General features: G+C 38.3%; 40 protein-coding genes and 2 pseudogenes. 16 read left to right on the forward strand and 26 right to left on the reverse strand.

The genetic code is table 11. From position 1 onward, the window contains the following. The 18 genes and pseudogenes from ACFINA_RS02360 to ACFINA_RS02445 form a co-directional block, all read right to left on the reverse strand. Positions 1-146: pseudogene (locus tag ACFINA_RS02360) on the reverse strand (trwi protein); the annotation flags it as partial. Positions 147-334: 188 nt separating this feature from the next. Then, positions 335-1,102 carry a type IV secretion system protein gene (locus ACFINA_RS02365; protein WP_375606611.1) on the reverse strand — a complete coding sequence of 256 codons (768 nt, stop codon included), beginning with the start codon at positions 1,100-1,102 and terminating at the stop codon, positions 335-337. Beyond that, entirely contained in the window at positions 1,099-3,570 is a 2,472-nt protein-coding gene (locus tag ACFINA_RS02370) for a VirB4 family type IV secretion/conjugal transfer ATPase (protein ID WP_375610335.1), read from the reverse strand. Before ACFINA_RS02370 ends, ACFINA_RS02365 begins: the two co-directional genes overlap by 4 nt. Positions 3,571-3,572: 2 nt before the next feature. Beyond that, positions 3,573-3,881 carry a type IV secretion system protein VirB3 gene (locus tag ACFINA_RS02375; protein ID WP_375610334.1) on the reverse strand — a complete coding sequence of 103 codons (309 nt, stop codon included), beginning with the start codon at positions 3,879-3,881 and terminating at the stop codon, positions 3,573-3,575. A gap of 12 nt (positions 3,882-3,893) precedes the next feature. Then, complete coding sequence (locus ACFINA_RS02380; RefSeq protein WP_375610333.1) at positions 3,894-4,202, reverse strand: conjugal transfer protein; 309 nt, start codon at positions 4,200-4,202, stop codon at positions 3,894-3,896. Between the two features lie 125 nt (positions 4,203-4,327). Then, positions 4,328-4,648: a VirB2 family type IV secretion system major pilin TrwL gene (trwL, locus tag ACFINA_RS02385; protein WP_375615002.1), complete on the reverse strand. Its 321-nt coding sequence runs from the start codon at positions 4,646-4,648 to the stop codon at positions 4,328-4,330. Positions 4,649-4,765: 117 nt separating this feature from the next. Further along, on the reverse strand, positions 4,766-5,080 hold the full coding sequence (trwL, locus tag ACFINA_RS02390) for a VirB2 family type IV secretion system major pilin TrwL (RefSeq protein WP_375615003.1): 315 nt from the start codon (positions 5,078-5,080) through the stop codon (positions 4,766-4,768). A gap of 114 nt (positions 5,081-5,194) precedes the next feature. Continuing rightward, complete coding sequence (gene trwL / locus ACFINA_RS02395; RefSeq protein ID WP_375615004.1) at positions 5,195-5,506, reverse strand: VirB2 family type IV secretion system major pilin TrwL; 312 nt, start codon at positions 5,504-5,506, stop codon at positions 5,195-5,197. 127 nt (positions 5,507-5,633) lie between these two features. After that, positions 5,634-5,957, reverse strand: coding sequence for a VirB2 family type IV secretion system major pilin TrwL (trwL, locus tag ACFINA_RS02400; RefSeq protein ID WP_375612569.1), 324 nt, complete (start codon positions 5,955-5,957; stop codon positions 5,634-5,636). A 56-nt stretch (positions 5,958-6,013) separates the two neighbouring features. Continuing rightward, positions 6,014-6,340, reverse strand: coding sequence for a VirB2 family type IV secretion system major pilin TrwL (gene trwL / locus ACFINA_RS02405; RefSeq protein ID WP_375612570.1), 327 nt, complete (start codon positions 6,338-6,340; stop codon positions 6,014-6,016). A 57-nt stretch (positions 6,341-6,397) separates the two neighbouring features. Then, the gene (gene trwL, locus ACFINA_RS02410) at positions 6,398-6,715 is read right to left on the reverse strand and encodes a VirB2 family type IV secretion system major pilin TrwL (protein WP_375615005.1); all 318 of its coding nucleotides are present in this window, start codon (positions 6,713-6,715) and stop codon (positions 6,398-6,400) included. Positions 6,716-6,770: 55 nt separating this feature from the next. Further along, positions 6,771-7,088 carry a VirB2 family type IV secretion system major pilin TrwL gene (gene trwL, locus ACFINA_RS02415; protein WP_375615006.1) on the reverse strand — a complete coding sequence of 106 codons (318 nt, stop codon included), beginning with the start codon at positions 7,086-7,088 and terminating at the stop codon, positions 6,771-6,773. A gap of 128 nt (positions 7,089-7,216) precedes the next feature. Then, positions 7,217-7,528 carry a VirB2 family type IV secretion system major pilin TrwL gene (gene trwL, locus ACFINA_RS02420; RefSeq protein ID WP_375615007.1) on the reverse strand — a complete coding sequence of 104 codons (312 nt, stop codon included), beginning with the start codon at positions 7,526-7,528 and terminating at the stop codon, positions 7,217-7,219. Positions 7,529-7,604: 76 nt separating this feature from the next. Continuing rightward, positions 7,605-7,922: a VirB2 family type IV secretion system major pilin TrwL gene (trwL, locus tag ACFINA_RS02425; RefSeq protein ID WP_375615008.1), complete on the reverse strand. Its 318-nt coding sequence runs from the start codon at positions 7,920-7,922 to the stop codon at positions 7,605-7,607. Positions 7,923-8,058: 136 nt separating this feature from the next. Continuing rightward, complete coding sequence (gene trwL / locus ACFINA_RS02430) at positions 8,059-8,379, reverse strand: VirB2 family type IV secretion system major pilin TrwL (RefSeq protein WP_375615009.1); 321 nt, start codon at positions 8,377-8,379, stop codon at positions 8,059-8,061. A 144-nt stretch (positions 8,380-8,523) separates the two neighbouring features. Then, positions 8,524-8,841, reverse strand: coding sequence for a VirB2 family type IV secretion system major pilin TrwL (gene trwL / locus ACFINA_RS02435; RefSeq protein WP_375615010.1), 318 nt, complete (start codon positions 8,839-8,841; stop codon positions 8,524-8,526). After that, a complete protein-coding gene (gene korA, locus ACFINA_RS02440) occupies positions 8,804-9,103 on the reverse strand; it encodes a KorA family transcriptional regulator (protein ID WP_015857010.1) in 300 nt (99 codons plus the stop codon). The genes trwL (ACFINA_RS02435) and korA overlap by 38 nt, the downstream gene beginning before the upstream one ends. 117 nt (positions 9,104-9,220) lie before the next feature. Further along, entirely contained in the window at positions 9,221-9,850 is a 630-nt protein-coding gene (locus ACFINA_RS02445; RefSeq protein ID WP_375615011.1) for a TrwN protein, read from the reverse strand. A gap of 743 nt (positions 9,851-10,593) precedes the next feature. Here ACFINA_RS02445 and ACFINA_RS02450 point away from each other — a divergent pair. Beyond that, positions 10,594-10,881, forward strand: coding sequence for an H-NS family nucleoid-associated regulatory protein (locus ACFINA_RS02450; protein ID WP_015857007.1), 288 nt, complete (start codon positions 10,594-10,596; stop codon positions 10,879-10,881). 1,539 nt (positions 10,882-12,420) lie between these two features. Here ACFINA_RS02450 and ACFINA_RS02455 read toward each other — a convergent pair. Continuing rightward, on the reverse strand, positions 12,421-13,698 hold the full coding sequence (locus tag ACFINA_RS02455; RefSeq protein ID WP_375614525.1) for a ubiquinone biosynthesis hydroxylase: 1,278 nt from the start codon (positions 13,696-13,698) through the stop codon (positions 12,421-12,423). Positions 13,699-14,441: 743 nt separating this feature from the next. On the opposite strand from ACFINA_RS02455, the gene ACFINA_RS02460 reads away from it, so the two are divergent. The 9 genes and pseudogenes from ACFINA_RS02460 to ACFINA_RS02500 all read left to right on the forward strand — a co-directional run bounded on the left by ACFINA_RS02460 (position 14,442) and on the right by ACFINA_RS02500 (position 32,206). Continuing rightward, positions 14,442-16,883: a DNA translocase FtsK 4TM domain-containing protein gene (locus ACFINA_RS02460; RefSeq protein ID WP_375606602.1), complete on the forward strand. Its 2,442-nt coding sequence runs from the start codon at positions 14,442-14,444 to the stop codon at positions 16,881-16,883. A 706-nt stretch (positions 16,884-17,589) separates the two neighbouring features. Further along, positions 17,590-17,856: pseudogene (locus ACFINA_RS02465) on the forward strand (DNA translocase FtsK); the annotation flags it as partial. A 121-nt stretch (positions 17,857-17,977) separates the two neighbouring features. Then, complete coding sequence (locus ACFINA_RS02470; protein ID WP_375606601.1) at positions 17,978-18,586, forward strand: outer membrane lipoprotein carrier protein LolA; 609 nt, start codon at positions 17,978-17,980, stop codon at positions 18,584-18,586. 33 nt (positions 18,587-18,619) lie between these two features. After that, positions 18,620-19,435: an exodeoxyribonuclease III gene (locus tag ACFINA_RS02475; protein WP_375606600.1), complete on the forward strand. Its 816-nt coding sequence runs from the start codon at positions 18,620-18,622 to the stop codon at positions 19,433-19,435. 61 nt (positions 19,436-19,496) lie between these two features. Next, positions 19,497-20,978 carry an efflux transporter outer membrane subunit gene (locus ACFINA_RS02480; protein WP_375615012.1) on the forward strand — a complete coding sequence of 494 codons (1,482 nt, stop codon included), beginning with the start codon at positions 19,497-19,499 and terminating at the stop codon, positions 20,976-20,978. Beyond that, positions 20,975-22,201: an efflux RND transporter periplasmic adaptor subunit gene (locus ACFINA_RS02485; protein ID WP_375606598.1), complete on the forward strand. Its 1,227-nt coding sequence runs from the start codon at positions 20,975-20,977 to the stop codon at positions 22,199-22,201. Before ACFINA_RS02480 ends, ACFINA_RS02485 begins: the two co-directional genes overlap by 4 nt. Before the next feature lie 3 nt (positions 22,202-22,204). Further along, positions 22,205-24,193, forward strand: a complete 1,989-nt coding sequence (locus ACFINA_RS02490) for a MacB family efflux pump subunit (protein ID WP_375606597.1) — start codon at positions 22,205-22,207, stop codon at positions 24,191-24,193. Between the two features lie 1,707 nt (positions 24,194-25,900). Beyond that, a complete protein-coding gene (locus ACFINA_RS02495) occupies positions 25,901-30,847 on the forward strand; it encodes a DEAD/DEAH box helicase (RefSeq protein WP_375615013.1) in 4,947 nt (1,648 codons plus the stop codon). 1,221 nt (positions 30,848-32,068) lie between these two features. Continuing rightward, entirely contained in the window at positions 32,069-32,206 is a 138-nt protein-coding gene (locus tag ACFINA_RS02500) for a hypothetical protein (protein ID WP_375614523.1), read from the forward strand. Positions 32,207-32,209: 3 nt separating this feature from the next. Here ACFINA_RS02500 and ACFINA_RS02505 read toward each other — a convergent pair whose 3' ends face one another. The 6 genes from ACFINA_RS02505 to ACFINA_RS02530 form a co-directional block, all read right to left on the reverse strand. Next, positions 32,210-32,878, reverse strand: coding sequence for a YdcF family protein (locus ACFINA_RS02505; RefSeq protein WP_375606594.1), 669 nt, complete (start codon positions 32,876-32,878; stop codon positions 32,210-32,212). A gap of 3 nt (positions 32,879-32,881) precedes the next feature. Continuing rightward, on the reverse strand, positions 32,882-33,835 hold the full coding sequence (locus tag ACFINA_RS02510; protein WP_375606593.1) for a cell division protein FtsX: 954 nt from the start codon (positions 33,833-33,835) through the stop codon (positions 32,882-32,884). After that, complete coding sequence (ftsE, locus tag ACFINA_RS02515; protein WP_273723097.1) at positions 33,828-34,487, reverse strand: cell division ATP-binding protein FtsE; 660 nt, start codon at positions 34,485-34,487, stop codon at positions 33,828-33,830. The genes ACFINA_RS02510 and ftsE overlap by 8 nt, the downstream gene beginning before the upstream one ends. A gap of 532 nt (positions 34,488-35,019) precedes the next feature. Continuing rightward, the gene (gene acs / locus ACFINA_RS02520) at positions 35,020-36,963 is read right to left on the reverse strand and encodes an acetate--CoA ligase (protein ID WP_375615014.1); all 1,944 of its coding nucleotides are present in this window, start codon (positions 36,961-36,963) and stop codon (positions 35,020-35,022) included. A 912-nt stretch (positions 36,964-37,875) separates the two neighbouring features. Continuing rightward, positions 37,876-38,172, reverse strand: coding sequence for a hypothetical protein (locus ACFINA_RS02525; protein WP_375615015.1), 297 nt, complete (start codon positions 38,170-38,172; stop codon positions 37,876-37,878). 1,100 nt (positions 38,173-39,272) lie between these two features. Next, positions 39,273-39,962 (reverse strand): YggS family pyridoxal phosphate-dependent enzyme, encoded by a 690-nt coding sequence (locus ACFINA_RS02530; RefSeq protein WP_375615016.1) that lies wholly within the window; start codon positions 39,960-39,962, stop codon positions 39,273-39,275. A gap of 165 nt (positions 39,963-40,127) precedes the next feature. Between ACFINA_RS02530 and leuS the strand changes: the two genes are divergently transcribed. Together leuS and ACFINA_RS02540 are read left to right on the forward strand one after the other, a co-directional pair. Further along, positions 40,128-42,770: a leucine--tRNA ligase gene (gene leuS / locus ACFINA_RS02535; protein ID WP_375615061.1), complete on the forward strand. Its 2,643-nt coding sequence runs from the start codon at positions 40,128-40,130 to the stop codon at positions 42,768-42,770. Then, complete coding sequence (locus ACFINA_RS02540) at positions 42,757-43,353, forward strand: hypothetical protein (RefSeq protein ID WP_375615017.1); 597 nt, start codon at positions 42,757-42,759, stop codon at positions 43,351-43,353. Before leuS ends, ACFINA_RS02540 begins: the two co-directional genes overlap by 14 nt. On the opposite strand, the gene fsa is transcribed toward ACFINA_RS02540, so the two are convergent. After that, positions 43,350-44,003, reverse strand: coding sequence for a fructose-6-phosphate aldolase (gene fsa, locus ACFINA_RS02545; protein ID WP_375608607.1), 654 nt, complete (start codon positions 44,001-44,003; stop codon positions 43,350-43,352). The two genes, ACFINA_RS02540 and fsa, sit on opposite strands and share 4 nt — an antisense overlap. 466 nt (positions 44,004-44,469) lie before the next feature. On the opposite strand from fsa, the gene ACFINA_RS02550 reads away from it, so the two are divergent. The 4 genes from ACFINA_RS02550 to ACFINA_RS02565 all read left to right on the forward strand — a co-directional run bounded on the left by ACFINA_RS02550 (position 44,470) and on the right by ACFINA_RS02565 (position 48,434). Further along, the gene (locus ACFINA_RS02550; protein ID WP_375606586.1) at positions 44,470-44,805 is read left to right on the forward strand and encodes a hypothetical protein; all 336 of its coding nucleotides are present in this window, start codon (positions 44,470-44,472) and stop codon (positions 44,803-44,805) included. A gap of 928 nt (positions 44,806-45,733) precedes the next feature. Then, positions 45,734-45,856 carry a hypothetical protein gene (locus tag ACFINA_RS02555; RefSeq protein ID WP_375608608.1) on the forward strand — a complete coding sequence of 41 codons (123 nt, stop codon included), beginning with the start codon at positions 45,734-45,736 and terminating at the stop codon, positions 45,854-45,856. Between the two features lie 148 nt (positions 45,857-46,004). Further along, on the forward strand, positions 46,005-48,212 hold the full coding sequence (locus ACFINA_RS02560; protein WP_375615062.1) for a primosomal protein N': 2,208 nt from the start codon (positions 46,005-46,007) through the stop codon (positions 48,210-48,212). Positions 48,213-48,311: 99 nt separating this feature from the next. Then, positions 48,312-48,434 carry a hypothetical protein gene (locus tag ACFINA_RS02565; RefSeq protein ID WP_375614522.1) on the forward strand — a complete coding sequence of 41 codons (123 nt, stop codon included), beginning with the start codon at positions 48,312-48,314 and terminating at the stop codon, positions 48,432-48,434. The last annotated feature ends 1,108 nt before the right edge of the window (positions 48,435-49,542 follow it).

Genomic DNA, 49,542 nt, shown 5'->3' on the forward strand with positions numbered 1-49,542 from the left:
CATCCATAGATGATGAAAGCGATCGTGATTCCAATTGAAACGAAAGGTGTAATTGTAACAATTGCTTTTGAGGAAATACCCGTGACATATGTTTGTGTCATCTGGTTAATTTTATCGAAAAGTTGCGTGAACATAGTGAAGTTCATGGAATTCCTCTTTAATGAATTTTCAACTTTTTATATGATTTTTAAGCATTTTTCGTTGAACTTTTTAAGGATAAAATTAAACTTCGTAGACCTTTTTGATCTATGAGAGAGAATTGAGTATTACGCATTAACTTTTTCTTTTTACGAGCATACAGGGAAATAATATACAAAATGTTATTATAAAAGCTTTACCTAATAAATCTTATGGTAGGCATTTTCGTGTTTTTACTATTCAAAATTTTTATGTTATGCTTATCTTTCTGTTGTTTGATAAGTGTATGTTCAGCATTGCGTAAATGTGTAACCATTTGTAGTTTTGCTGTTTCATTTTGTAGCATAGCAAGCATTCCAATTATATGTGCTTGTAACTCGGCAATACTTTTTAGATCTTTTGTTGTCGTGATTTCTTTTAATAGTTCTTCAATTTGCTGAAAACGATTGTTTGCTTCTTGAAAAGTTTTTAAACTTACGGCTTTATCAGTGATGGCTGCATATTGGATGCGCTTGTTGATAAAACTGCTAGATTCATGGATAGTTACAGGAATTTCTTCTTCTTTTAAAATATTTTCAAGTGATGTAGATAAAGCAGAAGTTTTATTTCTATTGTAGAGATTCTCTGGATTTTTGAGAAAAAAGCTACTGTGATCTGTTTGTACATTTTTAAGCTTTTTAGTGTCGAATTTTTGGCTTCCCGTTATAGATTCGTGTATCTTTTTTGTTTCCTCAAGTTGTTTTTTTAGCATATCGAGAAGTTGGGCATCAGGTGGCGCTTTCTTTTCCTGTGGAGTTTTTTTAGGCTTTGATCTATTTGAAGATGACTTTCCAAAAAAATTGGGCCACGTCGTTGGGACTGATGCTCCCAAATCCGCCGCCCCAGCGCCCCAAACCCAAGCCATCGCTGGGTTTGAAATCCCTAAAGTTATTACAACTACTATTGAAATGACCTTTTTTTTCATGTTTCCCTCCTGTCATTTTTTGCGTGCTGTAAAAAAATTGGCAACCATATTGCTGGATCATCACCAACTTCTGCGATAATGCTTTCGGCTAACTCTGCGTTATCAGGCGTTCCTGATAACACCAAGAGCTCGTCACTAAAATCGTGTTCGATGGTTTTTCCATCGCGTGTCAGATGGAATTTACCAAGATTCAGTTCTGCAAGCGCAGATTGATCACCCTGCTTAATGAGGAATTGGCGACTAAACTCACCAAGTCCTTTAACGAGTTCAAATTCGGCATCTGTTAGTTTAAAGCCTTTAGTATAATCTTCATAATTTGCTTTGGGATTGGCTAGAAAAATGTAAGTTGCACACTGTTGAATGAGTGTTTTGGCAATATTACTTTCCAAGGCATCGCTAGGCTCTTGTGTTGCATAAACAAAAATACCATTTTGTTTACGGATAGTCTTTTGTTTATTTTTCGCTAAATCTTCAAAGTACGGATCTTGCAAAGGCTTCCAAAACTCGTCAAAGATATACATAAATCGCTGTCCGCTAATCATGCCTTCTGTGCGGTAAAGCAAATACATCATCACTGGAGTGCGAGTTTCAAAATTATCTAAGAATTCCGTGATATCAAAGCCGTAAATTTGATGTGTTGAGAGATCAAGAGCATCATGGGGATTATCAAACAACCACCCATAATCACCACCTTCACACCATTTTAGTAAGCGAGCATGAACAGATGGGTGAGCATTATAATCACTTAAACGTGGATTTGGTAAAAATTGTACTAGAAAGGACAAACGACGGAGTGATCGGTCAATGTTAGCACTCATAACAGACATAACTGCTTTGTTAATTTCTTCTTCGTCGTGATGCGTGACTTCACCACCAGCTTCTGCCAATTTTTTAACAAATTGTTTCAGAAAAATAAGATTTTCTTGTGTGGGTGGGAGTTGGAAAGGATTGAAACCACTTTTTCTGCCTGGCTTGAATGTTAAATATTTTCCACCCATCGCCCGAATGGCAATTTCCATACCACGATCTTTATCAAAAACAACAGTTGTCGGCTTAAATTTTTGTGCTTGTGCTAACAAAAAGCCGAGTAACACGGTTTTACCCGAACCAGATTGTCCGATAAGCGCGGTATTACCAAGTAAACGCTTATCTGTCGAGTCCTCTTCAAGTTTGGAGGCATGAAAATTGAAATAAAGCGGCGTTTTACTGGTTGTTTTAAGAATTGTGACGGCTGGTCCCCATGGGTTGCCAGTGGGTTTTCCTGACATAAAATTATGAAAAGATGAAAATGATAAAAAGTTCAATGATGTAATCGGAGCAGGACGCGGTCTCCATTTCCAATTGCCAGGAAGTTGTGCCCAATAGCCAGCCTCTATTGCTAAGTCTACAGGTTTGGGCAGTACCGCAACGTCTAGTAATGCTGCACTTGCTTTGGCCATATGGTCGCGAACTTGTTGAATTGTATCACCATAGATCGTCAATGTGCAGTGATGTTCTCCCATGACAAAATGCCCACTGATAAGCTGGTTTAGTGCTTCGTCAATTTGTTCAATTTGGCTCGTTGCCACATCTCGTGCATCAATCAGATTACGCTGATGCCGTTGTAAATAATCTTTAGCAGCATGTCGGGAGAGAACTGAAAAGCTCTGCGTCAATACGAACTCGAAGTCACTTTCCAACAAAACATTCAATTGTCCTGGTTTGGTTGTTGCATCATATTCTTTAATTTCCAGCATTCCAAATCGACGCATTCCACTGGTTGTTCGCAGTTCACCAAGAGCGCCCCATTTTGAGAAAAAAGGTCGATTGACAGACATATAGTCAGCAAAACGGTCATGGCAAATTGGCATAGGGCGATATTCACCATTGACAAGCATTCCAAGGAATTCAAGTGCAGAAGAATAAGCATGCCCATTTTTTTCATAAGCACCAAGAAGTTCTGCACCGTAACGGTTTAAAGATTGACCTAAAGTACGATTGATGTCATTGAGTTCTTTTATACATGTGTCTTGTCGCATCTTTTTTTGATCAAGCGTTTCACGTTCATGCTTAGAAAAGAACGACATAATTTTATCCGCTATCGGTTGAAAAATGACAGTCAGATATAAATCATTGACCATCAAATTATAACCAGTAAAGCTTTGTCGATATTTTTCATCAAGCTGATAACAAAACATTTGATCAAATGTTGAATCAGGATATTCATAAACACGGCGGCGCACAATATGTGCCCAAAATGATAAATTGGCCGATGCAAGCCCCCGTAGAGTATTGTTAAGCTCTTTTATCCATTGAAAAATATCTTCTTCTGAAGCGCTTTGATGCGAACGCCCGTCAATTTTCCAAATTGACAAATATTCCGCATTTTTAGTAGAAATAATCGTATCTGTAATATGATGTGAATAAGGCAGAAACAGGCTTACAGGTGCCTCTGATGCAAGGCGTTTGCTGCTTTCAACAGCTGTCATGTTTATCTCCTTTTACTATAATCAGAGGGACTATAACTTGATGCGCCCCAAAAACTTTTGTTGCGATTGCGAAATTTAGTATCGATCCATAACCACCAGATACGAAACGCCTTATCATCGTTTTTAGTAATTTGCACCATAATAAACCATAATGGAGGTGCTATAATCCACAAAAAGATACTTACTGTCATAGCAATAACAGCAACCCCCATAACCATAATGATAAATGGCATCATGGGGACACCCCATATCGTTGGAACACGTGTTGCTCCCTTGAATAGGGGGAATTCTTTTTTTTCTTGCGATTTCATGAAATGTTCTCGTCACTGGAGGTGAAATAATATGTGGCTGATATAAAAAGCTGCACCAGCAATAATGACACTGAATGCCCATCGCATAAATGTAGCTTTTGCGATAATGCGAAATATATAAATAAGCAAAAGTAATAAAAGAATGATAGCAGCAACGATAGGAATAATTATACTTAATCCATATTGCATCCCTATGAAAACATCTAGACTCTTTGTTTCCGTCTGAGCATATGCAGATTGAGTTATTAATAACATAATAAAAGTTATAAAAATATCACTAATCTTACATATTTTTGATTGAAGTGTATTTAATTGTTTCATATCTTTTATCCCCTTTTAATTAAAGTTGCTATAAATAATATTCCTTTTTTCGTAGTGTGAGCGATATTATTACTGGTAAAAATCTATAATCAACGAACATTAAAAACATTACGTATTATACTAATTTATGCTTGACCTGTAAATAGCAATTTAGCAAGTTGGGTTGCCGAGCCAGCAATGACAACGCCGATTGCCCACCGTACAAACGTATCTTTTCCTATGTAGCGGCCTGCGTAACCAATTGCTAAGCACAAAAGTATCACGGCAGCAGCAACAGGAATAATGTGATCAATAAGATCTGTTTTTAGAGCACTTAAAGCTTTTTCAGCAGGAGCTAATTTTGCATTTGCATATGCAGACTGTGTTATAAAAAATGCAATTATAGCTGTAGAAATTACTATGATTCTGTTGTTATTTTGTGTTTGGACATTAATTAAGTTTCGCATATCTTACTTTCATGAATATTTTATATTTTTTAAAATAAACAAATTACTATCTTTATATATTACAATTAGCAAATATAAACTCTTAATTTAAAAAACATTATGGATTATATCAGTTCATTAGTTACCTGTAAATAACAGTGTAGAAAGCTGTGTTGCTGAGCCAGCGATGACAACGCCGATCGCCCATCGTACAAACGTATCTTTTCCAATGTAGCGCCCTGCATAAGCAATTGCTAAACACAAAAGTATAACAGCAGCGGCGAGAGGGATAATCGTTTTTAAGTCATTTTGGAGTGCATCTAACGCCTTTTTTGCAGGATCTAATTTTACATTTGCATATGCAGGATTCATTATAAAAAAGGCACTTAGAGCTGCAGAAATTACGATAATTTTGTTATTATTTTTTAATTTGAGATTAATTAATTTTTTCATATTTTACTCTTATCAATACTTTGTATATTCTGAATATAAACGAAATATCACATAATATGTTTAAATTTATCAAACATAAACTCTCACATTATAAACATTATGTATTATAAAGACTCACACCTGCCCCTTGAATAACAGGCTCGCAAGTTGGGTTGCTGAGCCAGCGACGACAACGCCAATCGCCCACCGTACAAATGTATCTTTTCCGATGTAGCGTCCAGCATAACCAATTGCTAAGCATAAAAGAATAACGGCAGCAGCAACAGGAATAATATTAGTAGTAAGATCTGTTTGCAGAGTTTTTAAAGCATCTTCAGCTTTTAGTTTTGCATACGCAGGATGTACTATAAAAAATACACTTATAGCCAAAGAAATTGCTGTGATTCTGTTGTTATTTTTTAATCGGAAATCAATTAATTTTTTCATATTTTACTCTTAATTAATGCTCTTATTAATATTTTGTATTTATTATTATAAAATATATGAGATTCTCATATGTGTATAATAATTAGATATAAAACCTTATGATAAAAATATTATGCGTTATATAGACTTACGCTTGCCCCTTGAATAACAGGCTCGCAAGTTGAGTTGCTGAGCCAGCGATGACAACGCCGATTGCCCAGCGTACAAATGTATCCTTTTCTATGTAGCGGCCTGCGTAACCAATTGCTAAGCATAAAAGTATAACAGCAGCAGCGACAGGAATAATATTAGCATTAAGATCTTTTTGGAGTTCTTCTAAAGCTGTTTTTGCAGGAGCTAAACCTTGTACTTGGGCCCATACGGGATGTGTTATAAAAAATACAGTTATAGCCGTAGAAAGTGTAATAATTTTGTTATTGTTCTTTGATTGGAAACTAATTAATTTTCGCATATTTCTCTCATTAAGACTTTAAATAACATTTTGTATTATAGTTGTCATCTTTAATTTTAACTAACTGCACCTTTGAATAATAGCTGAGCAAGCTGGGTTGCTGAGCCAGCGATGACAACGCCGATCGCCCACCGTACAAATGTATCTTTTCCGATGTAGCGTCCCGCATAACCAATTGCTAAGCATAAAAGTATAACAGCAGCAGCGACAGGAATAATATTAGTATTAAGATCTTTTTGGAGTTCTTCTAAAGCTGTTTTTGCAGGAGCTAAACCTTTTGCTTGGGCCCATACGGGATGTGTTATAAAAAATACAGTTATAGCCGCAGAAAGTGTGATGATTTTTTTATTGTTCTTTGATTGGAAACTAATTAATTTCTGCATATTTCTCTCACTAAGATTATAGACAACATTTTGTATTATAGTTTTCATCTTTAAACTTTAATTAACTGAACCTTTAAATAACAAGTTCGCAAGTTGGGTTGCTGAGCCAGCGATAACAACGCCGATTGCCCATCGTATAAATGTATCCTTTTCGATGTAACGCCCTGCATAGAGAATGGCTAGGCATAAAAGTATAACAGCAGCAGCGACAGGAATAATATTAGTAGTAAGATCTGTTTGTAGAGCTTTTAAAGCTTTGTTCGCAGGTTCTATTGCTGCACATGCAGGATTTCTCATAAAAAATATAGTTACAGCAGCAGAAATTGCTGCAACTTTGTTGTTACTTTTTGGCTGGAGGTTAATTAATTTTCGCATATTTCTCTCATTAAGATTTTAAAAACATTTTGTATTATATCTGTCATCTTTAATTTTAATTAACTACACCTGTGAATAACAGGCTTGCAAGTTGGGTTGCTGATCCCGCGATGACAACGCCGATTGCCCATCGTATAAATGTATCCTTTTCGATGTAACGCCCTGCATAGAGAATGGCTAGGCATAAAAGTATAACAGCAGCAGCAATAGGAATAATATTTTTAACAAGATCATCTTGCAAAGTGTCTAGAGCTTTTTTTGCATTTTTTAATTGCACTGCATATGCAGGATTGCTAATAAAAAGTACAGTTAAAGCTGCAGAAATTGTTATAATTTCATTATTATTTTTCTGGAAATTAGTTAAGTTTCTCATATTTAGCTTCATTGATTTATCATAAATATTTTTTCTACGAAATAAGAAACAATTTCATTGATGTATAATGAAAGCATTGAAATCCAAAGTTTCTTTTACAAAAAATATTTCTTATTCCAAAAGATTTATCAGTTAGGTTTAAATAATAAACCAGCAAGTTCAGCTGCTGAACCCGCGATAACGACACCAATTGCCCACCGTACAAATGTGTCTTTTCCGATGTAGCGTCCTGCATAACCAATTGCTAAGCATAATAGTATAACAGCAGCAGCGAGAGGGATAAGCAACTTTAAGTCATCACGGAGTTTTTCTAAAGCACCTTTTGCAGTTGTTAATTGTTGAGCGTACACAGGATTGGACATGAAAAATACAGTTAAAGCTGCAGAGGTTTTAGTCGCTTTATTTCGAATTATTGTTTGAAGAACTTTTGATTGTTTCATATTGTTTATCTCAATTTAGATTTCGTTTTAGGATAAAAAGATATTTTACACAGCATGACTTTAATAGTCATTTTTATTACGCGCTTTTGAATAACATATTTGCAAGTTCAGCTGCTGAACCCGCGATAACGACTCCGATCCCCCATCTTACAAATGTATCTTTTCCGATGTAACGCCCTGCATAACCAATTGCTAAACATAAAAGTATAACGGCAGCAGCAATAGGGATAAGCGTTTTTAAGTCTGTTTGGAGTGCAGTTAAAGCGTTATTTGCAGGCTGTAGAACTACTGCTTGGGCTAAAACAGGATTGGACATGAAAAATACAGTTAAAGCTGCAAAGGTTTTAGTAGCTTTATTCCAAATTATTGTTTGAAGAGTTTTTAATTGTTTCATATTGTTTATTCCAATTTAGATTACAGTTGGTATAAATAAGTTCTTTTTTTGATATAGTTTGTTATTTCACTAAATAAAAATACAGAAATCTAAGTTTCTTTTTATAATAGACACACTTAGTGTTTAATAAGATTTATCAGGCGTTTTTAAATAACAAATTAGCAAGTTCAGTTGCTGAACCAGCGATAACGACACCAATTGCCCATCGTACAAATGTATCTCTTCCGATATAGCGCCCTGCATAAGCAATTGCTAAGCACAACAGTATCACGGCTGCAGCGATAGGAATAATTTCTTTCAAGTCTTTTTGGAGCGCGTTTAAAGCTGTATCTGCGTTTTTCAAACCTTGTGCTGCTTGAGCCCATACGGGATTGTTCATAAAAAATACAGTTAAAACTGCAGAGGTTGCGGTAATTTTGTTATTATCGTTCAATTGAAAATTGATTAATTTTTTCATATCGTTCAACCTTATAAAATTGTATTTGGCGCAAGTAGTTTTTCCATGAAATAGGGATAATTTCATTGAATTGATGTGGAATAAAAGTATTAAAGTCTAAAATTCTTTTTTCATGAAAGAAATACTTCGTGTTTAATGGATTTATCAGGTAGGCTTAAATAATAAATTTGCAAGTTCAGCTGCTGAACCCGCGATAACGACACCGATTGCCCACCGTACAAATGTGTCTTTTCCGATGTAGCGTCCTGCATAACCAATTGCTAAGCACAAAAGTATAACTGCAGCAGCGATAGGGATAATCGTTTTTAAATCTGTTTGGAGTCCCTCTAAAGCCTTTTTTGCAGGATCTAAACCCGCTGCTTGGGCATATGTGGAATTGGTCATAAAAAATACAGTTAAAGCTGCAGACAATGCAACAATTTTATTACGAGCTGTTGTGTGAAGAATATTTAATTGTTTCATGTTCTTTATCCTGATTAAGATTAAAACTCCCACAAATGACCCCTCGTTCATGAAGAAACTTAAAAAGATATTTTGGATCAGCCCAAGTTCTTAGTTTTCCTCTTTGTGTAAGTAACGTATATTTATTTGGCTTTCCGGTGATTGGATCATCGGAAATAAACGTGAAATACCATTCTCTTTCTGAAAGCATCACGACTGTAATCTCACGTGCTGCTTTTTGACTAAATGCTATATCAACGCTGTTTTGTTCTATCATTTTCATTATCTTTGCCCTCAATTAGAAGAGATTTTGTTCAATCTTACTAATTAGAGCTTTAACATTTTCTTATCTACTTTTCATTATAATATCCTATCAAAATTCTGGGGTTTCGTGAAAATATCAGTCATCACTCAGCGATCTTCTCGATGAAGAAAAATCTTCAGCTGAAAAAGCATCGTGGGCGCTACTTTCTTTATGTGTAAATGCATCTTCCTCTCCTTTTGAAGAGAGAGGAAGAGAATCTACTTTAGTTGTCTGTTCTGGTTCTTCTTTTTTAAGCTTTATAGGCTCCTGCAAGCCTTGATTTCCTCGTACAGCAGCTTTTACTCCAATATATGAAGTAATTTTTTGCATACGGGTATGGTTTGAGTTTTCTGTATCGTAAAAATTCAGCACAGACTGCAAAGTCGCTTTTTCAAAGATGCACTTTGATGTTGTTTGTTCATAGCAGTAAGTTAAAGCGCTTTGTACAGCTGTAATATTTCTGCAAAAATCAAACGCATCAAAAAGAGAAAACAATTTCACATTTCCAACATCAATTTGCCCTAAAATTATGTTAAAATTATGTTCGCTCTGTTTAACTGTTGCGATTGTTTCCTTAAACTGAGATGATTGATAGAACAAGTTATCTTTATCATCTGTTACATAGATATTGTCCCGCGTTTCTTGTTCGGCAACAACTGAAAATGTCATGGGAGGCATATTGGATATGTATGCAGCAGCAAAAAATGTGAAATCTGGAACAATCATTAGCAATACACCTTATTATGAAGAATTTTATTAATACAAATGCTAATTCTGTGTTGTGCTTTTTCTCGTTGTCTTTTGATTTTATAAATTTGCAGAATGAGATTGTTTAGCTCAGAATATTCCTTGTGATTATTGCTTTGTTCTCTTCTAAGAATATTTCTAATATATGCGAATATCCAACTAACAAGATAAAAGTGTGGAATAAAATAGAGCACATTACGCCAACCAATATTATTGGAATCACGAAGAAAGGCGTTGCTTTTAAAAAATAATAATCTTTGATACTGTATTGAAGCTGCTTGTTTTATATAATTCTCTAGTTGCAAAAATCTTTTCAAAAAAAATTTATACGAAGTAAAAAGCCGTTGTGTATGAGGGGAGGTTTTCCTGTCATAATGAACTACACTATCATTATACAGAGAGGGCTTGTTCTTTGTTGCGCATTGCCATAACTTATAGAGTGACGATTTATATTTACTTTTGACTACTGATTCATAAGAGTCAGAGAGGTGCGATGGTGTTTGAGCACTGCATTTAGTAGTTCCAATAACTGAACTGAAAAAAGATGCAGTGGCGGTAATTGATATACCAATAAACAGTTCTTTGTGGCTCAAAGCACATCTCCGTCAAAATGATATATGTATCGTAATTTTAATTTCGATAATAAATGGACAGAAATTGTCTATAATTGTGTTTAAAATATGACAAAAAGAAATTCTTTTTTTGCAAGGGGAGTAATTAAGGTGAATGATCTCAAAAATATGAATTTTGATGAACTACAAGAGATGCGTACACAAATCGATGTGGAATTAAAAAAACGGCAAGCAAAGGAAAAGCAAAATGCGCGACGAAAAATTCTTGAAATTGCTAATGCCCATGGAATTGATATCGCTGATCTTGTGAGCAAAGAGCGCCATTATAGAAATCCCAATAACCAATGGGAATTATGGAATGGGCGTGGACGTAGACCTAAGTGGATTAAAGAGTGGTTGGAGAATGGGTATACACTTGATGAACTCGAAGTAACGTAACACGTATGCGATATTTATAAGATAAGGGAATACCAAGGAATGTAAATGCAAGAAGTATGCTTTTTTGGGTAATTTGATTGTATAAACATACTGAACGAATATATTAAAGTATTGAGTTACAAAATACAATGATAGGGAGCGTGAAAAAGTTTATTTAAATGCAAAAAGTCTTGTTATTATAATCTGGCAAGCATAATGATGATGCCAGATTAGGAATATTGTAATTGCTTTTGGCATTTGAGAGAGCGGGATATTTTACTTCTTTTTATAGTTTTATTGATTCTTTACAAAAATGGTCGAAATGACAATAATTTATTGCATAGGGATTTTAACTCAATATGTAAAATGATAATTTTAGCAATTAATATGTTAATAAATTAGCATACTTATATTTTTGAAATACTGTTTTTTAGAACAAGCCTGATGTTATAGATTTTGTTTGGTCTTTTTCTGTAAGATTATATATGAGGCATTTACTTTATTTATCGTTCGTTTAGTTGAGATGAGTGAGTATGTAGAAAAATGGAAAATTTTTATGGCTGTTATGGGTTTTATAGAATTTATGACATATTTCTGAGCGTTTGTGATTAAAATTCATTTATGAGCGTTTATGAATAATGAATAAAGAGCGTATTTGAAAATAAAAGGATTGGATCATTTCTATTGCGGTTTATCTTCTTTTATGGTGTGAAATAGAGGGTGATATGCAGGTTTACAATTGTGTGTGACGGTATAGTGTACGGAACACTTTTTATATATTGGAATATTTTTTCTAAAGTCGTGTGGCATTCCACAATAAGTTAAAGAGTTTGTCTGAGAAGCAGAATGTCCCAAACCGAATACATTTATGTTTCCAATTTACGTGCTTTTTTAAAAGAAAAATTTTTCAATGCAATTAAGCTTATTTTATGGCGCTTTTCTTGAATAGTATAACGTAAAAGTCCCTATGATCATATAAAATCCATTGTACACCACCATTTTTACTTCGATAAAAAGTGTATGCCGGTGCCATTATACACTTTACTCGCCTCCAATGTTGCTAAAGTCCTTAGTCCTTGAGAGAGGGAGTCCTTGTATTACTTTGTTTAATTGTTTTTATTTATACGATACTCTCACTTGTGATGTGCAAGCGAATGATTTTGATTGCTTCAACATGAGAGAGATTTGAAATAAGGGTATTTTATGATCTTTAGACTTTTCACTCAATATGAGAACAATGAATTTATTATTATAAATAAAGGTGTTGTGTATTAAAAAGTCTTGTTTATTTTGTTATGCCGTGAAATGGCTTCTTTTAAGTGGTGATATAAGGTAACCTCTTTGAGACATTAAACGTTTTTTTCAGTGCATGGTGAATATTCTTAGAATGTAGCTTGCTTGTCGAGTCTTATGTTGAGTGAAATATGGGGGGAGGAAGTCAAGAAAAAATTACTCGACAGAAATCCGGTTTGTAAACAGATTGGATGAGATAGGAATTTTTTGTTTTTTAAAGGAGGAAGGCAAAGGTTGTAAAAAAAGTGAAATAGTATGAATTTTCGCTTAAAGTGGGAAGCCGTGTAGAAGACGTGGGGCATTTGGAGTGAGTCCGGCAGCTTCTTGAATGAAGTATTTTTTTATTTTTGGCGCTTGATTAATGATTCCAAGGCCGGTATCGCGGAGCATCCGTAAAAGAAGGCTATCATTAGAAAAGAGTTTATTAAGCCAATCATTGCTTAAAGCCATACGGACAATTTCAAAACGTCTCCAGCTTTGATAGCGCTCTAAAGCTGTGAGAGAGCCAATGTCAAGACCTAGTCGTGCTGTTTCAATAATCACTTCAGCCAGCGCAGCGCTATCGCGTAATCCTAAATTGAGTCCTTGTCCTGCAATGGGGTGGATTGTATGGGCGGCATCGCCAACGAGAGCAAAACGTGGTTTAACGCATTGACGTGTTAAAGAAAGGCTCAAAGGAAAAGCTTGACGTTCGCCATTCCAAGAGAGTTTGCCTAATCGATGGCCAATACGTCTTTCGAGTTCTGTTTCAAAAATAAGTGCATCCGCTTTGAGATAATATTGCGCAGTTTTATGATCTTCATTCCACACAATGGCGGATCGGTTGCCTTTAAGAGGGAGAAGAGCAAAAGGACCGGCAGGTAAAAAATGTTGAATTGCTTGACCATTATGGGGTTTTTCATGTTCAACTGTGCAGATGATTGCTGTTTGTTTATAGGGATGAGAAAAGTTTTTAAGACCTGCTTTTTGGCGTAATTTCGAATGGGCTCCGTCAGCTGCAATAAGCAATTTTGTTTGCCAAACCTCTTCATTATTTAAAGTGACGGTTGTATGTTGGTCTTCTTGATGAAAATCAATGACACGTGTGTTTGTAATAACAGGGATATTGAGATCTTTGACACGTTTTTTTAAAGTATTGATGAGTTCTCTATGCTCTACCATGGCAGCAAAGGGCTCACCGGGATTAATGTCGCCTTCAAAGGTTAAAAGAGTGGGTTTGACCGGATCATTTGTGCTTGTATCTGTGATGATCATTGAATGAATGGGTTGCGCATAGGGTTTTACAGATTTCCAACATTGTAATTGTTTTAACATACGAATAGAAGCAGCAGCAAGGGCAATGGTTCGTATGTTAGAAGCAGGGGTATCTCCTTGTGGAGCAGCATCAACGATTTTTATTTTCAGATTAGGGGCTGTTTGCTTGAGTGCTATCGCTAGGGCTAAACCGACAGCAGCCCCTCCTGCAATGAGCAGATCACATTGTTTAGTTTTATGAGATTTAATTTTTTTATTGGGTTGTACATTTTTATTGCGATTAGAACACACAATACTTCTTCCATTGTTTATAGTTTGCTTTCTTTTAAAAAGAATATCTTTTTACATTGCCTAAAATATCTTAACTTTTACTTTTCTCTCTGCTTTACAAAAACGAGATTTCTTTTTAACGCCAATCTGATAACAGATTGGTTTTTCAGAGTTTTTCTGCTTAATCATTTATGTGATTCATCTTACAGATTTATCGGATAAGCTTTTTTAAATATCTTCTTCAATTCTTTTTACACTTGGTTGATAAAAAAGAAAACTAAAAATAAACAAAGATGGTCGTGTATTTTTTTAAGTTGTGTGAGTTACTTCAGTATGCTTGTCCTGAAGGGGGACATTTCGTTAGTATGATAGATAAAAATAGATAAAAATTGTGGTCATTCGTGATGGTTAAAACAGTATTCATATTTCGCCATTATCATGATGTAGCGTAAAAAATATTATTTTTTTAAGAAGGTGCCTATAGCACCCATGTAACACTTTACACATAAGGTGTTTTTTGGTTGATCGTGTGATAAATATTCAGGGAGAGCTTTTTGTGCGCCTTATGAAGGATTATCTCTTAGGGTGGTGGTATATGAATGATATGAAGTGGTTAGAAGGTAGAACGCGCTAGATAAGAAGTCGGATTGTTTACAGGCTATTTGTTTACAAATTGGTACAGAGTTTAAGCTTCATCCTTTTTTAAGAGAGAGAGGGAGTTATAACTCTTTAAAATATGAAAGTTTTGTATTTGGAATTGATAGATGCACCGAAGTTCTTCTCCTTATGATTCATTAGAAGTGCGAAATTCTCAAGGTTCGCGTCTTATTGAGATGTTTTTGCGTCAGATAGGAGTATTTATTGGGCTCGGGCTTTTGGGCTTTATTATTTTTTGTGTGTTTGCTTTGGCGACGTGGAATGTTGCGGACCCATCTTTAACTCATGCAAGTACAAATGAGGTTACAAACCTTATGGGGTGGATGGGGGCAATTTTTTCAGATTTTATTATGCAGTTTTTTGGCTTGGCAAGTCTTTCTGTTTTGTTGCCACCGTTATTTTGGTCTTTTCTCTTGTTGGCGCAAAAGAATATCTACAATTTGACTTTGCGCTTTTTTTTATGGGTGCTATCAACGATTTGTTTTTTAATTGCTTTTGCTCTTATGTCACCTATTGCTTCTTTTACTTATTGGCCATTGCCAATGGGATTGGGAGGGGTTTTAGGAGATAAAGTTTTAAGTGTTGCTTCTTCAGTCTTTCCTCTTTTTCTTTCTCCTCCTTACACGGTGTTTTTCAGTGTTGTTTTTATTCTTTTAGGTTTTTTCACCGCTGCTTTTGCTGGTAATGTAATATGGCGGCGTCGAACAAAGAAAAGAAAAGAAAAAAACATTCCAAAAGACGAAATCATTAATCCAGTCTTTGAGTTGGAAGAAGATACGGAATATGCCGCAGAGGAGGATCGTGAAAATCATGGTTTTTTTGCGACAACTTGTGGCGCTCTTTTGCATCTTTTTTATTTTTTACAAGCGCGTTTTTTTCGTTTATTCTGTTTCAAAAGGCGTTTTCAGAGTAAAGGGCAAGGAAAGCCATTTGATCGGATTGAGCCAACTTTTTTAGGTGAAAAAGTAAAGCGTGAGGAAAATCAAAATAAAGCTTATGTTTCTCCTGTTAAAAATCGAAAGTCTTTAACAGCTTCTTCAAATGGTGGCTTTGTTCTTCCACTTGTAGATTATCTTTCGGTTCCACCACCGTCTGTTAGGGATGCAAAACTTTCTCCTGCTGTTTTAAGAGCAAATTCTCAGGAGCTTGAAGGGGTTTTGTTAGATTTTGGGGTAAAAGGAAAAATTATAGATGCTTGTCCTGGACCGGTAGTAACTTTGTATGAATTTGAACCGGCTGCTGGCATTAAGTCTTCCCGTATCATTGGTTTGGCAGATGATATTGCACGCTCGATGCGTGCGATTTCGGCGCGTGTTGCGGTGGTTCCAGGACGTAATGTTATTGGAATAGAACTGCCTAATGCAAAGCGTGAGATGGTTTATTTACGAGAAATGTTGCAGGCGCAAGAATTTATTGACAGCAAAGCAAAGCTAGGACTTGCTTTGGGTAAGACAATCGGGGGAGAAGCTGTTATTGCAGATTTAGCAAAAATGCCTCATCTTTTGGTTGCTGGTACAACAGGATCGGGAAAGTCTGTTGCTATCAATACAATGATTTTATCTCTGCTTTATCGGATGACACCTGAGCAATGTCGTCTCATTATGGTGGATCCAAAAATGCTTGAACTTTCGGTTTATGATGGCATTCCTCATTTATTAACACCGGTGGTGACAGATCCTAAAAAAGCCGTCATTGCTTTAAAGTGGGCTGTTCGTGAAATGGAAGAGCGCTATAGTAAAATGTCAAAACTAGGCGTTCGTAATATTGATGGGTTTAATGCGCGTCTTAGAGAAGCTGCAAGTCAGGGAGAGACAATGGTGCGGACAATTCAAGTTGGATTTGATCGCGAGACCGGTGAGCCTCTTTATGAAACGGAAACACTTGATTTTAGTCCTATGCCCTATATTGTTGTCATTATTGATGAAATGGCTGATTTGATGATGGTTGCTGGGAAAGATATTGAAGGAGCGGTTCAACGTTTAGCACAAATGGCACGTGCTGCCGGTATCCATGTAATTATGGCGACACAGCGTCCTTCCGTCGATGTTATTACTGGTACGATCAAAGCCAATTTTCCTACACGCATTTCTTTTTCTGTGAGTTCCAAAATTGATAGCCGAACAATTTTAGGCGAACAGGGAGCTGAGCAATTATTGGGACAAGGAGATATGCTCTTTATGATGGGAGGAGGACGTATTCAGCGTGTGCATGGGCCTTTTGTTGCGGATAATGAAGTGGAGCAGGTTGTTGCGCATCTCAAAGCGCAAGCACGACCTGATTATTTAGAAACAATTACGCAAGAAGTTGAAGAGGATGGTGCTGATGTTTCTTTGTCTTCTCCTTCAGAAGATGATCCCTATAGTCAAGCTGTTGCTATTGTGCTTCGTGATCGTAAGGCCTCGACCTCTTATATTCAACGCCGTTTAGGCATTGGTTATAACCGTGCTGCGACATTGATTGAGAGGATGGAAGAAGAAGGTATCATTAGTCCAGCAAATCACGCAGGGAAACGAGAAATTTTAGTGCCTGCTGAAGAAGAGCGCTTTTGAAAAATCTTGATAGTTGTTTTTTATAATACCTTGTAAAACAAGTGTTTATCCTATTGTATCGTAGAAAGTCTGCATTTTCATATACCAGCTCTCAATTTGCGATAGCTCTTTGGTACTTGAGACTCCTTATAAGGGGATCTTTATTTTATATAACTTTTATCCATACACCAACCTTGCTTGTAACGTGCAAGAAAATGATTTGAATTGATTCAATATGAGAGAGTATGTGATGAAAGAATCTTATTGTATTTGGCGTTATGATTTAAGTTAAAAAGATAAATTATTATAAATCAATATCTTGGTATAAAATAATGTTATTGCGAGTATAGGGGTGTAAAAGCATGTAAGACTTGATATTTTAGTGTCTTTTTAAGTGCGCTCTAAATATTTAGGGCAAGGCTGATCTCTCGAGTTTTAATATAAATGAATTATATGGGGTGGGAAGCTAAGTGAAATTTGCTAAACTCCAAACTGTTTACAGAGCGGTTCTGATGAAATTTTTTATTCTTTTGGGCGAGAAGGAAGTCAAAAAAGTATTTTTGATACTTAAAAGAGCTTTCAGGTTTGCGAGTAATATGTTTAGTCCTTAATCCATTATGTCTTGACTATAATTTATGTTGCTTCATAGATTAGGGGTGGAAAAGAATATATTATGCGTTTAGAAAAGCGGGAAAATTGGATGCTTTCGGAAACTTAAACGCAGACTGATTATTTGGAAACGATATCGCAAGAAATAAAAAAGGATGTTTCTTTAGCTTTTTCTTTAGCAGATGATTCCTATTGTCAAGCTGTTGCTATTATGCTTCGTGATCGTAAGGCTTCAACTTCTTATATTCAATGTCGTTTAGGCATTGGTTATAACCGCACCGCCACATTGATCGAAAGGATAGAAGAAGAAGGCATCATTATTAGTCCAGCGAATGATATGGGTAAGCGAAAAGTTTTGGAGATTGTCGAAGAAGAATACTTTTAAAAATCTTTTGATATTTTTTTCAAACAATATCTTTATCTTATAAAGAAGGGTATTTATTCGTCGTTGATTACTTAAGTTATGAATTATAAAGCCAATTAAGTATTGCTTGGGAGCATTTTTTATGAAAACGTCTTTTTTGTCGCAAAGAAGAGTCTTTGGGTTTGTGGGGATTATTGTCTTTTGGTGTTTAACTTTTCCTGCTTTTTCGCAAGCCTCTAATAAAGTGGCAAAGGCGCAGAATGTTGTGAACCATTTTGCGGCAATCAAAACAATGACAGGTGATTTTATTCAATTTAGTCCAAAGGGAAAGATGACTCAAGGAACGTTTTATCTAGAGCGTCCAGGGAAAATTCGTTTTATTTACAAGAAAATGCCTTTACAGATTATTGCAGATGGTCAATTTGTGGGCATTAACAATCGAGCTTTGAATACTTGGAACTTTTCACAACTTTCGCAAACGCCAATGAAATTTCTGTTGGATGATAAAATTGATGTATCTTCTGGGCGTTTGTTGGCCTTTCGCGAAGATCCTGGGGCCGTGACGATTGTTTTGCGTGATCAGACGATTGGGGCAGGGCAAATAAGGATGGTTTTTGATTCTAAAGGCTCTGCTTTGCGACAGTGGACAATTGTTGACCAACAAAATTTGGAAACTACTGTGCAGATTATGAATGTGCGGACAGACGTCCGGTTCGCTAATGGGATGTTCACACTTCCTTCGAAGAAATGAAGAAAGAGTGTTACGTCATTGGGATTAAAACAAATGTTCTTTCGTATTGCGACTTGGAATATTAATTCTATTCGTTTGCGTCTTGCACAGGTTTTTCAGTATTTGGAACTCTTTTCCGCAGATGTATTGTGTCTACAGGAAACAAAATGTCCAGATGCTTTATTTCCAGTGGAGGCTTTTGAAGCAGCGGGTTATAAGCATATCGCATTGAGTGGACAAAAATCTTATAATGGGGTGGCTATTGTTTCTCGTTTGCCTTTTAAAAAGGTAGAAAAACGTTTTTTTTGTCAAAACCAAGATTGCCGTTATATCTCAGTTATTGTGGAAGCCCATGGGAGAAGCTTGCGGATTCATAATTTTTATGTTCCTGCTGGGGGAGATATCCCTAATGCTGATGTGAATGAAAAGTTTCGTCATAAGCTTGATTTTTTAGAAGAAATGTCCTCCATTCGTGCGGACCAAGGCGATGGTCTTTCTTCTCTTTTGGTGGGCGATTTAAATATTGCTCCTTTGGCAGAGGATGTTTGGTCTCATCAACAATTGTTGAAGGTTGTAAGCCATACTCCCATTGAAACCGAGCGTTTGCAGGATTTGTGTTGTCAAGGTGGATGGGTTGATCTGATGCGGTTGCATATTCCTGTTCCTACTAAGCTTTACACATGGTGGAGTTATCGTGCTCGCGATTGGGCATTTACCGATTATGGACGGCGGCTTGACCATGTTTGGTCTTCTCAAGATTTAGCCCCTTTTGTTGTAGATCTTTCGATTTTTCGTGATGCGCGCGGATGGGAACGTCCTTCAGATCATATTCCTGTGCAAACTGTATTTGATTTTTCACGTCAAGTTTGAAATAAGAGGTAAATAAAGTATTAATATTAAATAATGATTCTGAAAGAATGCGGGAGACTGGATGTATATCAGAAATCTCAAATGGGGCGCTTCTCGTGGATTATTTTTTAGTGTCTTGTTGTGTTTGCTTTTGTCAGGATGTATGGTTGGTCCTAATTACCAGAAAACATCTTTTCGTGTTCCAGCAGTTTGGGGAGAAAAATCTGCACAGACTGCAGGGCAGTCCGTTGCGCTTGCCGGATGGTGGCGGCATTTGAATGATCCTGTTCTAGATGCGTTAATGGATTACGCGATTTCTGGAAATAATAATGTTGCTGTTGCTAAAGCTCGGGTACGTGAGGCGCGTGCGGGTTTAGGACAGGTTGTGGGAACTCTTTTGCCAAATGTGTCCAATTCAATTTCAGGAACCCGTAGTCGTTCTGGACAGTCTGATGCATTATTCAACCAGTATAGTAGTGGTTTTGATGCAAGCTGGGAGCTTGATTTTTTTGGTGGGCATAAACGTGCGGTTGAAGCAGCGCGTTATGGCCTTGATGCGGCTGTGGAAGATATGCGCGCTACCATGGTGACATTACTAGGAGATGTGGCAACAAATTATGTGCAAATGCGTGGTTGGCAACAAAAGTTGTTTATTGTGCGGCAAATTGCTGTATCACAACGTAAAACTTATGAATTGATGCGCGCTAGATTAACAGCTGGTGATGTTTCTGAGCTTGATGTTTCAAATGCGCAAGCACAAATGGCAAATACAGAAGCAGATATATCACAGATGGAAGCGAATTTAGCAATGAGCGTTCATCGCCTTTCTGTCTTAACTGGTCGTGTGCCTACGGCATTGAAGGATCTTTTACAAAAAAATGCTAAGCATGCAAAGATTCCACAACCACGCTGGCCGATACCAGCAGGAATTCCAGCCGATATTTTGTTAACACGTCCAGATTTACGACGGGCAGAGCGTCAATATGCGCAAGCGACAGCACGGATTGGTCAACGTGAAGCAGATCGTTATCCATCACTTACTTTAACAGGTAATATTTCGACAGCAGCAACGGCAATTGATCAGTTATGGAAAAATTCAACGATTGGCTGGTCTTTTGGACCTGGTCTTCGTTTTCCTCTTTTTAATGGAGGTCAGGTCGAGGCTTCTATTGCGGTAGCGCGCGCGCAGCGTGATCAAGCTTTTATTACTTATCGAGCTGCTGTGTTGGAGGCTTTAGAAGATGTAGAAAATGCCCTTGTAAGATTGACGAAGGAACATCAACGCTTAGAAAAGTTAATCGTTGCGAATAAAGCTTCTCTTCATTCCTTAAAACTTTCACGGAGCCTTTTTGAGAATGGAAATACTAGTTTTCTTGAATTGTTAAATGCTGATCGCTCTTATTATTCTGCACAAATGGCGCTTAAAGATAGCCGTGTTTCTTTGGTTACGCAATATATCACGTTGATGAAAGCGTTGGGGGGGGGCTGGGATGGCGTTGTTGATGTATCGCGTCCAGAAGTCGTTGATAATGCACCTCGTTCGCGTGCAAAGGTAGGGAAATGAAAAAAAACTTACTCAAAAATTTCATTACAAAACACAAAAAACTTTCCTTCTTTTTAACTGCTATATTTCTCATTTTCTTGTTGTTATGGTTACGTTCTGTTTTTTTTGGAACATCTACTCCAACTTATATAACCGCGGTGGTGAAACGTGGGGATATTGAGGAAAGTGTTTTAGCTTCTGGTCTTGTACGTCCTTACCGGTTGGTGGCTGTTGGTGCGCGAGCAACAGGGCGTGTGGTGTCAATGCATGTTTCCCCTGGGAGTGTTGTGAAAGAAGGCGATCTCTTGGCAGAAATTGATCCTACAGATCAGGAAAATGATTTAAAAAGAAAAAAAGCAGCATTATCGCATTATTATGCGAGTTTGGTAGAACAAGAAGCCTATCTTTCTCTTGCACAAAAAAATTTAGAGCGTCAGAAAAAAATGATCGAAACACGAGCGATTTCACGGGCGAACCTCGATGAGGCTGCGACACAGGTGAAAATACGCGAGGCGCAAATTGAACAACTTCGTCAACAGATTGTGCAAGCACAAATTGATGTGGAGAGTGCAGAGGTTAATTTAGGTTATACACGCATCACTGCCCCTTCAGCAGGAACGGTTTTGGCAACAGTTGTGGAAGAAGGGCAGAATGTGAATGCGGTTCAGTCGGCGCCAACAATTGTTATTTTGGGTGATTTATCAAAGATGACGATCAAGGCGCAAATCTCAGAAGCAGATATTCTTAAAGTCCGAGCTGGACAACCACTTTATTTTACAGTTTTAGGTAATTCACAGCGTCGTTATGAAGGCGTTTTAGAAAAAGTAGAGCCGGCTCCTGAAGCAATTCGTGCTGATGTGAGTATTAATCCTGGTATGGTGAGTGGTTCTAGTGCTTTAATATCATCAGCGATCTATTACAATGGAATTCTACATGTTGATAATGCAGATAATTTTTTGCGAACCTATATGACTGCTCAAGTTCATATTATCTTAGGGCGCGCGCAGAATGTCTTGTTGGTTCCAAGTGATGCTTTACGCGATGAGACAAGAGAGCGTAAAGCATGGGTTTCTGTTTTAGTGGGGGAAAATAAGGTGGTTACTAAACAGGTGAGCGTTGGGTTGAATAATAAGGTTATGGCAGAGATTGTTTCAGGACTTAACGAGGGTGATGTCGTCGTCACCAGTTCGTCTGATGGAGTGATGCCAGAGTCTTCTAACATGCATAGCGAAGACGAGAGTTAAAGCATGAGCACAAATCAAGCAGATGCCGTCTTCGTCTTGGAAAATATTGTGCGCAAATTTCCTGCCGGCGAAGCGTTTGTTACCGTTTTGAAAAACATCAATCTTACCATTAAACGTGGTGAAATGGTGGCAATTGTAGGTGCTTCCGGTTCAGGTAAATCTACCTTGATGAATATTTTAGGCTGTCTTGACCGTCCAACTTCTGGCCGTTATTGGATCTCTGGTAAAGAAACAGCTTCCCTTTCTGCGGATGAATTGTCGGCTTTGCGACGTAATCATTTTGGTTTTATTTTTCAGCGTTACCATTTGTTGAATGAACTGACAGCTCTTGGTAATGTTGAAATTCCGGCTATTTATGCAGGATGTGCTGTGGAAGCAAGGAAACAGCGGGCACAGGATCTTTTAACGCGTTTGGGCATGGGTGATCGGATAAATCATCGTCCAAATCAGCTTTCTGGTGGTCAGCAACAACGTGTTTCTATTGCTCGGGCGCTCATGAATAATGCGGAGGTCATTCTTGCAGATGAACCAACTGGTGCATTGGACAAAAAGAGTGGGCAAGAAGTATTGCATATTTTGGATGAACTTCATCAAGAAGGGCGTACTATTATCATTGTAACCCATGATATGCAGGTAGCTGAAAGAGCAGAGCGTATTATCGAAATCAGTGATGGGGAAATTATTGCTGATAAGCGGTCAAGGGTTGGAAAAACAAAAGTTGGTAGAAAATCTCTTCAGGAACAACAAAATCTAAAAGGCCAACAAAAACTGGGCTTTTTTCGTTCTTTTGTTGAGCGATTCCGTGAGGCGTTTGTGATGGCTTTGTTGGCCATGAATGCACATCGCATGCGGACTTTTCTAACAATGCTTGGGGTGATTATCGGTATTGGGGCGATTATTGCTATGGTAGCTTTAGGGAATGGTACACGAGAGAAAATTCTGGAAAATTTTAAAAGTTTAGGTGCTAATACATTAACCATTTTTCCTGGCAAAAGTTTTTCTGATCCACAAGCAGAAAAAATAACCAGTTTGGTTGAAGCTGATGCAGAAGCTTTATCTGGATTACCTTATGTTTCTGGTGTAACACCACAGATTTCAGCAAGCTCGAAAGTACGTTTTGGTGCAGTTGAAGTCAATGCTGTCATTGCGGGGGTGGGAGAACAATTTTTTCAGACACAGGGGCTCAAAGTTTTCAAAGGACAGTTTTTTGATCACAAGAGTGTCCATGATCGGGCGGTTGATCTCGTGATCGAGAAAGAAGCGTTGTCTGTTCTTTTCCCCCATAGCCATGAAAGCCCCCTTGGAAAGGTGGTGCATGTGGGTAATGTTCCAGCGCGTATTATTGGTGTTGTTGATTCGCAAAATAATGCAAGTGGAGATACATCAAATACCTTACAGCTTTATTTACCCTATACAACAGTGCAGACGCGTTTTCTTGGTACAACAGAAGTTCGTGCAATTACCGTTAGGATTGCTGATGATATTGATTCACATTTAGCGGAGACTATGATAAAACGTTTTCTCATTATGCGGCATGGCGGGGAGGATTTTTTCATTAGAAATTCTGAATTTTTCCGTGAACGTATCATGGAGAGTACAAATATTTTAACACTTTTAATTTCTTCAATTGCAGCTATTTCCCTGGTTGTGGGGGGTATAGGGGTGATGAATATTATGTTGGTCACTGTTTCTGAGCGGATCAATGAAATCGGCGTGCGTATGGCAGTTGGTGCACGACAAAGTGATATTTTACAGCAATTTCTCATTGAGGCGATTTTGGTTTGTGTGATTGGTGGTGGTTTGGGAATCTTGCTTGGACTTTCTATCGGTGGCTTGTTTCTTCTGTTTAAGGCACCTATCCATTTGGTTTATACTATTGAATCGATCATTATGTCTCTTACTTTTTCAACCCTCATAGGAATATGTTTTGGCTTTTCTCCAGCGCGGCAAGCTTCACGGCTTGACCCTGTTGTCGCTCTTTCACGCGATTAAGCTTTATTAATTTGGGCATGTTTGTGGAGATGCTTTATACTTAGATGAAGCGTTTATGAAGCAAAAAATGAATGGGAAAAGTTTAGTATTATTTGCTGCTCTATTTTAGAAAACGCTTTGTTCATTAAGTGGAGCGTATCACTAGAGGTAAGCGTTTTATAGCGCACCACATCATGTGAGATATGGTAGGCATATAAGCCTTCTTGAGGCATTAAATGTTTTGAGAATGCATGATGAATATTTTAAATCTTTCTTGTCGAGTCTTATGGAAGTAAATCCTATTAAGGAGAAGTTAAATGGAACCCGTTAAAACGAGATTGCTTGCAGACTGAATTTTGTTAAAAACCCTCCTCTTCTGAAATGTGAAGAGGAGGACAAATGAAATATATGGTGCGACGATTCTTAAGATTTAATTTAAAAAGAGGCGGGGGAAATGAATAGTATATCTGCTAACAAACAAAAGAACAAAAAAGAAGGTTGATGCCAAAAACAGCTTAAACCTCCGTTCTTCCAAAAAAATGAACTGGTATCGAGATAGCTGAGCAGTTTAAGAGGTTTCGTTTAGTATTTTTAAGATTTTCGGAAAAGAGGTTATGAGGATTTCTCACTTCTAGTTTTGCAGAGGGTGGTGCAAATTATAGGTGTTTAGGTTTATGCAAATAAATTATGATCGTGCTTAAGTTTTAAAATGTGATCTAAGACACAGCCATTTTCTGTTCCTTTATACGAGTAGCTTAGCTTCTTTAGAATATTTTGTTTAAGGCATCGCTTTTTTCTGCCATATCTCATGATTTTGGAGCTGAAGGATAAACAAGCCATTTGAGTTTCTAGGGTAAGGATGCCGTCAGATACTCGGTAGGGGGCGTGATCTTAAGAACTAATACCGTGAGATGCGGGTTTGATTTCATGAGTTTGGTGAGGACGACAAAAAGTTTGAGAGGCGGATGGCTTCTTATGTTGAATGATGTATGAATGAAAGGGGCTTTCATTTATTGAAAAAGAATAAGCTCATATTCAGCAGGTGTGAGATGAAGTAAGAGAACATCGTAATACCAAGCTGCAGTTATGTTGCTAAAGAACATAATGGCGCTAGTGATGAGCAATGGTATGTCTAGTTGGTATGGTATTCTTCCTCCTGCTACAAGTCCGATACAGATAAAAAAGAATTCTAAAACCACCCGCTATAAAGTATAAGAAGCGAATAATTAGTCTACGAAAGAACAAAAGGCAAAGAAATATTTCAAAAATCAATATTTTGAATATCACGACTAATATTTTGCATATTATAGGGAAATTATATGCATGATCGTTCGTAAAATGCGCTGTTTTGTGTGTGGAGTTTCTTCCTTGGTGTCTTGTGTGTTCGCAGGTGTCGTATCCATTTCCCCCCTCTCATTCTTAAGCTAAATCCTAAAATTATTGTGCACTTTATTTTGTATTCTTACAAAAGGCAAAAAATATTTTCAAAATCATCACGCCTTACCGTTTATTTCCATAGGGATATAGACATCAGTAAATGCATCATATGATTTGGGGGATACTCAAAAGGATCAAAAGATTTTCTCTTGTTGGTTTAATTAAACATAGAAGAAATGTTTTAAAATCAAGCAATTTTAAGCTTTTTTTAAGTTTTTTGGGTAGAACAAGAGGCATTGACGAATTGGTTTAGATTCGATAGTTGAAGGTATTTTTCATTGGGGTGGAAGCATGACGCTGCAATCGCTTTTACAGACCTATCGTGATCAAGCGCGTACCGAACGAGATAAAGGAACGTATTTTGAGCGTTTTGCTCTTGCTTATCTGACACATGATCCTCTTCAGTTTGGGTGTTATGAAAAAGTTCAAACCTTTAAAGATTGGGCGCATGAAAATGGTTGGGATGGTCGGGATACTGGTATTGATCTTGTGGCAAAGATGCGTGATGAAGAGGGGTTTGCAGCAATCCAATGTAAATTTTATGATGCAGCATATCGAATTAGAAAAGCAGATATTGATAGTTTTATTTCGGCATCAGGAAAAGCTCCGTTCAAGCGGCGTGTTATTATAGATAGTACTGAACGTGCTTGGAGTGATAACGCTGAAATAATGATACGGGGGCAGGATATTCCTGTTATACGGATTAATCTTTCCGATATACAACAAAGTCCGATCCGTTGGGAAACTTTTGCAGCCCAGGGCAAAGTTGTTTTGGAGGATAAAAAGAAGCTGCGTCCACATCAGCTGGAGGCATTGCGTGATGTGCGTGCTGGGCTTGCTCAAGCAGATCGGGGTAAGCTCATTATGGCTTGTGGGACTGGTAAGACATTTACCAGTCTTAAAATTGCTGAGGATTTGGCAGGTGAAGGCAAGTTTGTTTTGTTTCTTGTTCCTTCTTTGGCGCTGATGTCACAGACGGTGCGTGAATGGACAACGGATGCAGGAATTGGATTGAGATCCTTTGCTGTCTGTTCTGATACACAAGTGGGAAAGCGTCGTAAAAATAGTGATGATGTTGCTGAAATTGATGTGTTTGATCTTGCTTTTCCGGCGACAACTAATGCGGCTAAACTTGCAGATCAGGTGGGGAAGAGTGTTGCAGATAAGATGACCGTTGTGTTTGCAACCTATCAATCCATTCAGGTGATTGCTGATGCTCAGAAAAACTATGGTTTGCCAACATTTGATCTTATCATTTGTGATGAAGCGCACCGTACAACAGGGGCAACGCTGGTGGGAGAGGATGAATCCAATTTTGTTAAGGTGCATTCCAATGATGTTATTCGCGCCAAGAAGCGCCTTTATATGACAGCGACACCACGTATTTTTGGTGATAACGCAAAAAGTCGCGCGAATGAAGTTAATGCTGTTCTTGCTTCGATGGATGATGAAAAGCTTTTTGGTAAAACACTTTTTTATCGGGGTTTTTCATGGGCAGTACAAAATGATCTTTTAACAGATTATAAGGTTATTGTCTTAGCAATGGATGAAAAATTGGTCAGTTCCGCTGTTCAGAAGCGCCTTAGTGATAGCGATTCTGAGCTTATTCTTGATGATGCAACGAAGATTATTGGCTGTTATAAGGCTTTGACAAAACAAAATATGAAGGCCGATGTTGGTACGGATTCATATCCTATGCATCGTGCTTTAGCGTTTTGTAAAACTATTCAAAGTTCTAAACTCGTTCGTGATGAGTTTTCTGCGGTTGTTAGAGAATATCTTGATTATACGAAAGAGGATACAGAAAATGAACATTTTCTGAAGTGTGAAATTGAGCATGTTGATGGCACTTTCAATGCAAAGGATCGTGGTGCATTACTTGATTGGCTGAAAGCTGATAGTGGGGATGATATTTGTCGTATTTTAACCAATGCAAGGTGTTTGTCTGAGGGGGTGGATGTTCCGGCTCTTGATGCGATCATGTTTTTAAATCCACGCAAGAGCCAGATTGATGTTGTGCAAGCGGTTGGGCGGGTGATGCGTCGCTCTGAGGGTAAAAAGATGGGATATGTCATTTTGCCAATTGGTATTCCTCTTGATACTCCAGCGGAACAGGCTTTGAACAACAATGATAAATATCGGGTTATCTGGCAAATTTTAAATGCTTTGCGTGCACATGATGATCGTTTTGATGCAACGATTAATAAGGCATCCCTCGGGCAAGATATTAGCAATGTGATTGAGATTATTGGTGTCACACAGAGCACTGAATTAAAGGCTATTACGGCTGTTGTAGACAATCTTCCACTACGCGCACAACCAGCACGATTGGGCATTGGTACAGCGGAGCGTGATGTCCTTTTTACAGATGAACAAGGGGAGCTTGCTTTCCCTGTGGATGAGATTTCGCGTGCCATCATGGCAAAGATTGTCAAAAAGTGTGGGACACGAGATTATTGGGAGGATTGGGCGAGCAATATTGCGGAAATTGCTAAGAATCATATTGCACGCTTAACAGGTATTCTGGCAAAGCCAGATACTGAGGCGCGTCAAGCCTTTGACAGGTTTGTGGCAGAACTGCGTGATGATTTAAATAATGCTGTTACAGAAGCTGATGCGATTGAGATGTTGGCACAGCATATTATTACGCGTCCTGTCTTTCAGGTGTTATTTGAGGGGTATCAGTTCACACGTGAGAACCCTGTCTCGTGTGCTATGCAGCGTATGCTTGATGTGCTTGATGAGGCGAATCTTGATAAGGAATCTAAAGATCTTGAGAAATTTTATGCAAGTGTAAAATTACGAGCCAGTGGCATTACGGACCCAAAAGCAAAACAGAGGTTGATTGTAGAGCTTTATGATAAGTTTTTTCGTTACGCTTTTCCACGCACTGTAGAAAAACTAGGCATTGTTTATACCCCCGTCGAGGTTGTGGATTTTATTTTGCACTCTGTCAATGATGTCTTAGAGCAAGAATTTGGGCAAACGCTTGGCTCATCGGGTGTGCACATCATGGATCCTTTTACTGGAACGGGTACTTTTATCACGCGGCTTTTACAATCGGGTTTGATAAAACCAGAAGAGATGAAGCATAAATTTTGTCATGAAATTCATGCCAATGAAATCGTTCTTTTAGCCTATTATATTGCAGCCATTAATATTGAGACAACTTATCATGGTCTGATGGGGGGCGATTATATTCCTTTTGAGGGAATTTGTTTAACCGATACATTCCAGCTTTATGAGCAAGAAAAAGACCTGATCAGTGATTTGCTGGTGGATAACAGTACACGTCGGGCGCACCAGAAGGAACTGGATATTCGTGTTATTGTTGGCAATCCCCCTTATTCTTCGGGGCAAAAAAGTGAAAATGATAATGCGAAAAATATTGGTTATCCTAAATTGGATCGTCGCATTCGTGAAACCTATACCGCTCAATCCAAAGCGAGCAATGTTAATGGGCTTTATGACAGTTATATTCGTGCCATTCGGTGGGCAAGTGATCGCATAAAAGACTGTGGTGTTATTGGCTTTGTAACAAATGCAGGTTTTATCAGTAGTCACTCTACGGATGGTTTACGAAAATGTTTAATCGAGGAATTTAGCAGCCTTTATATTTTCCATTTGCGGGGGAATCAAAGAACTTCTGGAGAACTCTCTCGAAAGGAGGGGGGAAAGATTTTTGGTTCTGGGTCTCGCGCACCTATTGCGATTTCCATTTTGGTTAAAAATCCAGATGCACAACAGCATGGGAAAATATATTTTCGTGATATTGGAGATTATCTCACAGCAAAAGAAAAGCTCCGTGAACTTCAGAGGTTGGGGAGTATTGGTGGTGTCACACGTGAACACAGCTGGCAGATGATTACACCTGATGAGCATGGCGATTGGCTGAATCAGCGCAATAATGATTTTGAAAAATTTCTAGCCTTAGGTGACAAGAAAGGCAGTGATAAAAGGCTCTTTGAAAATTTTTCTGGCGGTATACAAACTAGTCGTGATGCTTGGACATATAACTCAAGTCGTGAAGCTTTAGCAAAGAATATGAGCAATATGATTGCTTTTTATAACAGTGAAGTAGAGCGTTTTAATGCTGCGTATCTACATTCTGATCGCAAAGCACGTGCAAATGCTGTGAACGATTTTGTCAATACAGATTCTAGAAAGATTAGTTGGAGTAGTAGCCTTAAAGAAGAATTAATAAGGGGAAAGGCTTTTAAATTTAAAGATACGTATATTACTCAGAGCCTTTATCGTCCTTTTACACAACAGTGGCTCTATTACAATCGTGTTTTTAACCATAGAGTTTTACAAATGCCACGTATTTTTCCTCTGGAACAAGCGGCTGAAAATAAGGTGATACAAGTTACGGGAATTGGAGCAAGCAGTGGATTTTCTGTTCTAATGACTAAGAATTTATCTAATCTTCATGCAATGGATACTGGTCAATGTTTTCCACGGTATGTTTATGAAGATATTGCATCCTTGAGAAAGGAGGAGAATCAGGTTCATTTGTTTGCAAATTTTGTAGAGGAAAGCAAAAAAGCTGGTCTGCAGCGGCGTGATGCTCTTACGGATGAAGGATTGGCTTATTTTAAGGCAGCTTATCCTGGTGAAATGATAACAAAGGATGATTTGTTTTATTATGTTTATGGGATTTTGCATTCTGAAGATTATCGTGCTCGTTATGCGCATAATTTATCTAAACAATTGCCGCGTATTCCAACAGTTAAAAAGGTAGAGGATTTTTGGGCTTTTGTGACAGCGGGGTGCAAGCTTGGTAATTTGCATATGAATTATGAAGAGGTTGAACCCTATTCCGTTACCTATAAACAGGGTGATCCAAGAACTTGGGTGATTTCTGATGAGAAGAGTTTTTATCGTGTTGAGGCGATGAAATTTGCTGGTAAGCGTGGTGCTATTGATAAAAGCACTGTGGTTTATAATGCGCATATCACGATGCAGAATATTCCTCTTGAAGCTTATGAGTATGTGGTCAATGGCAGGCCTGCTCTTGAATGGGTTATGGAGCGGCAGGTTGTCAAAACGGATAAAGCGAGCGGACTTGTTAATGATGCCAATCGCTATGCTGTTGAAACGGTGGGTAATCCAGCTTATCCATTGGAATTGTTTCAGCGGGTTATTACGGTAAGTTTAGAAACTATGAAAATTGTGCGCAGCCTTCCAAAATTGGAAGTGAGAGAAACTGAAAAGGTTAAATTATCCATTGTGCGGTAAAAAAGTGTTGAGTTGTCACAAACTGGCTCTCTTACACGCCTTAGCAGCTCGTGGGTATTGCGACAGCCCTTGGCACTTGAGACAAGTCCATAAGAGGCATGTCTTTCTTTTACAGTTTTACGCTGCGCAGGCTCTCTTCCTTTGTGATGTTCAAGTCCTGTGTGATGTGCAAGAAAATGGTTTTGATTGATTCAATAGAGAGCAGATTTGAAATGAGAGAATCTGATGATATTGAGAGCTCTCATTCAAGTTGTAGTGTAATAAATTTTCATTATAAATCAATATGTTATATGTGATAAAGCACCTTAGGCAGTGAGGTCGCTAAAATTATGACGCATGAGCTTTAGCGGCAGTGATGAATATTCTCAGGCAGGGTTTTCTTGTCGAGCTTTATGTGAGTAAACCATATAAATGGGGACGCTGAGAGGAACTTGTCCAGAGAAAGTGGATTGTTTACAAATCGTTGCTGATAGGAATCATCGTCCTTTGAGATGTTGAGAGGACATGACAATTTTCATGAAATCTGTCCTTTGAGGTGTTCTGATATTGAAGTGAGCAGGGAGAACGCGTTAGACAAGAATCTGGATTGTTATTGTTTACAGATCGATAGAGTTTAAAAATTTTCGTTCTTTTTTGGGGAGGAAACCAGACAAAAAGTGATCTTAGAGAGCGAAATGATTTATGCAAAATATATTGCTATAAAAAGTGTGGGATGTTCGTGGCAGTGTTCGTTTTGAACTTATTCCTATCTGTGATCTAAAATGCTTTTATGAAGACGCTTTGTAGAATGAAGAGATTGTTTTTAATATATTGATTTATAATGACTGTTTAACGTTCTCTCTCTTGAACAAGAATTCTAAGGATCATAAATTTTCTTACTTTTAGGCTTTTAAAATGACTGCCTTGCATGTCATATGAGGTTGGTATGTTCGTGTTTAAGAAAGGCGTAATGTATGCCTCTTACCAATCATCCCAAGAGGTTTAAGAGCAATCGTAATACTTGAGAGGCGGCAAAATATAGGGTGGGGCGGTTTGCATTTTTTATGAAGGGTAAGACAGTGGTATAAATAGATTTTTATGACAAGTCTGTAGATCCTATGGCTGTCTAGGGGCTCTATTTACAAGAGCTGTCTTCTATATTGGGGATGGCATTAGATAGATCACGTGTTGTGAGATCAAGTTTGGGATGTAAGAGATGTTTTTTGGTGAATGTGCAAGACAGTGACACGTGTATCGGGGCGTTGTGCTTTGTATGGGGAGAAGTTCTGGCGTGCTTTTATGGCGGTAATTCGTGTGGAAAGGTATGGAGAGAAGGGTAAAGCAGTCAGAGGGTGGCAAGGTTTAAAGTCACAAGAATAAAGGTCAGAAGGCGGTTCTGATATAGACTTGCAGTGTTTTAATATATTGGAATATGAGAATGCGGGCTTGCCTGATCTGTTGTATTGTGCTTTCAGCTTTGCTCTTCTTCACAGGATAAGCAATGAAATGGATATCAGGCATGAGATATTTAAGTTCACGCATCGAGCGCCACACATGGTAATCATGGGTGACGATATAAAGGGTTTTATAGTGATGCTTTTTGATCCAAGCGGCGCTTTCTTCGGCGTTTCCTCTGGTGTTAATCGCTTGATGCCCAATGTCAATACAACAGGAGATAAGCCGTGGGGTAATATGCATGTTATGCATGAAACTCTTCAGGTTGGTTGTGGTGTTTACACCACTGATGAGGAGTCGTGAACCAAGCCCCTTTTGTAAGAGATGAAGTCCTGTCTCTATTCGGTTTTCTCCGCCTGTAAGCACGATAATGGCATCCGCTTTGGGGAGAGGCGTTGGGGGGACAAGTCGTTCGGTTTTTTCAGAAAAAATAATAAAACCGCCCCAGAAAATGAAAACAGTGATTGCAAGAGTAAGGGTTGTTGGTGGAAAATAGCGAAATAAAAGCCATGGAGACCAACTATTATAGTGGGGCCGTTTTGGAAGAGGACGTTCTAAATTGTTTTGCGTCAATGAGTTGAAAGTGTTGTGAGTCATAAATTAAAATAAACCGTTTTCACATTGATCGATTTTTTTCAGTTGCGCTAAAATAGTCATGCGATTTGTAAGGGTGGTGAGAAAAGAAACGAAAATAATAAGCAGAGTGATTTTGCCATAAGGAACGGAACTTATGGAAATATGTCCTAATAAAGCCGTTATTTGGCTGGCTTCTGCTCTTCCCAAGTTATAATTTGTCCAGAGACAAAAGGCTGAAAACAGAAAGATGCTTGTGAAACCACCATATAAAGCACCGCGCAGTGCCGTTTTAAAAAAATGCCAATCAAATTGACGCGCAATGAAAAGGGTTTCAGTGCCAAGAAAATATAGCACATTAATAATATGGGTATTTTCTGCCAATGCATTGCGGGTGGCAAAAATGATGGTGAGGATTAGAGAGCCTAGAACCAATGCTAAAATTGAAAAACCGATAAAAACCGTGGTGTATGCCATGGTCGCAAAACGATGGACCCAAACACGGTGATCATCAAATTGACCGCCTGGAATTTGAGTTTTAATGGCATGATTGATGGCAGCAAAATTGATTTTTTCATCTCTTTTCAGAGTCACAATGATGAGGCGGGGAAGGGGAAGTTCATTGATATTGAAGCCTGTTCCAAGCCATGGCTCTAGTAATTTTTCTGTAGCTTTTTGGTCAACAATTTTTGCATCTTGTACACCAGAAAATGTTTTAACCAATTGTACGGCATCACGGAGTGCTTTGTTGATATCAACATTGTCAACGGGGCGTATTTGTATTGTTGCTTCATAGCTAATCTGATTACTCCAATTTTGGGCGGCATGTTGGACTAAATCAACACCGATTAAGGTGAGACTTGAGAGAAATGTCATAATTGCAATCACTGCAACCAGCGCTTTTCCAGAAATATTGCTACTGGGAATAATCGCTGTTGTGTTTTTTTTATTACTTGTAAAAATGGGGAAAGACTTATTCATGAATCGTCATCCGTCCATTATGGAGAAGCATACGCCGTGCTGCAACTTGTTCCATTAAGGCAATATCATGGGTGGCAATGATAACAGCTGTTCCAAAACGATTTAATTCAATAAACAAACGGAGTAGGCGTTTTGCCAAGGGGGGATCGACATTTCCTGTTGGTTCATCCGCAAGGAGGATTTCAGGCTGGTCAATGAGCGCGCGTGCAATGGCTACCCTTTGTTTTTCTCCGCCGGAAAGAACCGGTGGTAAAACATGAATGTGATCTCCCAGACCTACCCAACAGAGAAGATCTTCCACTTCACTGCGATAGGTTGCTTCTTCTTGTCCTTTTATGCGTAAAGGCAAGGAAACATTTTCATAAGTGGTCATGTGATCAAGGAGACGAAAATCTTGAAAAACTACACCGATACGTTGTCGTAGCGCAGGGAGCTCTTGTCGTTTGAGCAATGCTGTGTCTGTTCCAAAGAGATCAATATGACCGCGGGTGGGTTTGAGTGCCAAAAACATAAGACGCATCAGCGACGTTTTCCCTGCTCCAGAGGCACCTGTGAGAAATTGAAATGATCCAGGAGGAATATGAAAGCTAATATCACGAAGGACCTCAGGGCCCATTCCATAGCGTAGGCCGACATTTTCAAAATGAATCACTTTTTATTATTACTCCTGATTTTATATTGCATCATTTATTCTAAGAACTCTTACTTTCATTGCTTTAGATTTTTGTTGTAAGCTTGCTTATTTTAGATTTCATGGTTTTCAATATTTTTTATACACCCTCGTTATAGATAAATATTTTTGCTCAAGAATATTATCACTTATACTTTCTTTTTTTAGCTTTGTTTATGATTTTAGCAGGAATTTCAAAGTGATTCTAGCATAAACATCAGAACTATTTTTCCTTCTTACTCAGAGGCTTTTTTGCACTGAGTGGACATTGGGTGATTTTAAAAAGCTATATTGCTCTTTTTATCTTACTTTCTTATTCTTGTTCGTATCCCAATCCTCAGGTTTTGGCTTAAATTATTTCTTACCTCTCATGAAGAAAAGCGTTTGTTGTTAGAATGATTGAGCTTTTCATGAATTGTTTTGTTTTTTATTATCCTCGGTGGTTTTCGTAATAATGCTGAGATAATTTTAGCAAAAAACAAAAACCACCGTATGTTGTATTTCGTTGTGTTTTTTAGTTTTGTCGGTTGGCAATCAGATCTTCAACAACTTGTGGTTCGGCAAGGGTTGAAATATCTCCGAGAGTATCAAAATCGTTTTCAGCGATTTTTCGTAAAATACGTCTCATAATTTTCCCTGATCGTGTTTTGGGAAGCTGCGGAGCAAACTGAATTTTATCCAATATGGCAATAGAACCTATTTCTTGTCTCACATGCTTGATAAGGTCTTTTTGCAATTCTTCACTTGGCGCTGTTCCTTCCATGAGGGTCACAAAACTATAAATTCCTTGTCCTTTAATGGGATGCGGGTAACCCACAATAGCTGCTTCTGATACAGAGGGATGAGAAACAAGGGCTGATTCAATTTCAGCGGTTCCTAACCTGTGCCCCGAGACATTGAGTATGTCATCAACCCGTCCTGTGATCCAATAATAGCCGTCACTATCGCGCTTACAGCTATCGCCTGAAAAATATTTTCCTTTATAGGAGGAAAAATAAGTTTGAATAAAGCGTTCATGATTCTTATAAAGTGTGCGCATTTGTCCGGGCCATGAATCACTGATACAAAGATTGCCTTCTGCTTCACCTTCTAAAACATTGCCTTGGGCATCAACAATTTGGGGTTGAACACCAAAGAAAGGACGTGTGGCCGATCCTGCTTTGAGGGGGGTTGCACCGGGCAGGGGCGTGATCATATGCCCTCCTGTTTCTGTTTGCCACCATGTATCGAGAATCGGACAACGGTCATTTCCAATTATATGATAAAACCATTCCCATGCTTCTGGGTTAATAGGTTCTCCTACTGTGCCTAAAAGACGCAACGATGTTCTGTCTGAGTGTTCAACAAACGAATTTCCTGCTCCCATTAAGGCGCGGATAGCTGTTGGTGCGGTATAGAGTGTATTGACTTGATGCTTGTCGACAATTTCCCAGAATCTGCTTTTGTCAGGAAAGGTTGGTGTGCCTTCAAACATTAAAGTGGTCGCACCATTGCATAAAGGTCCATAAACCAAGTAAGAATGACCGGTTATCCAACCAATATCAGCTGTGCACCAGTAAACTTCATCGGGGTGGTAATCAAAAACATATTGGTGAGTTATCGAGGCAAAAATAAGATAGCCTGCTGTGGTATGCAAAACACCTTTGGGTTTGCCGGTTGAGCCTGAAGTATAAAGAATAAAAAGTGGATCTTCAGCATTCATGGGTTCTGCTGGACAGTCTCTTTGGGTATGAGCTATCTCTTCGTGGTACCAAAAATCACGCCCCTCTACCCATTGAATGGGGCCACAAGTTCGCCGTATAACCATGACTTGGTCCACATGCACATTTTGGCGCGCGGCTATCTCAATGGCATGGTCAACGTTGTCTTTTAAGTTAATCCGTTTGCCGCCACGCAAGCCGTGATCAGCGGTAATCATAAAGGTTGATTCACAGTCAACAAGGCGTCCTGCTATTGCTTCAGCAGAAAAGCCTGCAAAAATAACCGAATGAATGGCTCCAATGCGGGCGCAGGCAAGCATGGCATAGGCTGCTTCGGGTATCATGGGGAGATAAATGGTTACTTTATCGCCTTTCTTAATGCCACGACTTTTCAAAAGATTAGCAAAACGACAAACGTGTTCATAAAGTTCGTTATAGGTTATTTTTTTATCATGATAAGGATTATCCCCTTCCCAAATGAGCGCGATTTTGTCTCCATGGGTTTTCAGGTGGCGATCAATGCAATTATAAGCTACATTTGTTATCCCATCTTCATACCATTGAATCGATACATCTCCGTTAAAAGAAGTGTTTTTTACTTTTGTAAAAGCTTTAAACCATTCAATGCGTTGACCATGTTTTGCCCAGAAGCTTTCTGGATCATCGATGCTTTCTCGATACCATTGTTGATAAGTTTCCTCATCGAGTAAAGTATTTTTTTTGATCTCTTCTGATATTGGATAAATTTTTTCGGTCATGTTTCCCTCATTTTATTGTTTAGAAAAATCTGCCTCTGTATTTTTGTATGGTTATATTTTGGCAGAGTTTTCCCAAAAGCTTTTCATTATGAGGTTAGACTAAATGACAAAGATTAGAATAGTCAATTTTTAAATCTGATACGTTTGTCTTTAAGAGAGTATTTTATGCTTTTAGGATATTCAAATATGGCAAAGGCTATTGCGGTATAGAGCTTTTTATAAAAGCATAAAGATATTAAAAACATACCCCTATAAAGGAGAGGGAATGAGAATGCTTTTTAAAAGAATAAATTTACTAAATATTAATATAAACCAAAATATCTACGCAAAAAATTAGAAATAAAGAACATAATAAATGACGATAATGCCATTATAATAGACAATCTCCAACCTACGCCATTGAATATTTTAAAAGAAATGGCAATTATAGGAGTAATTATAATTAACATGCAAAACATTCTTATAATTTCATAGTGAATATCCATTATAACAAAATCCTAGTTATAGTATGTGATATCAATAGATACCTCTGAAAATTATTTTTTCAGTGTACTTGGAACTCATCCAATAAATATTAATATAAACCGAAATATCTACACAAACTATCAAGAATAAAAAATACAATAACTGACAATGAGGCTATTTTTATAGATAGTTTCCAACTGTAGCCACCAATTTTTTTTAAACCAATAGCATATATAGGGATAACGACAATGAGAATGCAAAACAGTCTTATGATTTCATAAAGAATATTCATTATAACAAAATCCTGATTATAAGAGGTGATCCGCAATAGATATCCCTGAAAAATATTTTATCCATAGATGTAGATATTTAACTTTGGTATATTCTTTCAAGTATACTTACAAAACTATTAATTTCAGAGATATCTTTGTCGCTATTCTCTATAAATTAGAACCAACACTCACGACCTTTTTCTATAAAGCCCCAAGCAGCACCTCCTATGTATCCCAATGACAAAGCTCCCATTCCACCTGTAAATGCACCTACTGGTCCCCCACCAGTTATACCACCTTGAATTGCACCAACTACTCCTGCCGGAAATCCTACTTCGCTGCCACGTGCATTCATGTGAGACATAAAAGCACCAGGACTACATGCATTTCCATGAGTAGGTCTTGAATTGTGCGAATGACCAAAAGAAGGCTTTGTCGCCATATGACCGAATGTGTTGAATGAACCAAACATATTAATTCTTCTTAATTATCTACATTAAAAGTAGTATCACAATGATACATTTCAAATGGCTATCGCGTATTTTTAGAGAAATGTCAAAGATAAACTTTAAAAATAACAATAAAAATACTGTATAAATAATAACTATAATATGTATACATGAAATATTCTTCTTAAGAAGATAATAATATTATTTACAATATTTTAAAATATAAGAAATATTCCCTGTTTTTCCTTAATTAAAGTTTAAAATCAGAAAAATTGCGCATATGAAAAGTTGAAGTTTTTCTATTTGTTTACGAGAAATATAAAGAGATATCGTTATTGAAATCTGCTTTGTTGCTATTGTTTTTCTTGCATGTATTATGCGCACATGCGTGGGATTCGTTCTTTTATTTTTCAGGCGGATATTGACCGTATTTTACGCTTTGTAGAGCATAGAAAGTCTCTATGCTATCGTTGGACCTTATAGATTGCTATCATGTTGTTTAGCGCGGTTCTTGGTGCTCTATTGGGTATTTGAGATGTTTATTTTGCTCAAGTGGCTTACATGAAAGAGTTTTGTTACTGTATTATGCAGCCATAAGCTTTTTTTATCTACTTTACGCCATTGGCATATGGGGAAATTGTGTGCGCGTGTTGGGGAAGTTAAGAGAATTCGTGGTTTTTAATGGAGATCATTGCGATGATCTTATTAAATATTCTTTTGTAATTATTTATTTCGCGACAGTTTTTTCATTCATGCGCAACGCCCCTCTTATCATTTTGCCTTTATATAAGGATTTATTTTTTACGTTGCTTTTGCTGGAGAGGCGGTCAGAGGGGAGTAAAGTAGAGCTAATGTGCGAGAATATGAGAGCCAAATTGTAACGCTATCTTGAAGCTATTGTATGTGTTGTGGATGTGCCGGTAAGAAATTTGAGAAGACCAGCTTTTTTGCTTATTTTGCTAACAGGATGAAAGAGGGACTGGAATCTTTTTTGCTAGAATTGCTCTTTTATTGATATTGAAGGAAATATTTTTTCTCATTTCTGCTGTTTTGGGCTTGTTCGTAGAATTTTCAATGGGAATTTATATGAAGGGGGAGTGAATTTATATGAGAGGGAATTGCTTTACACAGGGCGTTTTCCAAATAAAGCAGAGCCAATGCGAAGGACGTTAGAGTCAAACTGTAGAGCGGTTTTGAAGTCACTGGACATACCCATGGAAAGCTTTGGAAGACCTGCTTGTTTTGCTAATTTTGCTAAGAGCGCGAAATAGGGGCCGGGGTTTTCATCGACAGGGGGAATGCCCATAAGTCCGATGATATCAAGTCCATAGTTGTTTTTGCATTGGTTGACAAAAGATATAGCTTCTTGTGGTGCGATACCACTTTTTTGCGGTTCTAAGCCAATGTTAACCTGAACATAGCAGGGAAGATGCCTTTTTTGCTTTTGCATTTCCTCCATCAAAACTTTGGCTATTTTTGCACGATCAACCGTTTGAATGACATCAAAAATCTTTACAGCTTCAGCAGCTTTATTGGACTGTAGGGGGCCGATGAGATGAAGTTTAATATTTTCAAATTGTTGACGTAAAGCAGGCCATTTTTGTACTGCTTCTTGTACACGGTTTTCTGCAAACAAAGATTGTCCTGCTTGCAAAAGGGGTCGTATATCAATAGCAGAAACAGTTTTTGAAACAGCGATAAGTTCAATTTCTTCTACAGGGCGTTGTAACTCTTGGCATATTGCTGCAATATCTTTTTGAAGGTTTTGCCATGATTCAATGGAAGGGGCATCAAGGGGAGTTTGTATCTTCATATGTTTGTGCTTTATCGTTGTTGTTCAAGAGTTGGTCGTTTTTTTTAAAGTTTTATAAAATACTTAGGGAAATATTTCACGAAAATGTTGACGATGAGGTTAATCCATGATCAAGCATAATAAAACAAGTTTTTGGTTCTGTTTTATTAAAAGAGTATAATGGGAATGACGATTGAGCATTATAAGATAGGTGAACGCTATAATCCACGTGCGAGAGAAAAAAAATGGCAAGAAATTTGGGATGAAAAGAAAATTTTTCAGACTGTCCAAGAAGATGCTCGTGAAAAATATTATGTTTTAGAGATGTTTCCTTACCCTTCTGGCCGTATTCACATGGGGCATGTGCGCAATTATGCCATGGGAGATGTGGTTGCACGCTATAAACGCGCAAAGGGGTTTAATGTGCTTCATCCCATGGGGTGGGACGCTTTTGGGATGCCGGCTGAAAATGCTGCTATGCAAAATAAAGTGCATCCTAAAACTTGGACTTATCAAAATATTGCGGTCATGCGCGGGCAATTAAAACAATTAGGGCTCTCACTCGATTGGGCGCGTGAATTTGCAACTTGTGATGTGGAATATTACCACCGCCAACAAATGTTGTTCCTGGATTTTTATCAAAAGGGATTGGTGGCGCGTAAAGTGGCTAAGGTGAATTGGGACCCTGTTGATCATACTGTTTTGGCCAATGAACAGGTTGTTGATGGACGGGGATGGCGTTCTGGTGCGTTGGTGGAACAACGTGAGTTGACCCAGTGGTTTTTCAAAATTAGCGACTTTAGTGAAGATCTCTTGGCTGGGCTTGAAGAGCTGAACCAATGGCCTGAAAAAGTTCGCACCATGCAAAAAAATTGGATTGGAAAATCACAAGGTTTGCTGATTCGTTGGGCTTTAAAGTCGACAGGTGATGCTGGTGATGTTTGTGAAAAATTTGATGAGGTTGTTTGTTATTCAACGCGCCCTGATACACTTTTTGGTGCTTCCTTTTTAGCGCTGTCTGTTGATCATCCTATTGCACAAGCTTTGGCAAAAAAAGACAAAGCGTTGAGTGATTTTATTGAAAATTGTCGGTGTGGTGGAACGACAACGGCAGCTCTTGAAACAGCTGAAAAACAAGGGTTTCTCACGCCCCTTTTGGCTGTTCATCCTTTCGATTCAACGGTGCATATTCCCGTTTATATCGCTAATTTTGTGCTTATGGACTATGGAACAGGGGTTGTTTTTGGTTGTCCTGCTCATGATCAGAGAGATTTCGATTTTGCGTGTAAATATGACCTTCCAATAAAACCGGTGGTTTTGCCTTTAGGAGTTGAGAAAGAAGATTTTGTCACACCTGAAGCGCCTTATGTTGGTGATGGGGTGATGATTAATTCTAGATTTTTGGATGGTTTAACACCCCAACAAGCCTTTGAAGAAGCAGCCAAAAGGCTTGAGAAACAAATGTTCAATGGGCAACCGCAAGGGAAGAAAACAGTGCAATTTCGTTTGCGTGATTGGGGGATTTCGCGGCAACGTTATTGGGGGTGCCCCATTCCCATGATCCATTGTACAACTTGTGGGGTTGTTCCTGTTCCGCGTGCTAATTTGCCGGTTGTGTTGCCGGATGATGTTACTTTTGATCAACCGGGTAACCCTCTTGCGCGGCATGAAACATGGCAAAATGTTACTTGTCCTTCCTGTGGTCAACCTGCCAAACGTGAAACCGATACCATGGATACATTTGTTGACTCTTCTTGGTATTATGCACGCTTTACGGCTCCTTTTGCATCAGAACCGGTTGACAAACACGCAACCGCTGAATGGTTGCCTGTGCAACAATATATTGGTGGAATTGAGCACGCGATTTTGCATCTTCTTTATGCGCGCTTTTTTATGCGTGCCATGAAATTGTTAGGTTATGTGACGGTTGATGAGCCTTTTAAGGGGCTTTTTACGCAAGGGATGGTGGTGCATGAAACCTATAGGGATGAACAGGGTTGGGTTTCTCCAGCAGAAATTTCGATTGTTGAAAAAGATGGAAAGCGTCAGGCTTATAAATTAACCGATCAAAGTGAAGTGACGATTGGTTTGATTGAGAAGATGTCTAAATCAAAAAAGAATGTTGTTGATCCTGACGATATTATTGCATCTTATGGTGCTGATACTGTGCGCTGGTTTGTGTTGTCAGATTCTCCCCCCGAGCGGGATGTTATCTGGACAGAATCTGGTGTTGAAGGGGCTCATCGCTTTGTCCAGCGTGTTTGGCGCCATGTGGCTTTGAGTGCTTCTGTTTTAAAGGATATATCCCCTTGTGCAGGGCATCAGGGAGCGGCTTTGGAACTCTCAAAAGCAGCCCATCGTACGCTCCACGCTGTAGAAGATGATTTGGAAAAATTCGCTTTTAATCGGGCTATTGCACGCCTTTATGAATTCTTGAATATTATGGCACCGTTGTTAAATAGGATAGAAAGTGTTGACGATGAAATGAAAGCTTCTTTACGTCAAGCTATGGATTTTTTTCTTGCCATGATTGCCCCAATGATGCCTCATTTAGCAGAGGAATGTCATGCAGCTTTAGGGGAAGAGACTTTAATGTCTACGCTTGCTTGGCCTGTTTATGATCCTGCATTAATCGTTGAAGAATGTTACACTTTGCCGGTGCAAATTAATGGTAAAAAACGTGGTGAGGTGACTGTTGCAGCAACAGCCGATGAGGCGATGATTAAAGAAGCGGTTTTGGCTTTAGATTTTGTACAGGCGCAGCTGATTGAAAAGCCCGTGAAAAAAATCATTGTTGTTCCAAAAAGGATTGTGAATGTCGTTCTTTAAAAATTTTCTGCTTGTCGTTTTAGCTGGTGTATTCACACTGTTGTGTGGATGCAAAGTTGAGCCGCTTTACCGTCAGGAGTCGCAGAGTTCAATGGCGATGAATTCTGCTTCTTATGGAAAATTTGCTTCTGGGCAAGCTTCTTTGGGGCTTGCGCAAAAGCTCGCCTCTATTGTTGTGGAAGAACCTTCAGATCGTTTTGGTCAAATGGTGCGCAATCATTTACTGTTTCTTTTGTATGGGAATGGGGGTAAATCTTCTCTACCGGCTTATCGATTAGCATTGCAGACATCCGTATTTACAAGAGAATCGATGCAGATAGAGGTTGATTATGATAGAAAGAGAGAGGGACGACCTTCTGTTGGAACTGTTATGAGCAGAGCTTCTTATACTTTGCAGGATATGAAAAATATGCCTGTTGCAAAAGGAACAGCAATGATGAATGCATCTTTTGAACGCCTTCGTCAAGAATATGCAACGCTGCAAGCAGAAGAAGATGCAAAAAAACGTGTCGCGGAAGAGTTGGCTGAACAGATCTTTTTGTTACTTTCAAAAGATCTTTCCAATAAAATTTCTAGCCATTAAACAATATTTTGTCCTGTTTTTTTCCAGTCGTCGAGGAATATTTGCAACCCTTTATCGGTGAGAGGATGTTTGACCAGGGCTTTTAAGACTGTTGGTGGAACTGTTGCAACGTCAGCACCGCTTAGTGCTGCTTCTTTGACATGATTAACGGTGCGGATTGAAGCGGCTAAGATTTGTGTTTCAAAGTTATAGTTATCATAAATTGTGCGTATTTCATGAAGCAGTTCACTTCCATTATTTCCGCAATCATCAAGTCTCCCAATAAAAGGTGAAACGAATGTCGCGCCTGCTTTGGCTGCTAATAAGGCTTGATTGGCAGAAAAACAAAGGGTGAGATTTGTTTTTAGTCCTGCTGCTGTGAGGGCTTTACAGGCTTTTAATCCATCAAGTGTTAAAGGAAGCTTGATACAAATATTGTCGGCAATCTTTGCTAAAACAGCCGCTTCTTTCATCATGTCTTCAAATTGAGTTGCTGCAACTTCAGCAGAAACAGGTCCGCTAACGAGAGCACAAATTTCTTTTGTAACATCAAGAATATTGCGTCCTGATTTTAGGATAAGAGAGGGATTGGTGGTAACACCATCAACAAGGCTTAAATTCTGTAACTCTTGAATTTCTTCGATATTGGCGCTATCCACAAAAAACTTCATATCTAACCTCTTCTTTTTAGCTTTTATCCTATTTTTTGTTATGCGCTATTGTTGACGGCAAAAGCAAGAGAAAGAATTAATATCTGTGTAAAGAACAAGAATGCTATGATGTTAATCATATACTCGTTTTCGGTAAAGAAATACGATTTATCGTTTTCACACCCATTTCATAGTGTTGCTCGTAATAAGGTATAGAATTCATTGTGTACCAACATTTTTGCGTAGCGGTATTTTTATACTTATGAAAATAGGCTAGCATTATCACACACTTTGCTCATTTCTTATTTGCGATTGCTCTTGATATTTGAGTGTGCATCATAAGATACCTTCGGTACGTTTAACCTTATTTTTGATGAAAACGAATGGATTCATTGTGTCGTAATAAAACACCATTGAAGAAGGCATGTAAAATTTTACGCATGAAATATTTTATATGGTCAACATATTGATTTATAATGATAAATAATTGTTTAACTTAAATTATAACGCCAAAGACAGAAAGATTTTCTCATCACGTATTTTGCTTTATATTGAATCAATTAAAATCACTTGTTTGCACGTCATAAGAGGGGCAGGAATGTGGGGAATAAGTATTTCAGAAAGTACTCAAGATGCTTCTTATGAATTGTTTCAAGTGCTAAGGGGGGGCAACATTCATGAGCTGGCAAGGTATGTGATGGTGCTGGTTTACTCCTTTGTGAAGCGTAAAGATGGTGGTGATCAGTGGATTTATCATTATACCATTCATGGTTTGCGTTGCGAAAAGGGCGTGGATTTGTATGAGAGTTTGATAAATATTTAGAGAAAGGAGCTGTATCTTATAAATTAGCTTACTTTAGGAGGGAGATATGAATCACATAAAGAAGTTGTAAGTCCGTTTAGGAAGCAGGATTATTTACAAAACATTATGTACAGGACATTATTTATAGATCGGCGGGGTTAAGAATCTTCATTTTTGAAATGTGGCGAGGACCCTCAATGACTTATAGTCATTGGAAGTTCCATAAGAAGATGAGAAAAATGGGCTAAAATAGCGTTTAATGTCTTAAAAATTTCATTGGAAAGATCTTTTGACAATAAAAATCTGTATAAACAATTTTTTAACCCTATACTTTTGTACTGCATTGATTCATAAAGATAATTCACTTTTTGTATGTTGAATGAGAACCCCGAAAATCGTAGATTCTCTCGTTCTAAGCCTGTTTTATGTTGAATCAATAAAAATCATTTTCTTGCGGGTGATAAACGGGAAAAGCCGTGGAGAGTGAAACTGTCCAAAAAAGAAGAGAAAATACCTTTTATGAATCATTTTAAGTGCCAAGGGGCTTGTTGGCAACATCCACGAGCTGGTAAGGTGTGTGTTGGTACCGGCTTATTGCTTGTATTGTTGTTGCGTAGTTTCAACTAGGTTGAAAAATGTACGCATTGTTTCCACGCTTTGGCATGAAGCAAGACAAATATTGCCAAGACAAATATTGCGATGGTTTTGCGCACTATTATCCCACCGGTACTCAAAAACATGGCGTACTCTCTCTCATTAATAAAGATTTACAAATGTTCCTCGATGGGTTTGAAATGAGAAAAATTTATCGTATTGAGGGGTTCTCATTCAACATACAAAAAGTGAATTATCTTTATGAATCAGTTTATTGAGGATTAAATTGAAACATGAGGCGCAAAAAAAATAAAAGTTTTTGTGTTAAGAATAAGTTGCACTATGGGATAGTGTTGTGGAGGGGTATACTTACGATATCATGTTGAATGTTTATAGTAGATGGGCTTTATTTGCACTGGAGAATGGCGCTGGTTTTTTTGCTATAGAGGATGAGATTGGTTTTTTGTTGGTGCTTTGATGATGGAATGAGTGTTTAAAAGAATTTTTGTGAGAAAAGTGCTGTGATAGGGGGGAAAGATTGAATCCTGCAATGAATTTTAATTAAGAGTATTTAAAGATAGGTATAGACCTGTTGGTGCTTGAGGGGTTGTAGATTGGTTAAAAAGATGAATTCAAACATGATGGAGGAAAAGATTGTATCCGTATTGGTTCCTCTTCCTGTTGCTCACCCTTATAGTTATAAAGTTCCATCTTCTATGGAGGTGAACGTTGGGTCTTTTGTTCGGGTTCCGGTGATGGGGCGTGAACTTTGCGGTTTTGTTGTGGACGTTGAAGAAAAGAGAGCCGATGGGCAAGGGGCTGCACCTGTGGCGCGTGAAAAATTACGCTTTCTTCTTCATGTTTTTGATTGCCCCCCATTAAAGGCAGAAATGATCACATTTTTGCGTTTTGTTAGTCGCTATACAATGGCACCTTTTGGTCTTGTTGCACGATTGGTTTTGTCTGTACCGGCTGCTTTAGAGCCGGAAGCGCAGATGCTGGGTTTGCGATATTGTGGTGGCAATGTAGAACGTCTCACACCAGCGCGATCACGGATTTTGGAATTGGTGCGTGATGAGAAGATATGGACACGTTCTGGTCTGGCACATGCGGCTGGAACTTCGGTTTCTGTTGTTGAAGGTTTAAAAGCTCTAGGAGTTTTCGAAGATGTTATGGTTCCTGCTCCTGACCTTGTGGAAATGCCTGATCCTGATTTTTGTCCTCCTCAGTTGCAGGGAGCGCAAAATGAAGCAGCAACAGTATTGCGGGAAGGTGTTTTATCTTCTCAGTTTCAAGTTTTTTTGCTTGATGGTGTGACTGGATCTGGAAAGACAGAAGTTTATTTTGAAGCGGTTGCTCAAGCCTTCAAAGGCGATAAGCAGGTTTTAATTTTATTGCCGGAAATTGCTTTAACTCAGCAGTTTTTAGATCGTTTTTATGCGCGCTTTGGCGCTGCGGCAGCAGAATGGCATTCTGATTTGACGCCACGTCGTAGAGAACGCGTCTGGCGGCAAGTCGCAGAAGGGCGGGTGCGTGTTGTGGCTGGGGCTCGTTCGGCGCTTTTTCTTCCCTTTCCTGAGCTTGGCTTAATTGTTGTCGATGAAGAACATGATAGCGCTTATAAACAAGAAGAGCGCATTTTTTATCATGCGCGTGATATGGCAGTTGCTCGGGGCTCTTTTGAGCATTTTCCTGTTATTTTATCCTCAGCCACACCGTCGATTGAAAGCCAAGCCAATGTTTTAAAAGGGCGTTATCAAAAGGTGCATTTACCATCCCGTTTTAAAGAAGTCGCACTTCCACAGTTGCGGGTGGTTGATATGCGTCAAGGAGGGGTGCAAAAGGGGCGCTTTATTTCCTTTGCTCTTGAAAGAGCTTTAAAACAAACGCTTGATAAGGGTGAACAAGCTCTTCTTTTTCTTAATCGCCGTGGTTATGCACCTTTAACTTTATGCCGAATTTGCGGACATCGTTTTCATTGTAACGATTGTTCAAGTTGGTTGGTAGAACATCGCGCGCAAGGGCAACTGAAATGTCATCATTGTGGATATCATGAACCACTTCCTGAAGCCTGTCCTGAATGCGGAACCTTAGATCATCTTGTGGCTTGCGGACCGGGTGTGGAAAGAATTGCCGAAGAAACACAGATGCTTTTTCCTCAAGCGCGATCATTGATCCTTTCAACAGATCTTAAAGGGGGAATTGGGCAGTTGCGAAGCGAATTGCAAGCCATTGCCAATGGCGATGTAGACATTATTATTGGAACACAGCTGGTCGCTAAAGGACATCATTTTCCCAAGCTCTCTCTGGTTGGTGTTATTGATGCTGATCTTGGTCTTGCCAATGGCGATTTACGCGCAAGTGAACGTACCTATCAGCTGCTTTCTCAAGTTACCGGAAGAGCAGGGCGTGTGGGATTGAAGAGTTTAGGATTATTGCAAACTTATCAACCAGATCATCCGGTCATCAAAGCCTTACTTGCATGCCAGCCAGAAGATTTTTACACACGTGAGATTGCAGCACGTCAGCATTATCATTTGCCCCCCTATGGGCGGCTTGCCTCTTTGATTGTGTCGGCACAACAGCGCCAAGCAGCAGAACATTATGCGCGCGCATTGCGTCAAGTAGCACCACGGGAAAAAAATGTCTCTGTTATGGGACCAGCAGAAGCGCCTTTGGCTTTGGTTCGGGGGCGTTATCGTTTTCGGCTTTTGCTGAAAGGACAGCGCTCTTTTGATATACAAGGGTTTATACGTGTAATGCTTAGTAGTATACCCAAAATGCCCAGTTCCGTTCGGGTTCAAATTGATATTGATCCGCAAAGCTTTTTCTAAAACCAGTATCGCATAAAGCGAAGGTCTTTTTGCTTAAGGTGCTTTACTTGAACTCTTCTTATTATTCAGAATAAGCATCCAAGCAGCAAAATATGATATATGTACATTGCATTAAGCAGCGCCACGGGAAAAAATATCTCTGTTATGGGACCAGCAGAAGCGCCTTTGGCTCTGGTTCGGGGGCGTTATCGTTTTCAGTTTTTGCTGCTTTTTTTATTTTAGGGGCAATATTCTTTGGATAAGGGGGCAATGCTTAGCGGTATACTCCAAAATGCTCAGTTCTATTCTGGTTCAAATTGATATCGATCCATAAAGCTTTTTCTAAAGTCTGCGCAATATTAAAATGAAGGGTGTGGATTTAAGAAGATCGTGTTTTTGATGTTGTTTGACAGTCAAATCTCATACAGCAGCATGTAACAGAAAATAAAATGTTTTTGTACTGTACGAGTCGTTTTGATGTTATACCCAATTAGAGTGAAAAATATTATATCTGCTTTATTTATCTTTGATGAGAACACAGATTCATTTTGGAGCGTAAAGGTAAAAATGAGCGTCTATCGTTACCATCTTTTTATTTGATTTTATCGTTTTAAAAGCGTTCATAGCAATATTTTTTTCATGGAGCTGTTCCAGTTCTTCACGCTTTTATTACCCTCATTTTTTAATGGGGTTGCGTTTTTCATGCAAAGCAGAGCAACCAAAACAGAATATTATTGTATTGTTACATTTCTTGTTTAAGTAAGTGTTTCTCAGTACGCTCGAATTCATTTTACGATGTTATCCGTGAATAATATAATGTAAGGGCTTTCATGAATGCAGAAGCCGTTAGGGAGTACCACCTTTATTTTATAAAGTACCGGTTGGCACCATTATATTATTTTAGCTCTTAATCTTACGAAAGCTCTTAGTCCTTGAGAGCGTTTATAAGAGATGTTTTTTCTTTAATCATTTTATCCATCTTCCTTACTTGTAATGGAGCAAGAGAATGATTTTGATCAAAGGATTTGAAATGAGAGAATCTTACGATGTTGGGGAGTATTCAGTATGAAGAAAGAAGCATTATCATTATAAATCAATGCATTGTATATTTAAGTTGTATATTTAAAAAGTGTTTTTAAAAGGAAATAATTTGGTGAAATGTTTTCAGAAGCGTGGGTATTTGAAGAAAAAAGATCAAATTTTTCTTAATTTTAAGAGGGATATCAGTTATTTTTTCTTGCTTATGAGTTTGAAATAACACATTTTTTCAGTCGCAGTCGCAGTCGCAGTCGCAGTCGCAGTCGCAGTCGCAGTCGCAGTCGCAGTCGCAGTCGCAGTCGCAGTCGCAGTC

The sequence above is a fragment of the Bartonella sp. AC10YNML genome, assembly GCF_042196825.1.
Taxonomy (GTDB): domain Bacteria; phylum Pseudomonadota; class Alphaproteobacteria; order Rhizobiales; family Rhizobiaceae; genus Bartonella.

Coding starts and splice junctions, on each gene's coding strand:
- ACFINA_RS02370 (WP_375610335.1), bottom strand. CDS start 3,570: ATGACAGCTGTTGAAAGCAGCAAACGCCTTGCATCAGAGGCACCTGTA.
- trwL (WP_375615003.1), bottom strand. CDS start 5,080: ATGAAAAAATTAATTAATCTCAAATTAAAAAATAATAACAAAATTATC.
- ACFINA_RS02490 (WP_375606597.1), top strand. CDS start 22,205: ATGAGCACAAATCAAGCAGATGCCGTCTTCGTCTTGGAAAATATTGTG.
- ACFINA_RS02365 (WP_375606611.1), bottom strand. CDS start 1,102: ATGAAAAAAAAGGTCATTTCAATAGTAGTTGTAATAACTTTAGGGATT.
- ACFINA_RS02475 (WP_375606600.1), top strand. CDS start 18,620: ATGTTCTTTCGTATTGCGACTTGGAATATTAATTCTATTCGTTTGCGT.
- trwL (WP_375615004.1), bottom strand. CDS start 5,506: ATGAAAAAATTAATTGATTTCCGATTAAAAAATAACAACAGAATCACA.
- trwL (WP_375615007.1), bottom strand. CDS start 7,528: ATGAAACAATCAAAAGTTCTTCAAACAATAATTCGAAATAAAGCGACT.
- ACFINA_RS02460 (WP_375606602.1), top strand. CDS start 14,442: ATGCACCGAAGTTCTTCTCCTTATGATTCATTAGAAGTGCGAAATTCT.
- ACFINA_RS02485 (WP_375606598.1), top strand. CDS start 20,975: ATGAAAAAAAACTTACTCAAAAATTTCATTACAAAACACAAAAAACTT.
- ACFINA_RS02560 (WP_375615062.1), top strand. CDS start 46,005: ATGAATTCAAACATGATGGAGGAAAAGATTGTATCCGTATTGGTTCCT.
- trwL (WP_375615005.1), bottom strand. CDS start 6,715: ATGCGAAAATTAATTAACCTCCAGCCAAAAAGTAACAACAAAGTTGCA.
- trwL (WP_375615006.1), bottom strand. CDS start 7,088: ATGAGAAACTTAACTAATTTCCAGAAAAATAATAATGAAATTATAACA.
- ACFINA_RS02495 (WP_375615013.1), top strand. CDS start 25,901: ATGACGCTGCAATCGCTTTTACAGACCTATCGTGATCAAGCGCGTACC.
- ACFINA_RS02510 (WP_375606593.1), bottom strand. CDS start 33,835: ATGAATAAGTCTTTCCCCATTTTTACAAGTAATAAAAAAAACACAACA.
- trwL (WP_375612569.1), bottom strand. CDS start 5,957: ATGCGAAAATTAATTAGTTTCCAATCAAAGAACAATAACAAAATTATT.
- trwL (WP_375612570.1), bottom strand. CDS start 6,340: ATGCAGAAATTAATTAGTTTCCAATCAAAGAACAATAAAAAAATCATC.
- leuS (WP_375615061.1), top strand. CDS start 40,128: ATGACGATTGAGCATTATAAGATAGGTGAACGCTATAATCCACGTGCG.
- fsa (WP_375608607.1), bottom strand. CDS start 44,003: ATGAAGTTTTTTGTGGATAGCGCCAATATCGAAGAAATTCAAGAGTTA.
- trwL (WP_375615009.1), bottom strand. CDS start 8,379: ATGAAAAAATTAATCAATTTTCAATTGAACGATAATAACAAAATTACC.
- ACFINA_RS02565 (WP_375614522.1), top strand. CDS start 48,312: ATGTACATTGCATTAAGCAGCGCCACGGGAAAAAATATCTCTGTTATG.
- trwL (WP_375615010.1), bottom strand. CDS start 8,841: ATGAAACAATTAAATATTCTTCACACAACAGCTCGTAATAAAATTGTT.
- ACFINA_RS02375 (WP_375610334.1), bottom strand. CDS start 3,881: ATGAAATCGCAAGAAAAAAAAGAATTCCCCCTATTCAAGGGAGCAACA.
- acs (WP_375615014.1), bottom strand. CDS start 36,963: ATGACCGAAAAAATTTATCCAATATCAGAAGAGATCAAAAAAAATACT.
- korA (WP_015857010.1), bottom strand. CDS start 9,103: ATGAAAATGATAGAACAAAACAGCGTTGATATAGCATTTAGTCAAAAA.
- ACFINA_RS02505 (WP_375606594.1), bottom strand. CDS start 32,878: ATGACTCACAACACTTTCAACTCATTGACGCAAAACAATTTAGAACGT.
- ACFINA_RS02525 (WP_375615015.1), bottom strand. CDS start 38,172: ATGTTTGGTTCATTCAACACATTCGGTCATATGGCGACAAAGCCTTCT.
- ACFINA_RS02530 (WP_375615016.1), bottom strand. CDS start 39,962: ATGAAGATACAAACTCCCCTTGATGCCCCTTCCATTGAATCATGGCAA.
- trwL (WP_375615008.1), bottom strand. CDS start 7,922: ATGAAACAATTAAAAACTCTTCAAACAATAATTTGGAATAAAGCTACT.
- ACFINA_RS02445 (WP_375615011.1), bottom strand. CDS start 9,850: ATGATTGTTCCAGATTTCACATTTTTTGCTGCTGCATACATATCCAAT.
- ACFINA_RS02480 (WP_375615012.1), top strand. CDS start 19,497: ATGTATATCAGAAATCTCAAATGGGGCGCTTCTCGTGGATTATTTTTT.
- ACFINA_RS02470 (WP_375606601.1), top strand. CDS start 17,978: ATGAAAACGTCTTTTTTGTCGCAAAGAAGAGTCTTTGGGTTTGTGGGG.
- ACFINA_RS02540 (WP_375615017.1), top strand. CDS start 42,757: ATGTCGTTCTTTAAAAATTTTCTGCTTGTCGTTTTAGCTGGTGTATTC.
- ACFINA_RS02380 (WP_375610333.1), bottom strand. CDS start 4,202: ATGAAACAATTAAATACACTTCAATCAAAAATATGTAAGATTAGTGAT.
- trwL (WP_375615002.1), bottom strand. CDS start 4,648: ATGCGAAACTTAATTAATGTCCAAACACAAAATAACAACAGAATCATA.